This window comes from Pedobacter antarcticus (assembly GCF_900112985.1).
Classification (GTDB): Bacteria; Bacteroidota; Bacteroidia; order Sphingobacteriales; family Sphingobacteriaceae; genus Pedobacter; species Pedobacter antarcticus.
Map to the genome: position 1 here is coordinate 461,371 of NZ_FONS01000003.1, position 45,376 is coordinate 506,746.

36 protein-coding genes and 1 rRNA gene (1 of these 37 cut by a window edge) are annotated in these 45,376 nt (G+C 40.7%); 22 read left to right on the top strand and 15 right to left on the bottom strand.

The window, feature by feature from the left end; all coding sequences use genetic code 11:
• The 3 genes in view from bshB1 to BM192_RS09600 are tightly spaced (at most 41 nt apart) and all read right to left on the bottom strand, a layout consistent with a single transcriptional unit that may run on beyond the window.
• On the bottom strand, window positions 1-230 hold the start of the coding sequence (bshB1, locus tag BM192_RS09590) for a bacillithiol biosynthesis deacetylase BshB1 (protein WP_037442773.1). Its footprint begins 490 nt before the window's first position; only the first 230 of its 720 coding nucleotides appear in the window; it begins with the start codon at window positions 228-230; its stop codon lies off the left edge, out of view.
• A 41-nt stretch (window positions 231-271) separates the two neighbouring features.
• Window positions 272-769 (bottom strand): glutathione peroxidase, encoded by a 498-nt coding sequence (locus tag BM192_RS09595; protein ID WP_037442774.1) that lies wholly within the window; start codon window positions 767-769, stop codon window positions 272-274.
• 3 nt (window positions 770-772) lie between these two features.
• Window positions 773-1,399, bottom strand: a complete 627-nt coding sequence (locus tag BM192_RS09600) for a DUF4294 domain-containing protein (protein WP_037442776.1) — start codon at window positions 1,397-1,399, stop codon at window positions 773-775.
• Between the two features lie 110 nt (window positions 1,400-1,509).
• On the opposite strand from BM192_RS09600, the gene BM192_RS09605 reads away from it, so the two are divergent.
• The 4 genes from BM192_RS09605 to BM192_RS09620 all read left to right on the top strand — a co-directional run bounded on the left by BM192_RS09605 (window position 1,510) and on the right by BM192_RS09620 (window position 6,931).
• Complete coding sequence (locus tag BM192_RS09605) at window positions 1,510-3,717, top strand: RelA/SpoT family protein (protein WP_074963966.1); 2,208 nt, start codon at window positions 1,510-1,512, stop codon at window positions 3,715-3,717.
• 63 nt (window positions 3,718-3,780) lie between these two features.
• A complete protein-coding gene (locus BM192_RS09610) occupies window positions 3,781-4,272 on the top strand; it encodes a Fur family transcriptional regulator (protein ID WP_037442778.1) in 492 nt (163 codons plus the stop codon).
• Window positions 4,273-4,311: 39 nt separating this feature from the next.
• Complete coding sequence (locus BM192_RS09615) at window positions 4,312-5,589, top strand: adenylosuccinate synthase (protein ID WP_074590258.1); 1,278 nt, start codon at window positions 4,312-4,314, stop codon at window positions 5,587-5,589.
• A 70-nt stretch (window positions 5,590-5,659) separates the two neighbouring features.
• Window positions 5,660-6,931 (top strand): anthranilate synthase component I family protein, encoded by a 1,272-nt coding sequence (locus tag BM192_RS09620; protein ID WP_037442501.1) that lies wholly within the window; start codon window positions 5,660-5,662, stop codon window positions 6,929-6,931.
• Window positions 6,932-6,968: 37 nt separating this feature from the next.
• Here BM192_RS09620 and BM192_RS09625 read toward each other — a convergent pair whose 3' ends face one another.
• Genes BM192_RS09625 through BM192_RS09640 form a run of 4 tightly spaced genes read right to left on the bottom strand, consistent with a single transcriptional unit; the run spans window position 6,969 to window position 9,783 of the window.
• Window positions 6,969-7,796, bottom strand: coding sequence for a M48 family metallopeptidase (locus BM192_RS09625; protein ID WP_037442503.1), 828 nt, complete (start codon window positions 7,794-7,796; stop codon window positions 6,969-6,971).
• A 43-nt stretch (window positions 7,797-7,839) separates the two neighbouring features.
• Window positions 7,840-8,493 (bottom strand): glycerol-3-phosphate 1-O-acyltransferase PlsY, encoded by a 654-nt coding sequence (gene plsY, locus BM192_RS09630; RefSeq protein ID WP_037442505.1) that lies wholly within the window; start codon window positions 8,491-8,493, stop codon window positions 7,840-7,842.
• A 3-nt stretch (window positions 8,494-8,496) separates the two neighbouring features.
• A complete protein-coding gene (gene nadC / locus BM192_RS09635) occupies window positions 8,497-9,339 on the bottom strand; it encodes a carboxylating nicotinate-nucleotide diphosphorylase (protein ID WP_037442507.1) in 843 nt (280 codons plus the stop codon).
• A 48-nt stretch (window positions 9,340-9,387) separates the two neighbouring features.
• Window positions 9,388-9,783, bottom strand: coding sequence for a DUF4783 domain-containing protein (locus tag BM192_RS09640; RefSeq protein ID WP_037442509.1), 396 nt, complete (start codon window positions 9,781-9,783; stop codon window positions 9,388-9,390).
• 136 nt (window positions 9,784-9,919) lie between these two features.
• Between BM192_RS09640 and gpmI the strand changes: the two genes are divergently transcribed.
• Both gpmI and BM192_RS09650 read left to right on the top strand, forming a co-directional pair.
• Window positions 9,920-11,440 carry a 2,3-bisphosphoglycerate-independent phosphoglycerate mutase gene (gpmI, locus tag BM192_RS09645; RefSeq protein WP_037442511.1) on the top strand — a complete coding sequence of 507 codons (1,521 nt, stop codon included), beginning with the start codon at window positions 9,920-9,922 and terminating at the stop codon, window positions 11,438-11,440.
• Window positions 11,440-11,979, top strand: coding sequence for a hypothetical protein (locus tag BM192_RS09650; protein ID WP_037442512.1), 540 nt, complete (start codon window positions 11,440-11,442; stop codon window positions 11,977-11,979). The genes gpmI and BM192_RS09650 overlap by 1 nt, the downstream gene beginning before the upstream one ends.
• A 91-nt stretch (window positions 11,980-12,070) precedes the next feature.
• Here BM192_RS09650 and BM192_RS09655 read toward each other — a convergent pair whose 3' ends face one another.
• Complete coding sequence (locus tag BM192_RS09655) at window positions 12,071-12,697, bottom strand: tetratricopeptide repeat protein (RefSeq protein ID WP_037441431.1); 627 nt, start codon at window positions 12,695-12,697, stop codon at window positions 12,071-12,073.
• 274 nt (window positions 12,698-12,971) lie between these two features.
• Between BM192_RS09655 and lon the strand changes: the two genes are divergently transcribed.
• A complete protein-coding gene (gene lon / locus BM192_RS09660) occupies window positions 12,972-15,443 on the top strand; it encodes an endopeptidase La (RefSeq protein WP_037441432.1) in 2,472 nt (823 codons plus the stop codon).
• Between the two features lie 55 nt (window positions 15,444-15,498).
• Window positions 15,499-16,452 carry a lipid A deacylase LpxR family protein gene (locus BM192_RS09665; RefSeq protein WP_037441433.1) on the top strand — a complete coding sequence of 318 codons (954 nt, stop codon included), beginning with the start codon at window positions 15,499-15,501 and terminating at the stop codon, window positions 16,450-16,452.
• Between the two features lie 2 nt (window positions 16,453-16,454).
• On the opposite strand, the gene BM192_RS09670 is transcribed toward BM192_RS09665, so the two are convergent.
• Window positions 16,455-16,868: a peptide chain release factor-like protein gene (locus BM192_RS09670; RefSeq protein ID WP_037441435.1), complete on the bottom strand. Its 414-nt coding sequence runs from the start codon at window positions 16,866-16,868 to the stop codon at window positions 16,455-16,457.
• A 27-nt stretch (window positions 16,869-16,895) separates the two neighbouring features.
• Between BM192_RS09670 and cmk the strand changes: the two genes are divergently transcribed.
• On the top strand, window positions 16,896-17,594 hold the full coding sequence (gene cmk / locus BM192_RS09675; protein WP_037441437.1) for a (d)CMP kinase: 699 nt from the start codon (window positions 16,896-16,898) through the stop codon (window positions 17,592-17,594).
• A gap of 54 nt (window positions 17,595-17,648) precedes the next feature.
• On the opposite strand, the gene BM192_RS09680 is transcribed toward cmk, so the two are convergent.
• Window positions 17,649-19,154 (bottom strand): SusD/RagB family nutrient-binding outer membrane lipoprotein, encoded by a 1,506-nt coding sequence (locus tag BM192_RS09680; RefSeq protein WP_074963967.1) that lies wholly within the window; start codon window positions 19,152-19,154, stop codon window positions 17,649-17,651.
• Window positions 19,155-19,158: 4 nt separating this feature from the next.
• Window positions 19,159-22,209, bottom strand: coding sequence for a SusC/RagA family TonB-linked outer membrane protein (locus BM192_RS09685; RefSeq protein WP_037441439.1), 3,051 nt, complete (start codon window positions 22,207-22,209; stop codon window positions 19,159-19,161).
• 62 nt (window positions 22,210-22,271) lie between these two features.
• Between BM192_RS09685 and BM192_RS09690 the strand changes: the two genes are divergently transcribed.
• Window positions 22,272-23,162 (top strand): helix-turn-helix transcriptional regulator, encoded by an 891-nt coding sequence (locus tag BM192_RS09690; protein ID WP_051759923.1) that lies wholly within the window; start codon window positions 22,272-22,274, stop codon window positions 23,160-23,162.
• 130 nt (window positions 23,163-23,292) lie between these two features.
• Window positions 23,293-25,227 (top strand): 30S ribosomal protein S1, encoded by a 1,935-nt coding sequence (rpsA, locus tag BM192_RS09695; protein ID WP_074590238.1) that lies wholly within the window; start codon window positions 23,293-23,295, stop codon window positions 25,225-25,227.
• A gap of 117 nt (window positions 25,228-25,344) precedes the next feature.
• Here the strand turns inward: rpsA and BM192_RS09700 are convergent, their stop codons facing one another.
• Complete coding sequence (locus tag BM192_RS09700; RefSeq protein WP_037441440.1) at window positions 25,345-25,740, bottom strand: thiol-disulfide oxidoreductase DCC family protein; 396 nt, start codon at window positions 25,738-25,740, stop codon at window positions 25,345-25,347.
• A 120-nt stretch (window positions 25,741-25,860) separates the two neighbouring features.
• Between BM192_RS09700 and pyrR the strand changes: the two genes are divergently transcribed.
• The 11 genes from pyrR to BM192_RS09755 all read left to right on the top strand — a co-directional run bounded on the left by pyrR (window position 25,861) and on the right by BM192_RS09755 (window position 42,493).
• The gene (pyrR, locus tag BM192_RS09705; protein WP_037441442.1) at window positions 25,861-26,409 is read left to right on the top strand and encodes a bifunctional pyr operon transcriptional regulator/uracil phosphoribosyltransferase PyrR; all 549 of its coding nucleotides are present in this window, start codon (window positions 25,861-25,863) and stop codon (window positions 26,407-26,409) included.
• 3 nt (window positions 26,410-26,412) lie between these two features.
• A complete protein-coding gene (locus BM192_RS09710; protein WP_037441444.1) occupies window positions 26,413-27,345 on the top strand; it encodes an aspartate carbamoyltransferase catalytic subunit in 933 nt (310 codons plus the stop codon).
• A gap of 303 nt (window positions 27,346-27,648) precedes the next feature.
• The gene (locus BM192_RS09715; protein ID WP_037441461.1) at window positions 27,649-30,666 is read left to right on the top strand and encodes a tetratricopeptide repeat protein; all 3,018 of its coding nucleotides are present in this window, start codon (window positions 27,649-27,651) and stop codon (window positions 30,664-30,666) included.
• An 11-nt stretch (window positions 30,667-30,677) separates the two neighbouring features.
• On the top strand, window positions 30,678-32,393 hold the full coding sequence (locus tag BM192_RS09720; RefSeq protein WP_037441446.1) for a TonB-dependent receptor: 1,716 nt from the start codon (window positions 30,678-30,680) through the stop codon (window positions 32,391-32,393).
• A 53-nt stretch (window positions 32,394-32,446) separates the two neighbouring features.
• On the top strand, window positions 32,447-33,880 hold the full coding sequence (locus BM192_RS09725) for an SPOR domain-containing protein (protein ID WP_139218425.1): 1,434 nt from the start codon (window positions 32,447-32,449) through the stop codon (window positions 33,878-33,880).
• A 2-nt stretch (window positions 33,881-33,882) separates the two neighbouring features.
• Window positions 33,883-34,593 (top strand): MotA/TolQ/ExbB proton channel family protein, encoded by a 711-nt coding sequence (locus BM192_RS09730; protein ID WP_088775984.1) that lies wholly within the window; start codon window positions 33,883-33,885, stop codon window positions 34,591-34,593.
• A complete protein-coding gene (locus BM192_RS09735; protein ID WP_037441450.1) occupies window positions 34,593-34,994 on the top strand; it encodes an ExbD/TolR family protein in 402 nt (133 codons plus the stop codon). Before BM192_RS09730 ends, BM192_RS09735 begins: the two co-directional genes overlap by 1 nt.
• Window positions 34,994-35,812 (top strand): hypothetical protein, encoded by an 819-nt coding sequence (locus BM192_RS09740; protein ID WP_037441452.1) that lies wholly within the window; start codon window positions 34,994-34,996, stop codon window positions 35,810-35,812. Before BM192_RS09735 ends, BM192_RS09740 begins: the two co-directional genes overlap by 1 nt.
• Before the next feature lie 39 nt (window positions 35,813-35,851).
• Complete coding sequence (locus BM192_RS09745; protein ID WP_037441454.1) at window positions 35,852-37,138, top strand: bifunctional folylpolyglutamate synthase/dihydrofolate synthase; 1,287 nt, start codon at window positions 35,852-35,854, stop codon at window positions 37,136-37,138.
• A gap of 68 nt (window positions 37,139-37,206) precedes the next feature.
• A complete protein-coding gene (gene pafA / locus BM192_RS09750; protein ID WP_074963968.1) occupies window positions 37,207-38,871 on the top strand; it encodes an alkaline phosphatase PafA in 1,665 nt (554 codons plus the stop codon).
• 223 nt (window positions 38,872-39,094) lie between these two features.
• Window positions 39,095-42,493: a methylmalonyl-CoA mutase family protein gene (locus tag BM192_RS09755; protein WP_074963969.1), complete on the top strand. Its 3,399-nt coding sequence runs from the start codon at window positions 39,095-39,097 to the stop codon at window positions 42,491-42,493.
• Window positions 42,494-42,567: 74 nt separating this feature from the next.
• Here the strand turns inward: BM192_RS09755 and BM192_RS09760 are convergent, their stop codons facing one another.
• From BM192_RS09760 to rrf, 3 genes are all read right to left on the bottom strand, one after another.
• Window positions 42,568-43,548: an acyl-ACP desaturase gene (locus BM192_RS09760; RefSeq protein ID WP_037441456.1), complete on the bottom strand. Its 981-nt coding sequence runs from the start codon at window positions 43,546-43,548 to the stop codon at window positions 42,568-42,570.
• Between the two features lie 44 nt (window positions 43,549-43,592).
• Window positions 43,593-44,906 (bottom strand): amidohydrolase family protein, encoded by a 1,314-nt coding sequence (locus tag BM192_RS09765; protein ID WP_037441457.1) that lies wholly within the window; start codon window positions 44,904-44,906, stop codon window positions 43,593-43,595.
• A 195-nt stretch (window positions 44,907-45,101) separates the two neighbouring features.
• Window positions 45,102-45,213: ribosomal RNA gene (gene rrf, locus BM192_RS09770) — 5S ribosomal RNA — on the bottom strand.
• Window positions 45,214-45,376 lie beyond the last annotated feature (163 nt).

The window sequence follows — 45,376 nt, forward strand, 5'->3', positions numbered from 1 at the left end:
AAACCGTCACGAAAACGGAGATTTTCCCTCGCATGCAGTCCTAATATTTTTGCTGAATCTGCAGCTTCCTGATCTCTTGTCTCTGCAGTTCCACGGGTACCCAGCTCACCTCGCGTGAAATCTACAATGCCAACTTTCTTTCCTTCGGCAATATGTCTCATTATCGTTCCTGAACAGCCTAATTCCGCATCATCGGGATGGACTGCCAAGACTAGTATATCTAATTTCATGTGTGTATATATTTATCTGGTTGATTTGGTATGAAGCAAATTCAGAGCAGACGTTGTATTTTTTTTCTGACTTTGGACGACATGGGTTTGGTAAAGGGGTAGAAATAATCTACAACCTCTCCGTCCTTGTTGACCAGATATTTATGAAAGTTCCAGCGGGGAGTGGATTTGATTTTGCCGTTAAGGTCTTTATCACTTAAAAATTTATAGAGGGGATGTGCATGTTCTCCACGGATCCGCATTTTATTAAAAACAGGAAATTTAACGCCGTAATTAACTTCACAGAATTCGTTTATAGCCTCCCCTTCCAATGGCTCCTGTCCGCCAAAATCGTTGGAAGGAAAACCCAATACCTCGAACTCCTCACCGTTTAGACTTTCTTTTAACTCCTGAAGTTCTTTAAGTTGTGGTGCAAACCCGCATCCGGAAGCGATATTTACAATCAATAAAACTTTACCCTGGTAGTCGGCCAGTTGTTGATCCTGTCCGTTAATTAATTTGGCGTTAAACTGATGTATACTCTGAAGATTATCTGTCATGCTTTACTGATACTGATGGTAGTAACCCGAAGAGTGAATGATGGATTCGATATCCCGTTCTTCTTCTGGATTATAAGTGCTTTTTAAATTATGTCCAACCACCCTTGCCACCGACTGGTATATAAAGGCTTTTACACCTCCCTGTGTTTCTTTTACGATCTCGAACGTTGTCCTGCCGACCTCACGGTCAATTAATTTGGTTAAAATCTGGCCCTGCGTAATAGTCAGTTCTTTAATTTCTGTTTTGAACATCTTTTTAATCTCTGCATCGCATTCTTTAACCAGTTTCTTCTGTTCTCTACGATCTGTAGTAACAGCCAGGTCTCTTTCGAGCTTTTCATATCTGCGTTTGGCAAAAAGTGCATAAGGCATTACCTTGAGTACATTGTACCGCAAGCGATTATAAGCTGCGCGGTCTTGTGGTGTCTTAAACACCCGTACTCCATAGATAACGATCTCATGTAATGGTATCCAAGGTATCATTTCACCCTGATCATTGGTGGAAGCTACTCTGATAGTATCATTTCTGCCCAATAAAGGGAACTTCGCAGGAGCGGAATTTTCCTGTGCCCTAGCGCCCTGAACGGCAATAATGACAAATAACAGAATAAAAGACCTGTAAAATTTCATAAATTTATACTCCCGCAAATCTAAAGCAAATTTAATACATTAGGTTTACCATTAAACCTAATATAGCCTTAAACGTCTAACAAGCTATAATTATTACGAAAATAATACAAATGAAGAACACCTTAGTAATTGATTTAGAAGCAGAAAAGCAAGAAATCCTGAAGCGATACCGTGCCCTCTTGCGTGCCTGTAAGCCAACCATGCAAAAAGGTGATAAGAAGGAGATCCGCAAAGCTTTCGACATGGCGCTTGAAAGCCATAAAGACATGCGCCGTAAATCTGGCGAACCTTATATCTATCATCCAATTGCAGTTGCACAAATCGCTGCTGAGGAAATCGGACTGGGTACTACATCTATCGTTTGTGCCCTGTTGCACGATGTCGTAGAGGATACTGATATTACACTAGAAGATATAGAAAGAGAGTTTGGTAAAAAAACGGCCAGGATTATTGACGGTTTAACCAAAATAGCGGGCGTTTTTGACTACAATAGTTCTCTTCAGGCTGAAAATTTCAGAAAAATGCTGCTCACGCTGGCAGATGACGTCCGCGTTATTCTGATTAAACTGGCAGACCGGCTGCATAATATGCGGACAATGGATTTCATGCCAAGGCATAAGCAGTTAAAAATCGCTTCCGAAACCATTTATCTGTACGCACCACTGGCTCACCGCCTGGGGCTGTATGCGATTAAATCGGAGCTTGAAGATTTGTCCATGAAGTACCTGGAACCGGATACTTATAAATTTATTGCCACAAAACTTAACGAGAAAAAAGCAGAACGTACACTTTTCGTAAAGAGGTTCGTTGAGCCAATCAATGAAATACTTGCGGAGCAGGGCCTGCTGGCTGATATCTATGGCAGGCCAAAGTCTATACATTCCATCTGGAATAAGATGAAAAAGAAAAATATACCTTTTGAAGAGGTTTATGATCTTTTTGCTGTCAGAATTATTCTGGACAGTTCACCTGAAAATGAAAAAGCAGACTGCTGGAAGGCATATTCTATTGTGACAGACCTTTACCGCCCCAATCCGGACCGCTTGAGAGACTGGGTTTCCTCTCCTAAGGGAAATGGGTACGAATCATTGCATACGACTGTTATGGGGCCTAAGGGGCAGTGGGTAGAAGTCCAGATCCGTACGCAGCGGATGAATGAGATTGCAGAGAAAGGATTCGCCGCACATTGGAAATATAAAGAGTCTACCAATGACAATGGTCTGGATCAGTGGATCATGAAAGTAAGGGAAATGCTGAGTAATCCAGAGGCCAATGCACTGGATTTTCTGGATGATTTTAAAATGAACCTGTTCTCTGATGAGATCTTCATCTTTACGCCTAAAGGTGCTTTGATTCAGCTTCCGCTCGGCGCAACCGCACTGGATTTTGCATTTGAAATTCACACAGATGTCGGCGCAAAATGTATAGGTGCTAAAGTAAACCACAAGCTGGTGCCGCTTTCTTATAAATTGCAGAACGGAGATCAGGTAGAGATCATCACTTCCGGCAAGCAAACTCCAAAGGAAGACTGGTTGAATATTGTGGTTACGGCGAAGGCAAAATCCAAGATCAAATCCTCGCTGAAAGAAGAAAAGAGAAAAATTGCAGAGGAAGGTAAAGAAACACTGGAACGCAAGCTTAAATCGCTGAAAATCACTTATAATACAGACAACCTGAACAAAATAAGTTATTTCTTTAAACTGGCTTCGACCCAGGAGCTGTTTATTGCGGTGGCGCAGGGTAAGATCGAACTGAAGGACCTGAAAGAATATGTAGCCAGCGAGAAGGAGATTGAAAACAGAGGTGCAGAAAGAACCGACGGGCAACAAATCGAAGCTTTACTAAACAAGGTTAAAGGGCCTGAATCGTACATTTTACTGATCGGCGAAGATCTGCAGAAAATTGATTACGCCCTTGCCGCCTGCTGTAACCCAATTCCGGGTGACGACGTATTTGGTTTTGTCACCGTAAGCGAAGGAATTAAGATTCACAGGACCAATTGCCCGAATGCTGCACAGCTGATGGCCAACTATGGATATAGGATTGTAAAAGCGAAATGGAACAAACAGCAGGAACTGACATTCCTGACCGGTCTGCATATTATTGGGATCGATGATGTCGGTCTTATAAATAATATTACAAAAGTTATATCGAATGATTTTAAAGTAAATATGCGTTCAATCACTGTGGACACCGATAATGGTATTTTTGACGGGTCGATCAAGATCTTTGTAAACGACAAAGAACACCTGGATAACCTGATAAAAAACCTGTTAGAAGTAAAAGGTGTGACTGGCGTGACCCGATTCGACGCTTAAAGTTTCGAATTTATCATTCGGTTATGTTTAAAAATTGATACCTTTGATTGGAGTTTAAAAACTATGTCTACAAACCATAACAGCGAGTTGGTCAGAAAAATATTTGAAGCCTATCTCGAAAATAAAAGTCTGAGGAAAACGCCTGAGCGTTTTGCTATTCTCGAAGAGATTTATTCCCGTGATGATCATTTTGACGTAGAAACCCTCTACATCCATATGAAAAATCAGAAGTACAGGGTTAGCCGTGCTACCGTGTACAATACCTTGGAATTACTGGTTTCCTGTGACCTGGTTACTAAACATCAGTTTGGTAAAAACATGGCTCAATTCGAGAAATCCTATGGTTATCATCAGCATGACCATGTGATTTGTATTGATTGCGGCAAGGTGGTTGAATTTTGCGACCCCCGCATTCATCAGATTCAATCTATGATTGGTGACCTGTTGAAATTTGACATCAAGCATCATTCCCTGAATATGTATGGAAGCTGTTTCGATTGTTCCGCTAAAGCGACAAAGAAACAACAGGAGGATAAGCAAACCCAACTAACGTAAAGAACAAACACAATTATAATCTTTTCTTAAATTAAAATAATGACGCAAGTAGACGTGCTTCTTGGCCTGCAATGGGGCGATGAAGGCAAAGGAAAAATTGTTGACGTATTAGGTCCGCAATATGATTTGATAGCTCGTTTCCAAGGCGGACCGAATGCCGGGCACACCTTAGAGTTTGATGGCAAAAAGTTTGTTTTAAATACCATTCCTTCTGGTATTTTCAACGAGAAAACCATGAATTTAATCGGTAATGGTGTTGTAATTGATCCGATCATTTTAAAAAGAGAATTAGATAACCTGAAAACTTCTGGTCATGATCCTGTGGCTAACGGCAGACTGGTTATTGCGCGTAAAGCACATTTGATTTTACCTACCCACCAGTTACTGGATGCTGCTAACGAGCAGAAAATGGGAAAGGATAAAATTGGTTCTACTTTAAAAGGTATTGGCCCTACTTATATGGACAAAACAGGTCGTAACGGCCTGCGTGTAGGCGATACTACACTTCCTGACTTTAAAGAACGTTATACTAAACTGGCGAATAAGCATAAAGAACTGCTTTCACATTATAACTTCGAATATGATCTGACGGAAAAAGAAGCAGCTTTCTTTGAAGCGATCGAATTCCTGAAAACTATTCCACATGTAGACAGCGAGCATTTCGTAAATGGCTATCTGAAAGAAGGTAAAAAAGTATTAGCTGAAGGTGCACAAGGTACGTTACTGGATATTGATTTCGGTTCTTATCCGTTTGTAACTTCTTCAAATACAACTACTGCAGGTGCCTGCACAGGTTTAGGTATTGCTCCTAACAAAATTGGCAGCGTTGTAGGGATCTTCAAAGCTTATTGTACTCGTGTCGGCAGCGGGCCATTCCCTACCGAACTGGATAATGAGACAGGTGAAACCCTGCGTCAGGTTGGCCATGAATTTGGCGCAACTACAGGACGTTCAAGACGTTGTGGGTGGATTGACCTTCCAGCTTTAAAATATGCAATCATGCTGAATGGTGTTACTGAAATGGTAATGACCAAAGCAGATGTAATGAATGAGTTTGACACAATTTATGTTTGTACACATTACGAGCACAATGGTGAGAAAATTGATTACATGCCATATGATATCATCTCTATTAAACCAACTCCTGTTCTGAAAGCAATTGAAGGCTGGAAAACTGATATCACAAAAATCACTGAGATTAGTGAGATTCCTGAAAAATTAATGGATTACATTACTTACCTGGAAAAAGAATTAGAAGTTCCGGTAAAATATCTGTCTGTTGGTCCTGACAGGGTTCAGACTATCATCTTACACTAGTATTCAATAAAAGCATAAAAGGCGGCCTGGTGCCGCCTTTTTTATTCCTGTATAATTCCGGATCATCTCCATGGAAATAACAAATCTGATAGACTTTAAAGCAAAAGCGTTGCAATGGGCAGCTGCGTTTGAAGTCTGTTGCTGTTTTGACTCTAATACCTATCCTGACCAGTATTCCCGCTATGACTTCCTGCTTGCGGCCGGCAAACGACGTGAACTGGCTATAAATGCCGGAACTGCATTCGACGCCCTGAAAAGTTTCCGCAAAGAAAGAAATAGCTGGCTGTTTGGATTGCTTGGTTATGACTTGAAAAATGAAACGGAACAACTTAATTCTGCCCACACTGACCATCTCGGGTTCCCCGATCTCTATTTTTTTGAACCTGAATACCTCATCGCCATCAAAAACGGACAGGTAGAGATCCTGGAAGGTCCCGAAAGCCTTGTTATGCTTATTGAGGCTACTCTTTTGCCAGTAACTCCCGCTCTCAGACCTGCTATGGAAATTAAAAGCAGAATGGACAGAAATACTTACCTCGGTAAAGTAGAAGAACTGCGTGACCATATTTTAAGGGGCGATATCTATGAAGTAAATTTCTGTCAGGAATTTTATGCGGAAGCGGCACTGCTGGATCCATTAGCTTTATATTACCGGCTCAACAGCTTGTCCCCTACTCCTTTTTCTGCTTATTTTAAAAGTGGAGCAAAATATATCTTATCGGCCAGCCCGGAACGATACCTCTGTAAACGGGGCTCAAAAGTATTCTCGCAACCAATTAAAGGGACAGCAAAAAGAAGCGGCGACCATAAAAGCGATGAGGCTTTAAAAACAGCACTGCGCAATGATCTGAAGGAACAGGCAGAAAATGTAATGATCGTTGATCTGGTTAGAAATGATCTGACACGTTGTGCTGTACCAGGCTCTGTGCAAGTGGAAGAATTATTTGGTATTTATTCTTTCCCGCAGGTTCACCAGATGATCTCTACGGTAAGCTGTCAGCTGGATCCGTCTGCTGACCCGGTTGACGCCATCCGTCATACTTTCCCTATGGGGTCAATGACAGGTGCTCCCAAGATCAGGGCAATGCAGTTGATTGAAGAAATTGAACTCAGTAAAAGGGGCGCATATTCCGGCGCTATCGGATACCTTGACCCTAATGATGATTTTGACTTTAATGTACTGATCAGGAGTATATTTTATGCTGCTGACGAGCAATATCTATCTTTCCAGGTGGGCGGCGCAATTACCTATGCATCTTCGGCAGCAGCTGAATATGAAGAATGTATTTTGAAAGCTTCAGCGATAGTAGATACCCTTCAGCCTGAGCAGTTGAAAGATTAATAAACAAAAAGAGCTGCCATGGGCAGCTCTTTTTGTTTTATTTTACGGGTTTTCCGGATGTGGACTTGAAATATTTCATTGCTTCCGGCAGATCTTTCTGAATCTGTGCGATCCTTGTTGCATCTGCAGGGTGAGTACTTAAGAATTCAGGTGGTTTCTGTGATCCGCTGCTGACAGCAGCCATCCTTTGCCAGAAACTTACCGCATTACTCGGATTATAACCTGCCATAGACATAAAGATTAAACCCAGATGATCTGCTTCCAGCTCTTGTGTCCTGGAGTTCGGTAACAGGTAGAATCCTTGTGCACCGATACCGTATACCTGGCTGATCACATTTTGTGTAATAGCAGATTTATTTCCTGTAGCAGCACCTAATAAGCCACCAACACCTTCAGCTACTGCAGCTTTAGACGCTCTTTCTGAAGAGTGCTGTGCTATAGCATGTGCGATCTCATGTCCCATTACTGTTGCCAGTCCAGCATCATCTTTAGTTACTGGAAGAATTCCTGAATAGACGGCAACTTTTCCTCCCGGCATACACCAGGCATTCACTTCTTTACTGTCAATAAGATTAAATTCCCATTTGAAACCCTGAATCTGTGAAGCATAACCATTAGCATTCATATACTGCGTTACTGCAGTAGCAATCTTCTGCCCGATGATCTTGACACGCTGCGCATCTGCATTATTTAATATTTTGGTTTCAGGGCTTTTCAGCAGCGTACTGTAACTCTGTGCGGCAGCAGTCTGCATTTCGCTCTCGTTTACAAAGCTAATTCTGGATCTGCCCGAAAGCGGAACCGTGGAACAGGAAGAAGTTAGCATGAGAACGGCTGCTGCTCCTGTAAGTATGGTATGTTTCATTGGTTTATGATTAATTGGAGTCTGGTTTAAAGCAAGAACAATTTTACGTTGCGGATGTTTTCTTTTTGAAAAGATACACCTTTGATTCCTTGCCTTTCAAAAGGCGTTCCAAATTCTTCTGATGGGTAACCAGAACCAGAATACAAACGACCATACTGTAAAGCACCTCTGATTTTATGGTTGAATGTAAGACGAATATGATTCCGAGGGGAAATGTAAAGCCTGCACAAATAGAGCTCAGTGACACATATTTGGTAAGTAGTAAAGTGACTACAAAAACCAACACACACAGCATTGCTGCCGGAAAATTGACTGCCAGAATCATCCCCAATAGCGTCGCTACACCTTTACCTCCGCGAAAACCGGCAAAAACAGGAAATAGATGTCCCATAACCGCAGTAACCCCCAGTGCCAGTTCATAATTTACAAATTGTGAAGAGTTATGGGGCCCGGTAACAGACATTCCAATAAAGTAAGCCAGTTTGGTAGCTGTAAAGCCTTTAGCGATATCAATGATCATAACAGCCAGGCCTGCTTTTGTACCTAATACACGAAATGTATTGGTCGCACCCGCATTTCCACTGCCATATTCCCGCACGTCTATTCCATAAAAAGCCTGACCGAGCCATACCGCTGTAGGTATAGAGCCACACAAATAGGCAAGAATGACTGCTGATATTGAATAAATGGATATCATACCTTAAAAGGCTTTTAAACTCATGTCCAGACTTTTCACGGAATGGGTTAAAGCTCCCATAGAGATATAATCTACACCGCATGCCGCATAATCAGCTATGGTCTCCGGTGTAATTCCACCGGATGCCTCTGTAATATACCTGCCATTAATCGTGTTAACTGCCTTACGTAAATCTGCAAAGCTGAAGTTATCCAGCATAATCCTGTTAACCATTCCCTGGTCCAGAACCTGCTGTAATTCATCCAGATTTCTGACTTCTATTTCTATTTCCAGCTCTTTACCAGTCTGCGTCAGATAGTTATTAGCTGCCACAATTGCTTTCGATATTCCGCCTGCATAATCGACATGATTGTCTTTAATAAGTATCATATCATATAGACCGGTTCTGTGATTAACTCCTCCGCCAATACGGACAGCCCACTTTTCAAGATAGCGTAGCCCTGGTGTAGTTTTACGGGTATCAAGGAGCTGAGTAGAAGTTCCTTTCAGTAATTCAACTGTGTCTCTGGTCTTAGTGGCTATACCACTCATACGCTGCATACAGTTAAGTACAAGTCTTTCTGCAAGTAGTATGGAACGGCTGCTACCGGATACGGTAAATGCAATATCCCCGTATTTTACTTCATCACCATCTTTCATCAGGATTTCAACCTGAAGGTTTTTATCTACTTCGGCAAAAATCTCCAACGCAAGTGTAACTCCTGCAAGGACACCTGGTTCTTTAATCAATAGTTTAGCTTTTCCGGTTGCCCCTTCTGGAATAGTAGAGCGTGAAGTATGGTCGCCATCACCGAGGTCCTCAGCGATAGCATTTTTAATAAATTGGTGTATTAATTCCGTATCCAAATCAAGTATTTTAGATCAAAAATAGCATTTTTACGTAAATTAGTGACACTATTTATCGGGTTCGATTCTTAATTCAGTGATAAAAAAAGTGTTACCTGTCTTTTTGAGCGTCACTGCCACCCGGTACTTGCCCCCTCTGGTGGCCAGCGACAACACACCAAAACGGTAATTTGGGTTCGTATTAATCAAGTGTACAACAGTCGAGCTGACGGGCGGACTCTTGACAAAAAAATCACGGAGGATCTGCTCCGCCTGAGCTTTGGAATAAGAGTCTTCATTATCATTTACAGACAGTTCCACAGCAGGCGCGAAGTTTTTACTGATTTCTTTGGCATTTGCTGATTTGAAAAGCTGCGCAATATTATCGACAATATCCCCCTGAAATAACTCAGGATCGAAGAAATGTGTCAATAAAATCAATACCGGAAAAAAGGATCTAATCATAGATTAAAGATAACAATTTATCGGAACACAAATTATGCCATTTGCATCACATAAATAAGAAATAGATTATCGACCAAACCGCATTAAGGTTATATTTGTTAGGTTAACAATTCGCCGGAACTCAATTCTATATAAAATGAACAATAAAAAAGTAATGCTCCTGATCCTGGACGGCTGGGGTTATGGAAAACAAGATAATTCAGACGCAGCATACGCTGCAAACACCCCATTTTTTGATTCTTTGCTCAAACAATATCCGAACTCTAAACTGGAGGCTTCCGGTGAAGCTGTTGGCCTTCCGGCAGGACAAATGGGAAATTCAGAAGTCGGGCATATGAACCTCGGCGCCGGACGTGTAGTATATCAGGAACTCGGACGGATCAACAAAGCAATTAGCGATGGCTCAATTAAGACCAACCCAACGCTGACAGCAGCTTTCGCCTATGCTAAAAACAACAATAAACCAGTTCATTTTATCGGACTTTTGTCTGATGGTGGAGTGCATGCCCATATTAATCATCTTAAAGGCTTATGTGATGCTGCAGGTGAAGCTGGCTTAAGTAATGTGTTTGTACATGCGTTTCTGGACGGCCGTGATACAGACCCTAATTCAGGTCTGGGTTTCGTCAAAGATCTTCAAAGTCATCTCGCCGGATCAACCGGTAAACTGGCAAGTTTAATTGGAAGATACTATGCAATGGACAGAGATTCACGCTGGGAAAGGGTAAGTCAGGCTTATAATCTGCTTACACATGCGACCGGCGAACAGACCAGCGACCCTATTGCTGCTATAGAAAAATCTTATGCTGACGGTATCACAGATGAATTTATTAATCCAATCGCTGTTACGGGTGCTGACAATAAACCGGTAGCTGTAATCCAGCCGGATGATGTGGTGATCTGTTTCAATTATAGAACTGACCGTGGCCGTGAAATTACCGCAGCTTTAACCCAGAATGATTATCCTGAGTTTAACATGCATAAACTTCCATTATACTATGTGACGATGACCACATATGATGAGAACTTTAAAGATGTTAAAGTAATTTTCACCAAAGATGATTTAACCAATACTCTCGGAGAGGTTCTTGAGCGTAATCATAAAAACCAGATCCGTATTGCGGAGACCGAAAAATATCCGCATGTTACCTTCTTCTTTTCAGGTGGCAGAGAGCTGAAATTTGAGAATGAGAAAAGAATTATGATTCCTTCGCCAAAGGTAGCAACGTATGACCTTCAGCCCGAAATGAGTGCTGCAGGAATTACTGAGGCTATCGTAAAGGAAATGGAAAGTGGCTGGGCAGATTTTATATGTCTGAACTTTGCTAATCCGGACATGGTTGGTCATACGGGTGTTTTCGATGCGGTAGTCAAAGCGGTGGAAACTGCAGATCATTGTGCAGAGACCGTAGTTAAAAAAGGCCTGGAAAACGGATATGCTTTTATCATCCTGGCTGACCATGGTAATTCGGAGTTCATGGTTAACAAAGACGGTTCTGTCAACACTGCTCATACTACTAACCTTGTGCCTTGTATTCTTGTCGGAACGGAATACCAAACTATTGCCGATGGTAAACTCGGTGACATAGCCCCTACTATCCTCAAAATAATGGGTCTTGAAAAACCGGAAATAATGACTGGAAATTCACTGATTTAATGAAATTTATTTTAAAAATTCCGTTAGGCTTACTGATGATGGCTTCGGCCTGCAATAACCGGGAGCCCGGAAAAACTAATGCAGATAAATCTTATTTTGATCTGAAAGGTTATTTTACTGCTGAAGCGTCAAAACTTCAGCAGCAAAATCCGCTGATCAGCAAAACCGTCGTACTGAATGGCAGTCAGGAAGAAAAAAAACTGCAGATTGCAGACTGGTCAAAAGAGCTGAGTATATTTATTGATGCAGATATTAACAAACCAGCCTGGAAGGGTGAATTTACACATACTGTGACCGACAGCCTGGAGTCATACACGACAAAAAGTGAGAAAATCCCTGTCAGAAAAGTAAATCTTCACAAATCGGGTAATACCATCGATGAAATCAATATTATTCTCCACACCAATAATTCTTTATATGACTCTGCCGACACTTTGGTCTACAAGCCAGGTGAGTTATACCAGATTAGTAAATCTCAGAAAATACGGCTGATGGATCAGAAGAACTACCTGATGCGCGGTCTTTTCCCGCAGAAATAAAAAATAATATGATGTTTGATAAACAAAAAAGAGCCATTTCCGATCGGAAATGGCTCTTTTTTGTTAGCTGTATTCGTTAAATAAGCTACGCTTATTTAAGGCTTGAAATCTGAGCTTTTACATAATCAATCAATGAGATAATGTCTTTACGTAAAGGCTGCACAGTTAATACTTTCTGAAAATCTGCAATAGAGTTGTTAAACAGGGCTACGCAAGCTTCCTTCTCTACTTTCTTTTTAATCTTATAAGATTTATAGATCGCATAATCTTTATAAGCTAAGCCTCTGTTCTGCAGCAACTGTGTATCTTCTTCGCCGTTAATCTCAATTGCTTTCGTGAAATCTTTAATTGCAGACTGATAGAAGTTCTCCCGCATCTGATTGAGCGATTCTTTCGGATCATTAGCTACATTTTGTCTGGCTTTACCACGATAGTAATAAGCAGAGTAATCTGCCGGCTTAATAGTAATTAGCCTGCTGTAAGTCTCTATTGAATTTTCAAAATCACCGCACTGAAAGTACGAATAGCCCAACATCTTTAACACGCTTGGACTACTTGGTGTTTTGGCATCAGCTTTTTCTAATTGTGCAACTGCTCCTTTGTAATCACCTTTCATCATAGCCTGCATACCTAATTTATCATATCCACCGCTCTGGGCGTATCCTGAATAGGCTGATAATACGAACAATATGACAAGTGCTTTTTTAATGTTATTCATCAATGGTTAATTATAAAAAAATAAAGATATAAAATCGTTGTAATTTGATACTAAAATCCGGGTGTTTTATTTACATCACTCTGTTTAACGTCAAAAACAAGATATTATGATAACCAAAGCAATTTAAATTAAACAAGCTGACTTTTTAACAGGCAATTGAATTAATTCAGGCTTTGGCACAACAGTTGAAATTATAAGCTATCATATAGAATTACAATTTTCATAAACGGCATACTGTCAGAATGTCGTTTTTTTACTTTAGAAAGGCCTATTAATGAGTATAAAAGATCAATTTGATTTTGGCAATGCACTACCTATCATAAATGAAGACACTGAATTTTTCCCGCTAATGTCCCAACAGGATGAAGATGAGATGAATAACGAAGATACGCCCGAGATTTTAGCTATACTTCCACTGCGGAATACAGTTTTATTTCCAGGCGTTGTCATTCCAATCACCGTCGGAAGGGATAAGTCTATCAAGCTTATTAAAGAAGCTTATAAAGGGGATAAGATCATTGGTGTTGTCTCCCAGACAGATGTGTCTATTGAGGATCCTACATTTGATCAGTTAAATAAGGTCGGTACGGTTGCCCATATTATAAAAATGCTGCAGATGCCCGATGGTAACACAACTGTCATTATCCAGGGAAAACAGCGCTTCCGTCTGATTGAAGAAATTCAGTCTGACCCATATATTAAAGTAACCATCAGTAAATTTGATGAGGTTAAATTCAAGAAAGACAAAGAGTTTAAAGCTCTTGTTGCGTCTATCCGTGAAATGTCCTCGCAGATAATCCAGCTCTCGCCTAATATTCCTAGCGAAGCAGCAATGGCACTTAAAAACATCGAAAGCACTTCTTTTCTAATCAATTTCATCTCTTCTAATATGAATGCAGATGTTAAAGACAAACAGAAAATGCTCCAGATGGATAATCTGAGAGAGCGTGCGCTGATGGTCATGGAATTACTCACTCTGGAACTGCAGATGCTGGAATTAAAAAACCAGATTCAGCATAAGGTCCGGACAGATCTGGATAAACAACAACGTGATTATTTCTTAAATCAGCAACTAAAAACTATCCAGGAAGAACTGGGTGGAAATTCTTCTGACCTGGAATATGAAGCGCTGGAAACCAGAGCTAAAAAGAAAAAATGGTCGGTAGAGGTTAAGGGTCACTTCAACAAAGAGCTGGAGAAACTGGGCCGTATGAATCCTGCTGCGCCGGATTATTCTATTCAGATGAATTACCTGGAATTACTGCTGGATCTGCCATGGGGTGATTTCACTAAAGATAATTTTGATCTTAAGCGTGCGCAGCGTGTGCTGGATAAGGATCATTTCGGACTGGAGAAAGTTAAACAGCGTATTATTGAATACCTGGCTGTTCTTAAACTGAAAAAAGATATGAAAGCGCCTATACTTTGTCTGGTAGGCCCTCCGGGAGTTGGTAAAACATCTCTGGGTAAGTCTATTGCCAAAGCTTTGAACCGTAAATATGTTCGTATGGCGCTTGGTGGTATCAGGGATGAAGCCGAAATACGAGGACACCGGAAGACATATATTGGTGCAATGCCCGGCAGAATTATTCAGTCTATTAAAAAAGCTGGTGCTGCTAATCCGGTTTTTGTATTGGACGAAATTGATAAAGTTGGGTCTGATTTCAGGGGTGACCCTTCTTCTGCCCTGCTGGAAGTACTGGATCCGGAACAAAACAGCGCCTTCAACGACCATTATGTGGAAGCTGATTACGATCTGTCGAATGTTTTATTTATTGCAACAGCCAATTCACTAAGTACTATTCAGCCAGCTTTACTGGACAGGATGGAGATTATTGAAGTGAATGGCTATACGATAGAAGAAAAAATCGAAATCGCAAAAAAATATCTGCTCCCTAAACAAAAGGAACAGCACGGTATCAAAACGAAAGATATCACCTTACGTTCTGCACTGATTGAAAAGGTTATCGAGGATTATACACGTGAATCTGGTGTACGTGGCCTGGAGAAAAAAATAGGCTCACTGGTCCGTGGAATCGCGACCAAAATCGCTATGGAAGAACCTTACGAACCGGCATTAACAAACGCCGATGTGGAGCGTATTCTTGGTGCCCCGATCTACGATAAGGACCTTTACGAAGGAAATGAAGTTGCCGGTGTCGTAACAGGTTTAGCCTGGACACAGGTTGGTGGAGATATTCTTTTTATCGAAGCTAGTCTGAGCCCGGGAAAAGGAAAACTGACACTGACAGGTAATCTTGGTGATGTCATGAAAGAATCTGCAGTAATTGCCCTTGCCTATCTTCGTGCCCATGCGGATCAATTCGGAATTGCTTTCGAATTATTTGATAAGTGGGATGTTCATGTTCACGTTCCTGCCGGTGCTACACCGAAAGATGGTCCGTCTGCCGGGATTACGATGTTAACTGCACTAACGTCTGCATTTACACAACGTAAAGTTAAATCTAACCTGGCAATGACTGGTGAGATTACCCTTCGCGGGAAAGTATTGCCAGTTGGCGGTATCAAGGAAAAAATCCTTGCGGCGAAGCGTGCAAATATCAAAGAAATTATTCTTTGCAAATCGAATCGTAAGGATATTCTGGAAATTAAAGAAAGTTATATCAAAGACCTGAATTTCCACTACGTTACGGAAATGAGAGAAGTAGTTGAACTGGCTTTAATGAAAGATCAGGTTAAAAATCCTCAGAATCTGACAATAAATACTAAATCGGACACAATCTGATTTTAAAGATATAAATTAGAGCCCCGGTAAACCGGGGCTTTTTTTTTGAATTCACATGAAATATTACAGATACTTATCGTTCTTCTTTCTGATCCTTTTGGGCTGCTCTGCTCAAGCACAAAATTTTAAGAATGAACTGGGCTTTAACAGTGATAATGATTCTTACCTCGGACAGGGATCTGACCGTTATTATACGAATGGCCTTTTTCTGAATTTCAGACATGCTCCTGATCAGCAGCAGCTGAAAGAAGGTTTGGAGAAAAAGATTTATTCTTTCACACTCGGACAACAGATGTTTAACCCTTATTCGGGTTACGCCCCTGATCCGGCAAAGCAGGATCGTCCATTTGCAGGATATCTTTTTGCAGAAGCCGGTTTACAACTTTTATACAGCAATGAGAGTATACTGAAAACGAAAGTACAGGTAGGAACAACGGGAAAAAACTCTTTAGCAGAAGCTGGTCAGAAATTGCTCCATAAAACTTTTGGGTTCTATGAAACCGGTGGCTGGGATCAGCAAATCAGAAATGAACTGGCCATAAATTTATCTGCGCAATACACACGCCTCTTAACCAGGTTCGCGGAAGACGCAGTGGATTTGTCACTGGACAGCTACGCCAATCTGGGGACAACTTTCAGTGGTGCAGGAGCAGGACTTCTTATCCGGACAGGAAAAATTAACCAGCTTTTTAACGCTGCATACAGCAATGCAGTGATTGGTAACCAGCCTAAAACTAAGGCTTTGGTTAAACATGAAATCTTCTTCTATGCCAGGCCGCAAATTAATGTCGTAGCTTATGATGCCACCATACAGGGAAGTATGTTCAATAATAGCAGCCCGGTTACTTTTGGTGCAAAACCGATTGTATTCAGTCAATTATTGGGCATTAACTATAGCTCTCAGCGCTTTAGTGCAGATTACAGTATGACATTTAAAACTAAAGAGGTTAAAAGTAGTGCTGCTGCCCACCAGTTTGGCACAATCAGCCTTGCCTACAGGTTTAACTAATACTAATCATGCACCGGTGGCCTTTTACGGGTTTCTTTCCTGGCAGAGAGATTTTTCTTATCACTCCGGCGCTTAAGTACTACACCACGCGGTATTTTTGTCGGCTTACGTATTTTACTGACATGTAAGCCAGAAATAATTAAGGAAATTAGCTTTTCTGCCGCCCGCTCTTTATTCTGCAGCTGACTGCGGTCTTCCTGACAGATAACATGTAACTGATCTTCCTGGTCTATTCTGAAAGCCAGTCTTTCACGCAGTAAGGATTTCTCTTCTGTGGTTAGGAAATCTGCACTTTCGAGATGGAGAATAAGCTCCACCTTACTAGACACCTTATTTACATGCTGCCCCCCTTTCCCACCGCTTCGGGAAGTTTTTACTTTAACCGCATTGAATATGCTTTCTTTATCAGGTATCATTTGTCAAAAATACTAACTTTGAACCATATGAGAAAAAATCTTGTGGTAGCCATAGATGGCTATTCTTCATGCGGCAAGAGCACTTTAGCAAAAGCACTCGCCAAAAAGCTTGGTTTTATATATATTGACAGCGGTGCTATGTATCGTGCTGTTACGCTCTATTTTATTAGAAACCAGATCAGTTGTGCGGATGAGCTTGCCGTCGCGGATGCACTGCAGCATATCGAACTGAATTTTCATGCGCGCGATTATGAATCTCATATCACACTGAACGGTGAAGAGGTATCGGAGGAAATCAGACAAATGCCTGTTTCGGAAAATGTCAGTGAAGTTTCTGCCCAAAAACTGGTTCGCCGGGAAATGGTCAGACAGCAGCAGCGTATGGGCAAGTCTAAAAACATTGTTATGGACGGAAGAGATATCGGTACCACCGTATTTCCTGACGCACAAATCAAGTTTTTCATGACCGCCGACCCAAAGGTACGTGCTGAACGCAGGTTTAGAGAATTACAATCTAAAGGAGATACAACGACTTCCCTGGAAAATGTATTTGAAAATATTGCGCACCGCGATTATGCTGACACCACAAGAACGGAAAGTCCCCTGGTACGCGCAGATGATGCTATTATACTCGACAACACAAAAATTACGCCGCAAGAGCAGCTCAACTTTGCACTCGATAAAGTAAAAGCGGCCATACCACCGGTAAATCCGGATAAGAATTAATGTTTAAAAGAAAAGGGCCAGTGAATTTGGCCCTTTTCTTTTAATATCTGCTATTTATGGGTTCCACCATACTTTGGCAGTAATAATATCGTCATTACCTTGTTTATCGGCCTGCGCTCCATTGGTTTGCCTTTCTGACTCCGGATACATCAGGCGTAATGGTCTTGCATCTGATGATGGTGCCTGAAGACTGTTCGGAATATCGGGAAATCCTGTCCTGCGGAAATCACTCCATGCCTCCATACTGCTAATACTATTCAAAGCCAGCCATTTTTGTTCGATAATCCGTTGGACCGGATTTGCTGCTGAGGTTAAAGTTACACTGGTTTGCTGCAGATAAGTGTTGATCTCGGGCTGCGTAACCGTCAGATACTTCATCGATTCCTGTATAGCAGCCTGGTAATAAGTCTGGCTGCTTCCCCCGATCCAACCGCGCTGTGCAGCTTCTGCCTGAAGGAAAAGACTTTCAAAAGAGCTAAGCAACACCGAGGGCTGATCGAAGCTTTTAAATAATCCTGCCGGCTTATTATCATTTTCTACCGGGCCACGAAATGCAGAGGTATTTGACGCATTATATTGATCTTCTACTTGCGGATTTCCAAATAAAACACCTTTGTAAGCGCCTTTTACAGGCACATAAATTTTATCCAGTCTCGGATCATTTAACGACTCGTATTTATTAATCACATAAACTGTAGGACGGATACTTAAATGGTTAGTGGTCTGCCCGCCTGCATTCCGATAATTACTTTCCCAGAATGGATTCATCTTTCCATTGGTATTCAGATAACCAGGTCTGGCCAGTGCGCTCTCTCCTGCATTTAGAAATCCACTTCCTTCTTGCACGATTCGCTCAATCTCAGTTTTAATGTAAGCTTCGTTGTTGGCTTCTGACTGACGCAATAACCCTCTTAATTTAATGGTATTGGCAAATTTTGTCCAAAGTGTTTTGTTACCGGCAAATATAACATCTGCCTGTGCCGGAGTACCAGCTGGTGAAGCAGCTTTGATATCTTGAATACCATCGGTAATTAACTGTATAGATTTCTCATAAACTGATTTACCGGACTCGTAAGTTGGTGTGATAAACTGCGTGCCTTGTAATGCTTCCTCAAAAGGTACATTATTATAAAGGTCTACCAAGCGCATAAAATGCCAGCCCTGCATGATTTTAGCTATACCGCTATAATAAAGTGCATTTTCCTGAATAGCTTGTTTTTTAATGAGTTCGTAATATAATAAGGTATTATAACTGCCTTCCCAAATCTGAATGCCGTCACGTGTTCCGCGAATAGCAACTCCATTATAGGTTTTCTCCTTAAAAAACAGATTGGTTCCTTCACTTGTAGTACCCCAATAACCGCCCCAAAGAGCAGTAAGCTGGTTTATTTGTCCTGTTTCCTGATTAACGGTGCTGATTAATGCCGCCGGCAATTTAGCACTCAGTGTTAAATTTTCAGAAACGGGTGAATTAGGGTTATCATTAACATCCAGAAATTTCTTGCAGGAACCCAGACTGAGCAGTCCTGCGGTTAGTATAGTATATTGTAAGATCTTCATATTTTTATAGTGTTACGTTCAACTGGAATCCAAATGTGCGTACTGGCGGTATCTGACGGAAACTCAGGTAACCGTCTGTCTGGTTGTAAAGAGATTCCGGATCTCCGAACTTATTATCTTTATGTCTGATAATAAACAGGTTTGTACCTACAACACCTATGCTTGCCTGCTTAATTACCTTCTGTCCTTTCAACAGACTTGCCGGTAAAGTGTAATTGATATTTAATTCACGTAATTTCAGGAAGTCAGATTTAGCAGCTGTATTCCGCTGAACTTTCCCCTGTGCATCCCAGAAAGCTTTGTCACCCTTGGAATACACGGATGTATTTTTCACATAAATGGGATCTTTTGCCGTCCCGGTATTAATTACCGAATTCGGAAAAATAAATGGCTGTCTGTCATAAGCGATCGTCGCTGGATGTGTTCCTGCTGTATACATACGGGGTACAACCTCAGAATATAACCAGCCGCCTAAACGGGAGTCAAATTGAGCCGAAACGCTAAATCCTTTATAATCAAGTCTTGTACTCAAGCCCATCTGATAAGGTGGAACCATAGTGCCAAGATCTGTATTGTCGGCTACTGTAGTTGTATTTCCATCTTTATTGACGATCACTTGACCGTCGTATTTAGCATAATCACTTACTCTCAGCAATGGGTAAGATTGCCCGATAACAGCATAGGATTGCCTAAACATTCTAAACTCATCTAATCCAGCAAAAAGAGTTTTGACTTTATTATTGATATAAGTAAAGTTAAAGCCCATATTCCATCTGAAATCTTTATTACGAACAATGTCACCATTCAGACTTAATTCAATAATAGAGTTGGTTAATCTGCCTGAATTGACGATAGTATTATTATATCCGGTCGCACTCGATGTTAACGCTTCGAATATCTGTCCATCAGAATCTGAATAGACATATGCCGCCTCTACGTTTAAGCGATTATCAAAGAATCCTAACTGAAGGCCGGCTTCAAATGATTTAACAAATTCGGGTTTGATATTCGGATTTGGGTTAATCAAGCCCGGGGTATAACCGACCAGCGACCCGAAAGGGAAACCGTTAGTCTGGCTATAGGCATTGTTTAAGGTATAAGGATCCAATGTTACGTTTCCAGTCTTGTTAAAGGATGCGAACACCTTACCAAAAGAAAGGAATGACTTACCTTTTAACGCTGGAATTGCATCTGTGAAAACGAAGGAAGAGCTTACTCCTGGATAAAAATAGGATTGATTTTCTTTACTCAGCACAGAAACCATATCATTTCTACCGGTTACCGTCAGGAAAAGATAGTTGTTATAACCTGCTGTGAATTCTCCATAGCTCCCCAAGGAACGGTATTTCACTATTCTTGCTAATCCGCCCAACTCACCGGTACGGCTTCCGGGATTAAACAGATCGGGCAACAATAAGTTAGTACTACCAATTTCTGTGACTTTGGTATTATCCATTCTTACATTCTGTCCGAGCAACAGGCGTGTACTGAATTTACCGAACTGTTTTTTAAAGTTCAGCATGAGGTCGTTATTGAATCTGCGGAAGTTATTGCTCCCATCATATACAGACCCGTTTACATTTCTGTTCCCGGATGAAGATGCTAGTTTATTCGTGGTCGTTCTGGTTTCATCTGCAGTACTGTAAAGGCCGGCTCTATATACGGCGCTAAACCAAGGAGTGAATTCATAATCCAGCTCGATCTTTCCATTGATGGTTTGCAGGTCGGACATATTCCGGTTATTATCCATTAGAAAGAAAGGGTTCTTTGCCCCTGTTGCATCGGTATAATAATTTAAAGGGTGCGCTGCGCTGTTCTCGTCTTTCCAGTTTCTCAAACCAGCGACGTCCAGATTGGCAGGTTGTATATATAGGTTATACCATGGTCCATCGGGTGTTGTATTTCTTTTACTGAAAATATAATTAAAATTATATGAGGTATTCAGTTTCCCAAATTTTCGGGTTCCATTAAATCTTGCGCCTGTTCTTGAGCTCTTATCTCCTGGAATAACTCCGTTGATATCTACCCGCTGCATAGATAAGAAATAGGTAGACTTATCGTCTCCTCCTGAAAATGATAAATCATTCTGAATAGTGCTTCCTGTATTAAACATATCCATCCGGTTATCTTTTGAGGGAGCCCCATAAAATGCCTGCGGCTGACTTCCGTCTGGTAAAGGCAAGCCCAAATCTTTCATAGTTCCGTCAAATGCCGGGCCCCATGATTCATATTGAGTCGGGGAATATACTCCATTCTGGCCCTGGCCGAATTTATTCTGGGCAGGCGGAAGCAGAAAGGCCTTGGAAAATAGCGTACTGTTTGAAAAGTTTATTGTTCCCGGGCCGGCTGCGCCTTTCTTTGTCGTAATCATCAGTGCACCATTGACACCTTCTGATCCGTATAAAGCAGCTGCATTAGCCCCTTTTAACACGGTAATGCTTTCAATATCATTTGGATTTAATCTGCCTATGTCTGGTACAGGAACTCCATCTACTACATAAATTGGATTGTTTTTAGCGTCATTAAATGATCTCGACCCGCGTAAACGTATTTGAATAAGGGGTTCTGTTTTACCACTCGTAGCATCATTCATGTTAATTCTCAAGCCGGCAACTTTACTGGCAAGCCCGGCAAGCGGGTTTACTGTCTTACCTTGATTCAGTTCGGAGGAACTCACCAATTGGGCCGAGCTTCCCATTTCCCGCGCTTGTCTCTTAATCCCCAATGCGGAAGTAATTACTACTTCCGAAAGTTCACTTACATCTGAGTCGAGATTAACGTGCAGGTCCTGCTGGTTTGCCGAAAGTGTAATAATAGCAGTCCGGTAACCGGTATAACTGATCTGCAGTTTATCTCCACTGTTCGCACTAAGCGTATAACCGCCCGTCGAACTGGCTATCCCTGTTTCTTTAGTGCTTAAATTAAGTATAGTAGCACCGGGAAGCGGCATGCCATCACTTCTGTCTTTAATTGTTCCCGTAAGTTTTCTTTGCTGTGCGAGCGTCTGAAAACCTAGGCAAATACAAATAATAAATAGTGTAAAAGTTTTATTCATAAGGTATTTATTTGGAAATAGTCTTAATAGTTATAAATTCGCTGCAAATATATCAGTAGCCAATGACGGAAGAAGGAGAACAACTGACGGTAAAAGGAGAATTTGAGTACGCAGTTTATGAACTTGACAGTATGCCGGTTACCCTGGACGCGGGCCTTAAAATGCTGTTTGTAACACAGGGCTGCCTTTGCTTAGAACCTTTACTGGGATTTGATCTTCAGGTAAGTCTAAAATCCAGACAGCACAATCTTTTCCATCTTAACTCGGATTATATCCTTTCTAATCCTAACCCGGAAGAGACCGCAATGGTTATCTGCATTAGCCTGAATATGGATTTTATTACCAGGTACCTCCCGGATGACCTGGATGCTTTTCAACAGTTTTTCAGAAAGTCGGGATTTCCAAGACGTTTTTCAGCAATCAATCTCCACCTCAACCCGGAAATAAATGCAGTACTGCACGCAATTGAAAATTCTGATCATAAGGGTTTTGGAGGAGATCTGTATATAGAATCAAAAGTGGTCGAATTGCTGGCTTTACAATGGTCCCTGGCCGATAGTTACCTGAAAAAAGGGATCAATGCAGTGCTGCATTCTGCCGAAAGGGCCAAAATGGAGAACGCAAGGGAGATTTTACTCAGCCAAGGGGAAAGTCAGTATTCTCTGCGCACACTCGCACATATGGTCGGCACGAATGAATATAATCTCAAAAAGAACTTCAAACTGGTATTCGGAACCACAGTATATGGCTACCTGAACCAGCACAAAATGGAAGAGGCCAGATCTATCTTACTAAAAGGTGGTACAAACGTGGCTGAAGTTGCCCAGAAAATGGGCTATAAACATGCTACACATTTCAGCAGTGCATTTAAGAAGTACTTTGGTTATTTACCAGCCAGACTTAAATTCCTCTGGATATTTTTTGATCCCGAATTTCTGCTAATTCTTTTATAAGCTGAACAATACGGTCCTGAATACTCACAAAATGTTCTAAATCAACAACATTTATTAAATTATTCTTTTATTAAAAATATTAATTTCTATCTTTGCTGTCCCTAATAGGGAAAAGGAGATTAAATGATTAATGGCAAAAAAACAAGTAGCAGAAAAAGAATTATTGGCTAAAAAAGCCGAATTACAAGGTGCAGACGCTCGTCTGACTGAAAGAGAAACTGTAGAATCTGAAGCAGATTCTATGTCGATCGAAGAGATCAAATCATCACTGGCAACTCCAGATCAAGACTTTGACTGGGATGCTGACGACAAAGCTTTCGGAAATTACTCTGACGAAGACCGTAAAAAGTTTGAAGAGATGTATACCGATACTTTCAATCAAATCAACCAAGGTGAAATCATTAGCGGTATTGTTGTTTCAATCAACAATAAAGACGTAGTATTAAACGTAGGATTTAAATCTGACGGTTTAGTATCTACTTCTGAGTTCCGTGATACTCCTGATTTGAAAATCGGCGACACAGTTGATGTATTTGTTGAAGCTCCGGAAGACGCAAATGGTCAATTGATTTTATCTCGTAAAAGAGCTAAAACTCAGAGATCTTGGGAATCTATCAACGAAGCCCTTGACAATGACAGAATCATCAACGGATTTGTTAAAAGCCGTACTAAAGGTGGTCTTATCGTTGACATCATGGGTGTTGAAGCTTTCTTACCTGGTTCTCAGATCGACATCAAGCCGATCCGCGATTACGATGTTTACGTAGGTAAAACTATGGAATTCAAAGTTGTTAAAATTAACCATGAATTCAAAAACGTTGTAGTATCACACAAAATCTTAATTGAAGACGATTTAGAAAGTCAAAAAGTTGAGATCGTATCTAAACTTGAAAAAGGACAGGTACTTGAAGGAACTGTTAAAAACATTACAGACTTCGGTGTATTCATCGATTTAGGTGGCGTTGACGGTTTACTACACATCACTGATATTTCTTGGGGCCGCATAGAGCATCCAAAAGAAGTATTAAGCTTAGACGAAAAAATCAATGTAGTTGTTCTTGACTTTGATGACGAGAAAAAACGTATTGCTTTAGGCTTGAAACAATTGACTCCACATCCTTGGGAAAGTTTAGATACTAACCTTGTTGTTGGATCTAAAGTTAAAGGTAAAATCGTTACTGTAGCTGATTACGGTGCATTCCTTGAAATCATTCCTGGCGTTGAAGGTTTAATTCACGTTTCAGAAATGTCTTGGTCTCAAAACTTACGCAGTCCACAAGAATTCCTTAAAGTTAGCGATGAAATCGAAGCTGAAGTATTAACTTTAGACCGCGATGAACGCAAAATGAGCTTAGGTATTAAGCAATTAACTCAGGATCCTTGGCAAAATGTTGCTGAAAGATATCCTATCGGAAGCAAACATACTGCTGTAGTTAAAAACATGACTAACTTCGGTGTATTCGTGGAAATTGAAGAAGGTATTGATGGTTTAATCCATATCTCTGATCTTTCATGGTCTAAAAAAGTTAACCACCCTAACGAATTCACTAAAGTTGGTGATACATTAGACGTAGTTGTTCTTGAATTAGATGTTGATAGCCGCAAACTGAGCTTAGGACACAAACAATTAGAAGAAAACCCTTGGGATACTTTTGAAACTATCTTCACGTTAGATTCAATCCACCAGGGAACTGTTGTTAAAGTAACTGATAAAGGTGCTGTTATTGCTTTACCTTATGGTGTTGAAGGTTTCGTACCAACAAAACATATGGCCAAAGAAGATGGTACTACTATCAAAGCTGAAGAAACTAATGATTTCAAAATCATCGAGTTTAACAAAGATGCTAAACGTATCGTTGTTTCTCATGCCCGTATCTGGGAAGAGGCTAAAGCTGAAGTTGCCGCTGAAGAAAGAGCATCTAAGAAAAAAGAAGCTAAAGCATCCAGCAATGCAGTTAAAAAAGTTAAAGATTCAGTTGAGAAATCAACCCTTGGTGATCTTGGCGTATTAGCTCAATTAAAAGAGCAAATGGAAGGCGAAGAAAGCAAAAACAAAGGAAAATAATCTTTTAAAAGCTTTATATACAAAAAGCATCCCGCAGGGGATGCTTTTTTTTTGCTTCTGATTTTATATCGAATTATGCCGGATGTCTTGAATATCGCTTGGAGAAGAACGACCCCTTTATAGAAACTTCGCTTTCAACTCTGGCGAAGGTACCATGCAGCTCTCCTCCCTACCCCAAATGCGGTAACGGTTCGCTGCAATCTTCTCATAAACGAAATCCCGGATGAATATTGGTACGAGCTTTAATATTTTAAGTGTCGCCCATCCTCCACCCAAACCGGCTGCAATTTCTAATGCCGCAGCCGACTTCTGATAAACTTTTCCTTCTTTCAGCAATAATATAGTACCCGAATTTTCTGGATTAATATTAAAGTCTTTCAATGTCTTTTTTGCTACCTCACTCTGAAGTGCAGCAAACCGGAACTTGTCCTGCTTGTCTCTATTGATAATAAACTTCACCGTACCAGTACACAGATTACATACGCCATCGAAAAAAACGATCTGAGCTTCCATGCTCAAATCTAAGCATTTAGCTTTTAATTGCATTTGAAGTTGGAGAGCTCCCCGAAATTAATTAACATTGCGGCCACAGAATTCAATCTGATTATTTATATTTGCTTAATCAATTTGTCAATGCAAAAGAGAACCCTGCTAGACGGTAAAAAATTCCAAATCACAATTAAGAGACTTTGTCATCAATTAATTGAGAATCACAACGATTTTTCAAATACTGTTCTTATTGGAATTCAGCCACGTGGCAGTTATTTCGCCGACAGGGTTAAACAAGAGCTTTCTGCAATCCTTCCTGATAAAAACATTAGAAAGGGTAATCTGGACATCACATTCTTCCGCGATGACTTCAGAAGAAAGGATGGCATAGTATCCGCCAGCAGCAATACCATAGATTTCTTAATTGAAGGTTGCAACGTAATCCTGCTGGACGACGTACTCTGGACAGGACGCACCATCAGATCTGCGCTGGATGCTCTGCTTGCTTACGGCAGACCGGCGAAAGTAGAGCTCCTGGTTTTAATTGACAGAAGATTTTCAAGACAAATTCCCGTTGAACCGGATTATATAGGCCTGCAAGTTGACAGCATAGATTCTCAGTTAGTGAGAGTGAGCTGGAAAGAAACGGAAGGCGAAGACAAAGTAATTTTATTATCAGAACGAAATCAATAAGCAATGGCAGCAGATAAACTATCAACCAGACATCTTTTAGGTATTAAGGACATTAACCTGAATGATATTGAATTGATTTTCGAAACTGCAGATAATTTCAAGGACGTGATTAACCGTCCGATCAAAAGGGTTCCTTCCCTGCGTGATATTACTATTGCAAATATTTTCTTCGAAAATTCTACGCGTACAAAACTTTCATTTGAACTTGCCGAAAAAAGGCTGTCTGCTGATGTAATCAATTTCGCAGCTTCGTCTTCTTCTGTCAGCAAAGGCGAGACTCTGATTGACACTGTCAATAATATCCTTTCCATGAAGGTGGATATGGTTGTAATGAGACATCCTTATGCAGGTGCAGGGGTATTCCTAAGCAAACATATCAACGCACAGATTGTAAATGCCGGCGATGGCGCACATGAACACCCAACTCAGGCATTGCTTGATGCGTATTCGATTCGCCAGAAGTTAGGCGAAGTACGGGGCAAAAAGGTAGTGATTGTAGGAGATATCCTGCACTCCCGTGTGGCTATCTCTAATATTCTGTGTCTGCAGAAACTGGGAGCAGAAGTAATGGTCTGCGGTCCTGCAACCCTGATACCCAAACATATTGCCAGCCTTGGTGTGAAAGTTGAACATGACCTGATTACTGCATTAAACTGGTGTGACGTGGCTAATATGCTGCGCATTCAGCTGGAACGTCAGGATATCAAATATTTCCCCTCCCTAAGGGAATATGCTATGATGTACGGTCTGAACAAGAAAATTCTTGACAACTTGAATAAAGAAATCATTGTCATGCACCCGGGCCCGATAAACCGGGGTGTGGAGATTACAAGTGATGTCGCCGACAGCAAACAGTCCATCATCCTGGAACAGGTCGAAAACGGAGTTGCAATACGAATGGCGGTATTATATCTGCTCGCTTCTCAAAGGGATTAAGTACAAGTTCTTTATCGGTATACCATTTTTTTCATCTTTACGTTAAACAGTGTTATTAACACTTGTTAACTTCTTATGTTAACAAGCTGCATTACAATATTTATATTAGCACCAAACGTATTAGATCCAGATTAAAACGAGGTACTGTCAGACATGAACGGATTCGTCCGGCACGAACTGATAAGGAGACAGAAATTTAAATTAAATACAGGCTTTAATTCAATTTATAAACGAGAATACACAAATAGCTAATGAAGAATGGACACTCATCATAGCTTCATAACCTATAAGAAACTATATCCAATGAAAAAAAAATACCTTTATATTCCTCTCGTACTAGCAGGGAACCTTAGCGTAGGCTATGCACAGGTAAACTCGCTGGTTAATCTGAACAAGAACTACCAAACTGGCCTCGAACTGCTGGATAATGAAAAATATGTTGCTGCCGCCCAACAATTCAGGTTGGTAGAACAAGTGAGAATTAAGCCGGGAACACAACAGGAAAGCAACGCCGAGCTTTCCATGCTTAAGGAAAACGCCAAGTTCTACGCGGCTGTATGTGCTCTTGAGCTCGGTAATGGAGATGCAGAGGGACTTTTTCAGAAATTTATAAGGGAATATCCATTAAATCCAAATACCAAACTGGCTTATTTCCATGTAGGTAAAGCATATTTTGCTCAAAAAAATTACGCAAAAGCTCTGGAATGGTTCGAAAAAACAGATCCTTCAACACTTTCTCAAAAGCAAAGAACTGAATATCAGTTTAAACAAGGGTATGCTTATTTTGAAGAAAAGAACATGGAGAAAGCTGAACCATTGTTCGAGGAGGTTAAAAAGGTTGACGGTCCTTTTCAAGAAAGCGCAACTTATTATTTTGCCTATATCAATTACCTGAATAAGGAATATAAAACGGCACTTACAAACTTTGAAAAGTTAAAGGGTTCCACCACTTATGAAGCAAGCTACCCATACTATATTACTTCAATGTATTACCTGGACGAGCGTTATGATGATGTAATCAGCTACGCAGTCCCAATTTTAAGTAGCTCAAAGCAACAGTTCGAAGCAGAAATGCTGAGCTTAATTGCAGCGTCTTATTTCGCAAAATCTGACTTTAAGAAATCGGAACAGTATTTCCGTGAATTCTACGCTAAAAGTACGAGCACTACGAAAAATAATCTTTTCATCTATCAATACGGTTACTCACTTTTCCAACTTGGTCAATACAAGGAGTCTGTCCCTGTACTCGAACAGCTGAACACCGATGATGTTTACCTGCAGAGTGGTATGCACACACTTGGTCGTTCATTTTTAAAGTTGAATAACAAGGAGAAAGCGAGAAGTGCTTTCTTCAGGGCTTCAAGATTGGAATTTGACCGGGTTACACAGGAAGACGCCTGGATTAACTATGCCCGGTTGAGTTATGAACTTGATTTCAACCAGCAGGCCCTGGAATCTACCCAAAGTTTCCTGAAACAGTTTCCTACGTCAAGAAAGCTAAACGATGCTAAAACTTTATTGGGCGAGATTCTTTTAACCAGCAAAAATTACCAGGCTGCAATTGATATCCTGGAACCAATAACCAATAAGTCTCCAGAGGCCGAAGAAGCTTATCAGAAAGTTACTTACTTCAGAGGGCTGGAATTTTATAATGAACGGGCATTCCCGAACGCGCTTTCCATGTTCCTGCGTTCCAATAAATTCCCGAACGATCAGGAAATCCATGCACTGAGCACCTATTGGATGGCTGAATCAATGTATGAATTGCGCAAATTCGGTGAATCGGTAAAAACGTTCGAAAAGTTTCTTACTATGCCGGGTGCGAGCAAAACCAAAGTATACAACTTCGCAAATTACGCCTTGGCATATGCAGCTTTCGAAGATGAAAAATATTCAAAAGCTGCTAATTATTTCGAACGCTTCCTTAGTGGTAACGATAAAGATAAAAATACAGTGGTTGATGCAACTGTCCGTTTAGCAGATGCGTATTTCGTCAATAAAAGTTACGGTAATGCTTTAAGTTATTATGATCGTATCATCAGCGACCGCTCGACCGGTGAGGATTACGCGCTATTCCAACGTGGAATGATTCAGGGTCTTCAGGGACAGGATGATGCGAAGATAGCTACAATGCAAAATTTACTGGCCCAGTTCCCATCTTCTAATTATGCGGATGACGCCGGCTTTGAAACTGCTTATACCTATTTTAATAAGGGTGATCTGGACAAATCAAAAAATGACCTGACGTCTTTACTCAGCAAATATCCTAACAGTAGTTATGTGCCACGTGCACTGGTAACTATCGGACTTGTACAGTATAATCAAGATCAGGATGATGCTGCATTAGGAACTTTCAAAAAGGTTATAACTGACTATCCAAGTTCTGCTGAAGCGAAACAGGCTCTGGAGTCCATTAAAAATATCTATGTTGACCGTAGTGACGCAAATGGGTTTATCGATTATGCGAATACTACGCCGATTGGTAACTATACTGTCGCGGAGCAAGATAATATCGTCTTCCAGGCAGCTAATAATCACTACCTGAAAGGTGATGCACAGTCTACGGTAGAAAGTGTGAATGCTTACTTCGATAAATTCCCGAAATCTATTCATGCGAAGGAAGCGAGATTTATACGTGCTGAGTCGCTAGTAAAATTAGGTAAACCTGATCTGGCAGTTCCGGATTATGAATTTATCCTGAATGACTGGACAAGCGAATATACAGAGCGCTCACTGATCAGTATTTCAAAACTGTATCTGGCCCAGAATAAATATAATGAGGCTATTGTCTATCTGAAAAGACTAGAAACTACGGCTGATTTTAAGGTTCATTACGCCTTTGCAATTAACAACCTGCTGAAGTCTTACAGTGCCTTGAATATGCCTGATGACGTTTTAAAATATGTTCAGCTGACTAAAGAATCAGATAAGGCTTCTGAAGAGGATATTAACAGTGTTGATCTCTATGCAGGAAAAGCTTACCTGTTAAAGGCAGATACAGCTGCTGCACAGAAGGCATTTACAAATGTTGTTAGCAAGACGAAGACGTTAGCTGCTGCTGAGGCGAAGTATAATGTTGCCGCGATCCAATATGCTAAACATGATTATAAAGGCTCGCAGAAAACTTGTTTCGATTTGATTAACAATATGGCCTCGTATGAGTACTGGGTAGGAAAATCTTTCATCTTGCTCGCTGACAATTACCTGGCGCTGAAAGATAAATTACAAGCTAAAAGCACTTTGCTAAGTATCATTGATAATTATGAGGGTAAAGATGAAATTGTGGCTACTGCCAAAGAAAAATTAGAGAAAATTAAATAAGAACGAGCATCATGAGATTGAGCACACTCCTATATACAACTATTTTCTGCTTCACGGCAGGTACCTTGTCCTTAAAGGCACAGGACAAAAAAACTACTGAAAAAACTATTGAAAAGAAAACGGACGATAAGGCTGTAACTGAAGAAATTGAAGTGGTAAGACCTTACAAACCGATTCTTGCCGAAGCTGTAAAGCTGAGAAGAAGTCCGGATCTGAATGATGTAAAAACTTATAAAGCAAGGTTTAACTATAGCCTGACCGACCGTAAGCTGGAACTGAATTCTGATATCGATAAATTATATGCACAGGAAGTTGCTGCCGAAAAGGAGTACGACCTCATCAATAACTATGTTAAGCTTGGCGGTGGTTCTGCAGGTACAATTCTTGGAGAAGCGTATATAAACAATGGCCGCGATGAAGCTTTACAGGTTGGTGGTTTTTTCAAACACTTTAGCCAGGAAGGCAAATTGAAAGACCAGAAATTCAATCAACAGCAGCTAAGTATATTTGGCCGTAACATTCAGGATAATTTCGTTCTGAGCGGACGCTTGAATTATGAAAGAAAAGGTCTCTATTTCTATGGTTTTGATGAGACAAACCCTGAGCGTAATTTAAATCCTGGTAAACAAGCTTTTAATTTCATCGAAGCGGAAGGTGAAATTGTAAATAAATACACGGAAGATGAAGATGCTTTCAGTTATGCTGCGAAAGTAAACGGATATATATGGTCTGACCAATATGCTGCGAAAGAAAATTCAATCGTGATCAACGGTTATCTGAATAAGCGTATCAGTAGCTTTAATCTTGGCTTAGCTGCTTCAGCTGACTTCGGTAAAACCAAAGATATCAACACAAGTTTTTCGAATAACCTGTTACGTTTAAATCCTTATATCAGGTTAGAGACGAACGGTGTGAAAATTAATGCAGGTATTAATTTTGTCCAGGAATTCGGAATGAAATCCGAAAGCAGGATCTTCCCTGCTGTAACGGCTGATTTCACGCTTATCCCAGAATACCTGCAAATCTTTGCTGAGGTAAAAGGCGATGTCAATAAAACGACCATGAAGGAATTAACGGATGAAAATCCATTCCTGAACAGCAACATCAACATTCAGAACTCAGTTGAAAAATTGAGTTTCAGCGCCGGTATTAAAGGTACAGGTGGTCCTGGATTTGGCTACAAAGCAAAAGTATACCGCAAGGAAATTACTGATATGCCCCTATTCGTAAACAACTTTAATGACTTCAACAAGTTTGATGTTATTTATGATTTTGGTAACATGAAATTATTAGGTCTGGAAGGTGAAATCTCCGTTCAAATCAGCGATCAGTTAAAATGGACTGGAAAACTGAACCTTGAGGACTACAAACCCGCTTCCGAATCTTACAGCTGGTTTAAACCGCAGTTAAGGATCAGCTCCAACCTGATGTATAAAATTACCAACAAGATTGATTTTAATGCATCTGTTGCAATTCAGGATGCAAGTGACGCAAAGATCTATACTTCTCAGCCTGCAAGCCCTTATATTATCCCTGACAAAAATATTGAGATGTTAGGCAATGTTAAAGGTTTCGTTGATCTGGGAATTGGTGCTGGTTACAAAATCAATAATCAATTCTCGGTTTTTGCAAAAGCAAACAATATTCTGAATAACAAATACAGTAAATATCTATACTACCAAGCAATTGGTGTAAACGTATTCGGCGGGCTTAGTTATTCTTTTTAGGCAATTCAAACTATTAATTGGTTGATACAGAATTAAAATTTATTTTTACCAGAATGGATATCTTGTCTTACCTTTCCGAACTTCTTCAAACGCGTAAATCTGTAGGCATTTCCGGGTTGGGAACAGTTTATAAGAAAAAAGTACCAGGAAGGTATGATGCTGACACTCATTCGTTTCTTCCCCCTGGTTTTGTTCTGGATTTTACTACTGATATTCAGGAAGAGTCTGCTCTTCCTGAATATATATGCCAGGAAAAACATGTTACTGCTGATACTGCGGCCTACGTTATCGAAGAGTTCAGCAAGGAAATAAACCAACAGCTTGAAGCAGGCAAAGAAGTCGACTTTGGCAGTCTTGGTAAATTATTGATCATAGATCAAAAAATACGTCTTGTACCGGCTGACTCAGCTATTGAAGGCAGCGAATATTACGGTCTTCCGCCTGTGGAGGAATCGCCTGAAGTCAATATACCAGTAACAGATCAATCTGAAGAAATTGAAAATGACGGGCAGGATAATCCGGCAACGGAGATCTTCCCTGAAACTCCTGCTGCAGATGACGCTATCGGAACCCCAGTTAACGATGAGGTGGACGATACCGAAATACAGCAAGATGAAGTTGACCCGGCATCGTTGATTTCCACACCGGTGCCACCTATGGAGAATCCGGTTGTGTTAGAGACGACTAGCACTGCAGGTACTGCTATTCCCTTGGACTCAGCTTCAGCTAAAACGGAAAACGATCAGCAAATATTCAAGAAGTCTATCAATGATCAGTTTAAAACTGAAGAACAGCTTAGATCGGAAATTGAAGCGCTCAATTATTACCGCTCTAAATCTCCTGTTTCTAAACCTATTATTAAAGAGGATGACGAGCTGTTATGGAAATTAAAAAAGAAAGAGGAAATCACTCCAGATCCGGTCATCGAGCAAGAACCGGTTGTTCCCTTCTATCAGTCAGAAGATGAAGAAGTCAGGGGGACACCTGCTTACCTTAAAATTATATATGCACTTTTAATTCTGGGCATTATTGCAGGAGCGGCCTATGTTATTCAGCCATCCTTATTTAATGTAATCACGGGAAATAAACCCGGTATGCCACACCCTTCCCAACAGACCGGCCCGGTTTCGTCTCCAGCAGCTCCACTTACTGATTCTTCAGTGAAGGACAGTATAAATAAAGACAAACCAGCTATTATAGTTGATTCTGTTTCCAAAATATCCAAACCGGTCGCAGCACTGGACACAGCTACGCTCTATGAAATTATAGGCGCTTCTATGCATGACAAGAAGGAAGCTGATGCTTTTATAGCGTTAATGAAAAAAAGCGGAATTGAGGCTAAGGTAGTTACGAACATGGCTGGAAGAAGACTAAAAATGAGTATTGGAACGTTTAAGGATGAAGAGACCGCAAAGCAGGAGCTTGAGAAGTTATCTCATAGATTAAAAATACCGGGTATTTACATTTATAAAAACAAACAAAAATAAATATGATCACATTGTTACAGGTTACTACAGATACAGGAAACCAATTAGCTGATACCGCGCACGTAGTTAACCAAGTTGTCACTGGAGCAGCGCAGGAGTTACACTTTTTCGATCTTTTAATCAAAGGTGGATGGGTAATGATTCCCCTTGCAATACTTGCATTTACAGGTCTGGTTATTTTTGTTGAACGTTATTTGACTATAAGAAAAGCTTCTAAACAGGAGACAAACCTTATGCTCCAAATCAAACAATACATCCATGAAGGAAGACTGGAAAATGCAATTGCACTTTGCAGAAATACAAACTCTCCGCTTGGTCGTATGTTGGAGAAGGGATTAAAACGTATCGGACGTCCAATTAAAGATATTGAAGCTGCAATTGAAAATGTTGGGAAGCTGGAAGTATCAAAATTGGAGAAAAACATCAGTATCCTCGGTATTGTTGCCGGTATAGCACCGATGTTAGGTTTCGTAGGTACAATTATTGGTGTAATCACGATTTTCCATGACGTTTCCATTAAAGGGGCTATTGAGATCGGTACTATTTCAGGCGGTCTGTATACGAAAATGATTACTTCAGCAACAGGGCTGGTAGTTGGTATCATCGCATATGTTCTATATCATATTCTGAATGCAATGGTGGAGCGGATCATTCTGAGAATGGAAACTGACGCATTGGAATTTATTGATTTATTAGAAGAGCCAGGAAAATAATGAATCTACGTAAAAGAAATAAAGGACACGTTGAAGTCCATACTTCAGCATTGAATGATATCATGTTTTTTCTGATGTTGTTCTTCCTCCTGGCATCCGCTGTGGTGAATCCACAGGTTGTTAAATTATTACTGCCGAGATCGGAATCCGGACAACAGTCATCAGCTCAAAAAACTGTAACTGTTTCGATTGATGAAAATCTCAAATATTATGTGGAGAAACAAGCGGTAACTTTGGAAAGCATGAAAAGTGCAATCGAAGCTTATCAGCAGGCATCTCCTGATCTGACTATTGTATTATATGTGGCCAGAGGGGTTTCAATTGAAAATACAATGGCTGTTTTCGACGTAGCAAATCAATTAAAACTGAAAGTTGTATTAGCAGTAGAACCTAAAAAATAATGACTCACTATAACGAGGAAAATAACTACCCTAAAGCCATTGCCATTTCTACCGGTATCATGGCTGTATTGCTGATACTAAGTCTTTTTATTGCTATAGGCACATTCAAGCCTGCAGAAGAAGCAGGTATGGGCGGAATGGTAGTTAATTATGGAACTTCAGTTGAGGGAATGGGTACGGACTATACAAGTATAGAAGAACCCTCCGCAGATCCTAATGCCAATAACGAGCTTCCGGACAAAGTAGTTCCTGATCAGGAAGTTACTCCTGTTAAATCATCACAAAGCAGTGATAAGGAAGTTGTAACGCAAAATACTGAAGAGGCCGTAAGTATTCAGACTAAGAAAACGGCTAAACCGTCTGCACCTGCAGCGACCACAGTAACAGCGAAACCAGCTCCCCCTGCTATAAACCAAAATGCACTATATAAAGGTAAAGCTAATAAGGGAACAGGACAGGGCGATGGAACTGGCTCCACTCCTGGAAATCAAGGATCTGTAAATGGAGACCCGCTGGCAAATAATTATGGCGAAGGTGGTTCTGGATTTGGAAACACGCCAATTGCACTGCGCCGTTTTACAAACCTGGTGACTCCACAGGATGACGGTCAAAAAACAGGGAAAATTGCTGTTAGAATTACCATCAATAAGCAAGGTATAGTTGTAGATGCTGTCCCTGGTGTAAAAGGCACTACGTTACAAGACATTGATCTGTGGAATAAATGTAAGACTGCAGTTATGGGTGCCCGCCTAAATCAATCGGATTCAGCACCTGACCTTCAGGTAGGTGTAGTTGTTTTCAACTTTAAAGTGAAATAATCATAATTCCTGATACTTTTGCAGTATTAGTTTGAACTCATGACATATTCACAAACCCTGGATTACCTGTATAACAGACTTCCAATGTTTACCCGCATCGGTGCTGCGGCCATGAAAAAAGATTTACACAATACCCTGGTTCTTTGCCAGGCACTGGATGAGCCGCAGAACAAGTTTAAGAGCATCCATATAGGTGGTACAAATGGAAAAGGGTCCAGTTCTCATATGCTGGCCGCGATTTTACAAAAGGCCGGGTATAAAACCGGCCTTTATACTTCCCCGCATCTAAAAGATTTCAGGGAAAGAATCCGTATCAACGGAGCAATGATCCCGACGTCTTATGTCGTCGATTTTACAGCTGAACAGCAAAGTTTAATCGAATCAATACAACCCTCCTTTTTTGAAGTCACAGTCGCAATGGCATTTTCCTGGTTTGCACAGGATAAAGTCGATATAGCAGTAATTGAAGTTGGCTTGGGAGGGCGTCTGGATTCGACGAATATCATTCAGCCGGAACTTTCTTTGATCACCAATATCAGTCTTGACCACACCAATCTTCTTGGGCACACCGTGCAGGAAATAGCCTTAGAAAAGGCTGGAATTATAAAAAAAGACACACCTGTTGTTATCGGCGAATCGCAATTAGAAACTGATGATATCTTCACTGCAAAGGCTCTTTCACTATCGAGCGAGATCGTATTTGCAGACAAGGTATTATCTGTGACTGACAGTTACAAAGACGGCCCGTTATTGGTTACTTCTGTTTTCCTGGGACCTGACTGTTTATTCAAAGATTTAAGGCTACAGCTCACAGGTACTTATCAGCTAAAAAACATCCTTGGCGTAATTCAGTCCGTACTTACATTGAGAGATAATGGTTATGATATCCCTGATACTGCAGTCAGAGAAGGACTTACAGCCACAACAGATCTAACCGGTTTGCAGGGAAGATGGCAGACATTACAAGAAAATCCGCTCATAATCTGTGACACAGGGCATAACCTGGCCGGCATTAAAGAAGTGCTGGAAAACATCAGTCACACACCCTACAAAAAACTACATTTTGTTATCGGAATGCTGAGTGACAAAGATGTTACCAGTGTTTTGCGGCTTTTACCGACAGATGCTCTATATTATTTTTGTCAACCGGATCTAGAACGTGCTTTACCAGCAGCTGAGCTCAAAAAGTCAGCTAATGAACTTGGTTTATATGGAGAAATGTATCAGACCGTGGAACTTGCAATTATTGGCGCGAAAGCAAATGCAGATACCGACGACTTGATTTTCATTGGTGGAAGCACATTTGTCGTCGCGGAAGCACTTTAATTTTAGCCGGTAAGGAAAGTCTAATTAACGCTGTCTACACAAACAGCAAAATCAATATAAAAATTAAAATGAAGAAAAATTACGTACTATTTGCAGCTTTATGTTGTCTTTACAGTGTGGGATTTGCACAAAAAAAACAACCAAACTCAGGTCAGACCGTCTATCCGGCAACGATAGACCGGCCAAAACTGGTTGTAGGACTGGTAGTAGACCAAATGAGATGGGATTATCTATACCGCTATTATGATCGTTATACAAACGGAGGTTTTAAACGTCTAATCAATGAAGGATTTTCAGCTGAGAACACCTATATACCTTACACTCCAACTTACACCGCCTGTGGTCACACAAGTATTTATACAGGGTCTGTGCCCGCAATCAACGGGATTATCGGTAATAACTGGTACGATCCTACTCTGAGAAGAAATGTGTATTGTACAGAAGATTCGACTGTAACCACAGTCGGTTCGACTACAAATGCCGGCGTAATGTCTCCTAAAAATATGCTAAGCAGCACAATTACAGATGAACTTAGAATAGCGACTAATTTTAAAGGGAAAGTAATTGGTTTATCTCTGAAAGACCGTGGTTCTATCCTTCCCGCTGGTCATACGCCAACCGGTGCTTACTGGTATGACGGACAAACGGGCGACTGGATTACCAGTACCTATTACATGAAGGAATTACCATCATGGGTATCCGGTTACAATAAATTAAAAATGACTGATAAGTTCTATCAGCAAAACTGGAATACCATGTATCCGATTGATACGTATACTATGAGTACTGCGGATAATAAATCTTATGAAGGCAAAAACAAAGGTGAATCTGCACCGGTATTTCCTCATCAGCTAAAATTATATGCAGGAAATAACTACGATATGATCCGAAGCACCCCGCATGGAAATACAATGACTTTGGACCTTGCCAAGATTGCAATTAAAGCAGAAGAATTAGGTAAAGACAATATCACAGATTTCCTTGCAGTAAGCTGCTCATCAACTGATTATGTAGGTCACCAATACGGACCGAATTCTATTGAAGCAGAAGATACTTATTTAAGACTTGACAAAGATTTGGAAGAGTTCTTCAACTACCTGGATCAGACTGTAGGTAAAGGAAATTATCTTTTCTTTATATCCGCAGATCATGGTGCTGCACATGCACCTGGTTTTATGGCAGAAAATAAACTACCAGCAGGAACGACCAGCAATAAAGACATAGTAGCCGGACTGAATACATATTTAGAGTCAGAATTCAAGATGAAAAAAATAGCGTTAACCGCTATGAATAACCAGATCATCTACGACCACAAGAACCCGGAATTAAAAAAGCTGGATTTTACTGCTGTTAAAGCTGCAACCATTACTTATCTGAAAACATTAGATGGGTTCGCTGATGCCGTGGATTTAGCACGCGTATCTGAAAGTACTCTTCCCGCAATTCAAAAGGAAATGATCACAAATGGTTACAATGCACAACGCAGTGGTGATGTCTATTTCATCCTGAAGCCCCATTGGTTTGATGGTAGTGCAACCGGCACAACGCACGGTTCATGGAGCCCATATGATTCCCATATCCCGCTGGTATTTATGGGCTGGAATGTTAAAGCAGGCAAAACTAATCAGACTTATCATATGACAGACATCGCAGCCACACTTGCTGCAATGCTTCACATTCAGATGCCGAGCGGATCAGTTGGCCGGCCAATTACCGAACTCACTCATCAGTAAATATCAAAGCCGCATAACCTGCGGCTTTTTTTATACGCCTATTTCGGCTACCTCTCCTGTTCCCCATACCCGAATCCAGGTATATACGTTTAAACAATAGGAAACTCACTGCCAATATCTGAAGATCTGACTACATCTCATTAGTTACAAATATCGCATAACATATATTTACCGGTATTAAATAGAAATAGCTAACTTTATGAGCCAAATATAATTTCTATTAATGGAGAAAATTCAAAGCTATCAACCCAAAAATAAAATACGTTTCGTAACTGCGGCCGCACTGTTTGACGGACATGATGCTACAATTAATATTATGCGCAGGATCTTGCAATCTTCAGGCGCCGAAGTAATTCATTTAGGGCATAACCGATCTGTGGACGAGGTTGTGAACTGTGCTATACAAGAGGATGTACAGGGCATTGCCATGACTTCTTACCAGGGCGGACATCTTGAATACTTTAAATATATGTATGACCTGCTACAGGAAAGAGGTGCCACACATATCAAAATATTCGCCGGGGGCGGTGGAGTCATTCTACCGGCAGAAATAAAAGAGCTGGAGGATTACGGAATTAGTAAGATCTATTCTCCGGATGATGGAAGAAAAATGGGATTACAAGGGATGATTAATCACATGCTTGAAAACACAGATTTCATTACCACAGCGCGCATCACAACAGAACTAAAGGATATTCCATTAAAAGTGGTAAAAAGCATTGCATCTGCAATAACAGTGGCGGAGAACGACCCTAAAGGAGCTCAGTCATTTGTTAACGAATTGAAAGAGCTTTCCAAAGATAAAAACACGCCCGTTTTGGGTATTACCGGTACGGGAGGATCAGGAAAATCATCACTAGTAGATGAACTGGTCAGGAGATTTCTGATAGAAGTTCCCGGTAAAACAATGGCAATAATTTCTGTAGATCCATCCAAAAGAAAAACTGGCGGAGCATTATTAGGCGACAGGATCAGGATGAATGCCATAAATGATCCCAGGATCTATATGCGGTCGCTCGCTACAAGACAAGCCAACCTTGCTCTTTCAGTTAATGTACAGGAAAGTATTGATATCTGTAAAGCCGCTGGTTATGATCTGATCATTGTAGAAACATCCGGTATTGGCCAGTCCGATACCGAAATCACAGAACACTGCGATGTATCCCTTTATGTTATGACACCAGAATTTGGAGCAGCAACACAGCTCGAAAAAATAGACATGCTCGATTTTGCAGATCTGGTCGCCATCAACAAGTTTGATAAACGGGGTGCACTGGATGCATTAAGAGACGTAAGAAAACAATATAAAAGAAATCATAATCTGTTTGATGCGGGCGACGACGAAATACCCGTCTATGGAACGATGGCTTCCCAATTCAATGATCCTGGTATGAACAACCTGTTTACCGCGCTGATCAATACTATCAACACAAAAACAAAGGTTGAATTCAGTACCACTCAGAAATTTATTTCGCAAACTTCGGAAAAAACTTATATCATCCCACCCGACCGCATAAGGTATCTTGCCGAGATAGCAGAATCCAGTACGGCATATAATGAGTGGGTCACACAACAATGCCAGCTGGCTACTAAACTCTATCAGCTTCAGGGCACCTTGGCACTTTTAAAAAATGGCGTAAGCTTACCAGAATCCGGTACTTCAGCCAGGCATGATCTGGAAATTGCTTTGGAACATATGCGCTCACACCTTGAAGAACAACTAGATGGTCAGTGCAGAAGGCTGATAAGGGAGTGGCCGGAAACCCTGCAGAAGTATAAAGCGGAATACTTTATCTATCACGTCAGGGATAAAGAGATTAAACAGCCCTTATATTACCAGTCACTTTCACAATTGCAGATTCCAAAAATTTCCCTTCCAAGGTATAAAGATTGGGGTGATATTCTCCGCTGGCTGCTTACAGAAAATGTGCCTGGAGAATTCCCTTATGCAGCAGGTGTCTTCCCGTTAAAAAGAGAAGGAGAAGATCCCACGAGGATGTTTGCAGGTGAGGGAGGCCCGGAAAGAACAAATAAACGTTTCCATTATGTATCATTAGGTCAACCGGCGCACCGCCTCTCTACCGCATTTGATTCGGTAACTCTATACGGAGAAGATCCGCATATTCGACCTGACATTTATGGTAAAATAGGGAATTCAGGGGTGAGTATTGCAACCTTAGATGATGCAAAAAAACTCTACTCAGGTTTCAATCTATGCGCCTCATCTACGTCAGTTTCTATGACAATCAACGGTCCGGCACCCATGCTTTTAGGCTTTTTTATGAACGTCGCCATTGATCAACAATGTGAATTATATATAAAATCCGAAGGACTGGAAGCAGAGACTGAAGAAAAGATTAAAGCTATATATACTGCCAAAAATATAGAAAGACCCGTATACAACGGCGAGTTGCCAGTTGGAAATGACGGGCTGGGTTTAATGCTATTAGGTGTTACCGGTGACCAAATTTTACCTGCATCAATATATAACAAGATAAAAGCTCATGCGATCAGTACTGTGCGGGGTACAGTACAGGCAGATATTCTAAAAGAAGATCAGGCGCAGAATACCTGCATATTTTCGACAGAATTTGCACTGAGGATGATGGGAGATATACAAAAGTATTTCATTGATCAAAAAGTAAGAAATTTCTATTCTGTTTCCATCTCAGGCTATCACATTGCTGAGGCTGGTGCCAATCCGATAAGTCAGCTAGCATTCACGCTTAGTAATGGCTTTACTTTCGTAGAATACTACCTTAGTAGAGGTATGCATATTGACGATTTTGCGCCAAACCTGTCTTTCTTCTTTTCTAATGGTATAGATCCTGAATATGCTGTAATCGGCAGGGTCGCCAGACGTATCTGGGCAAAAGCTATAAAAAACAAATATAAAGGAAATGAGCGTTCGCAAAAGCTCAAATACCATATCCAGACTTCAGGGCGGTCTTTACATGCCCAAGAAATAGACTTTAATGATATCAGGACAACACTTCAGGCTTTATATGCAATTTATGATAACTGCAATTCACTTCATACCAATGCATATGATGAAGCCATCACCACCCCTACTGAAGAATCAGTACGCAGGGCTATGGCGATACAACTGATAATTAACCGGGAGTTGGGCCTGGCAAAGAATGAAAACCCTATACAAGGTGCATTTATCATCGAAGAACTTACAGATTTAGTAGAAGACGCCGTACTCACTGAATTTAAACGGATAAATGAGCGTGGAGGCGTTCTGGGTGCGATGGAAACGATGTATCAACGTGGAAAAATACAGGAAGAAAGTTTGTATTATGAAACACTCAAACATAATGGAGAATACCCGATAGTTGGAGTAAATACTTTCTTGAATAAAAAAGGATCTCCAACAGTCACGCCAGGAGAAGTGATACGTGCAACCGAAGAGGAGAAACAATACCAGATCAATGCTTTAGCTAACTTTCAAAAAAGAAATGAGGCGTCTCAAGGGCCGATATTGGAAGAATTGCAGCGGAAAGCTGTGCTTGGAGATAATATTTTCGAAGCATTGATGGATGCCTGCAAGATCTGCTCGCTCGGACAAATCTCTAAAGCATTATATGCTGTAGGAGGGCAATACAGACGTAATATGTAACCTACACTTTTAATACGTAAAAAGGCGGATCAAAATAATGATCCGCCTTTTTTTATAAATAATATACGCTAAACCTATGCGTGAATCCAGCTGAACTTATATTCCATAGTAGGATTTTTCATTCTTTCCGCAACACGAAGTAACCTATTGGGAAGTGCCATGATATAATCACGGGCTTTTTCACCAGCATCGTCCAAATCGCGCATACCGTCAATTTTCCACTCTTCAATAAGCTGCTGCATAATTTCAACGTAATCTACAGCTGTATAAACACCTAAACGCTGTGCTGCGTCGGTAAAGTGTCCAAAAGTTTGTCCCATTTTCATGCCCATTTCCCTTAGGAAGTGAGCTGGCATAACAATCTTTTTACGCATCATATCTTCAAATGCGATCATCGCTTCATTAGGATCAACTTCAAATATCTTTGACATGAAGTCCTTATAAGCTTTAGCATGTCTTGCTTCATCAGAAGCAATCACACCGCACATTTTTGATAACAAAGCATCACCATCTTTCTTAGCTAAAGAGGCTACCCTTCTGTGAGATATATTTGTAGCAAGTTCCTGGAAACTTGTATAGATAAAATTCCTGTAAGGATCATGGCCTGTACCAATATCAAATCCATCAGCAATCAGATACTGAGTTGAAATTTCCATCTGACGCATATCAACACGTCCCGAAAGATATAAATATTTATTTAACAGGTCACCGTGTCTATTCTCTTCAGCAGTCCAGTGTCTTACCCACTTCATCCATCCACCTTGTTCATTTCTTGAAATCCCGTCAACCATGGCTAACCATGACTCGTAAGTTGGTAAAGCTTCCTCTGTGATCGTATCACCGATCAGAACTGCTACAAGATCATAAGAAAGATCATTAGCATTTTCACGCAAAGATTTTATATCCTGGATAAAGGTTTCACTGGTCGAAACAGGCAAGAAATCAGTCGGCTGCCAATTGGTATCAATCGGTTTGAGGTAAGTATCCATCATATCAAGCATATACTGCTCAATGTGAAGCATCACTTCCCTTCTTTTTTCAGCAAAAAAACTCATTTTGTGTGTGTTTTAGTTTATATTCAAAGATAACCAAAATTTTATCAAATTGGCTTTCCACCTTTATAAATCACGCCATCTTTCATCACAAAATGCACCTGCAGGATAGAATTAATGTCATTTTCAAGATTAATATCGACAGCAATTATGTCTGCTAAATACCCTTTTCTGATAATGCCAATTCTTTTTTCCCAATTTAACTGTTTAGCCGCATTTACAGTAGCAAACTTAAGCACATCAGGTATAGAAACTCCCGCTTCATGATAGCCGATTAAAGTATGTTTAGACGGGAGACCATAAGGCAGATTTACATCTATATAATCGTCAGAACCTGCGGCAATTGTTACGCCCATTTTGATGGCGCGGTTTAAACGCTTAGCCAGCCTTTTCAAATAAGATGCCATATCGGCGGAACTATCTTCACCCGGATAGGCAATCCTGGCATAATTAGCCATAACGGTGCTGTCTCCATCTGTAGGGACAAGAATGACGCCCCTTTTAGCCATCAGTTGCAATGTTGAATCCTGAACATTATAACCATGTTCTATTCCGTCAACACCAGCCAGCACTGCATTATGTATTGATTCAGCGTCAGTTGCATGCGCAGTAACTCGCAGACCATAGCGGTGTGCCTCTTTCACCGCCGACTCCATCTCCTGAACGGATAATGAAGTACGGTTCGGTACGTTATCCGCGAAAATTTTGATAACGGTGGCACCTTGGTTCACATTTTCCCTGACCGCCTTAATGATCTCATCCCGTCCATTCACGATGCGGTATTCGTCATCGGCAAGATGCCGGTGCTTATAGATTACACCTGGCAGCTGCCCGCCCTCGCTTGCCAACCCTGGTCCGGAACTACGCATTCTTGGCCCTGGCACTAATCCGTTATCAATTGCATTCATCAAAGCGATATCAGCGAACTGACCCGAATTACCTAGATCCTGAACAGCAGTTATGCCTTCCTGCAAATAGGCATTCGCGCGCACTGTTCCATATATCGCACGGTAGGCATCACCTTCCATGGTTAGCGTCTTCAGTAGAGATTGTGCCGAGTAATCCATATGAGGTTTTAATTCCTCACGAAACAATAGATGTGTATGCGCGTCAATTAAACCAGGTAAAACAGTATAGCCGCTTAAATCTAATAGGGTATAATCAGCTCTCTCTTTATCAGTAAGTTCCTGTTCTTTCTTGACTTCAATAATCTTATTGCCGCTAACAAGAATAAAACATCCTTTTACAAAAGTGCCGTTCCCCGAATCAAACATTTGGCCTGCTTTGATCAGATATTTATTGCTTTGAGCCGATAATAAAATAGGGATACAGCATAAAACTGTGAAGAGCAATTTTTTCATATCCACAAATAACAAAAAATATCCGGAGATATAACTACAAAGTAGTCAACAGGCTAATTGGAGGTAAATAATTAGGAAGAATTAAAGAAGTGCAGCGGATCTGCCTCACCAGAACTATAGCATGAATATACTTCGGCAGAAAAAACCCTGATAAACAAGAAAAGCCTGTAGTTTTCACTACAGGCTTTCTTTAAGATTTGGCACCGACCTACTCTCCCACGTGTTACCGCAGTACCATCGGCTCTGGTGGGCTTAACTTCTCTGTTCGGAATGGGAAGAGGTGGACACCACCGATATAGGCACCTAAATGTTTTTAATGTTAATACAGCTACCAATCACTAGATTAATTCGCTGCATAAACAATGACATATTATTGAAAGAAGTTAGTATGAAGAACAAACAACAGTATTCTGCTTTTGAAAGCTTCGGATGATTAGTATTACTCGACTATGCTGTCACCAGCTTTACAT

Excerpts from the sequence above, each read along its gene's own strand:
- pyrR (WP_037441442.1), top strand. The coding sequence starts at position 25,861 with ATGCAAAAGAGAACCCTGCTAGACGGTAAAAAATTCCAAATCACAATT.
- BM192_RS09740 (WP_037441452.1), top strand. The coding sequence starts at position 34,994 with ATGACTCACTATAACGAGGAAAATAACTACCCTAAAGCCATTGCCATT.
- BM192_RS09690 (WP_051759923.1), top strand. The coding sequence starts at position 22,272 with ATGACGGAAGAAGGAGAACAACTGACGGTAAAAGGAGAATTTGAGTAC.
- BM192_RS09595 (WP_037442774.1), bottom strand. The coding sequence starts at position 769 with ATGACAGATAATCTTCAGAGTATACATCAGTTTAACGCCAAATTAATT.
- BM192_RS09650 (WP_037442512.1), top strand. The coding sequence starts at position 11,440 with ATGAAATTTATTTTAAAAATTCCGTTAGGCTTACTGATGATGGCTTCG.
- BM192_RS09710 (WP_037441444.1), top strand. The coding sequence starts at position 26,413 with ATGGCAGCAGATAAACTATCAACCAGACATCTTTTAGGTATTAAGGAC.
- BM192_RS09765 (WP_037441457.1), bottom strand. The coding sequence starts at position 44,906 with ATGAAAAAATTGCTCTTCACAGTTTTATGCTGTATCCCTATTTTATTA.
- BM192_RS09745 (WP_037441454.1), top strand. The coding sequence starts at position 35,852 with ATGACATATTCACAAACCCTGGATTACCTGTATAACAGACTTCCAATG.
- BM192_RS09655 (WP_037441431.1), bottom strand. The coding sequence starts at position 12,697 with ATGAATAACATTAAAAAAGCACTTGTCATATTGTTCGTATTATCAGCC.
- BM192_RS09640 (WP_037442509.1), bottom strand. The coding sequence starts at position 9,783 with ATGATTAGATCCTTTTTTCCGGTATTGATTTTATTGACACATTTCTTC.
- BM192_RS09685 (WP_037441439.1), bottom strand. The coding sequence starts at position 22,209 with ATGAATAAAACTTTTACACTATTTATTATTTGTATTTGCCTAGGTTTT.
- pafA (WP_074963968.1), top strand. The coding sequence starts at position 37,207 with ATGAAGAAAAATTACGTACTATTTGCAGCTTTATGTTGTCTTTACAGT.
- BM192_RS09680 (WP_074963967.1), bottom strand. The coding sequence starts at position 19,154 with ATGAAGATCTTACAATATACTATACTAACCGCAGGACTGCTCAGTCTG.
- BM192_RS09730 (WP_088775984.1), top strand. The coding sequence starts at position 33,883 with ATGATCACATTGTTACAGGTTACTACAGATACAGGAAACCAATTAGCT.
- BM192_RS09720 (WP_037441446.1), top strand. The coding sequence starts at position 30,678 with ATGAGATTGAGCACACTCCTATATACAACTATTTTCTGCTTCACGGCA.
- BM192_RS09670 (WP_037441435.1), bottom strand. The coding sequence starts at position 16,868 with ATGATACCTGATAAAGAAAGCATATTCAATGCGGTTAAAGTAAAAACT.
- BM192_RS09610 (WP_037442778.1), top strand. The coding sequence starts at position 3,781 with ATGTCTACAAACCATAACAGCGAGTTGGTCAGAAAAATATTTGAAGCC.
- BM192_RS09760 (WP_037441456.1), bottom strand. The coding sequence starts at position 43,548 with ATGAGTTTTTTTGCTGAAAAAAGAAGGGAAGTGATGCTTCACATTGAG.
- BM192_RS09620 (WP_037442501.1), top strand. The coding sequence starts at position 5,660 with ATGGAAATAACAAATCTGATAGACTTTAAAGCAAAAGCGTTGCAATGG.
- BM192_RS09615 (WP_074590258.1), top strand. The coding sequence starts at position 4,312 with ATGACGCAAGTAGACGTGCTTCTTGGCCTGCAATGGGGCGATGAAGGC.
- BM192_RS09735 (WP_037441450.1), top strand. The coding sequence starts at position 34,593 with ATGAATCTACGTAAAAGAAATAAAGGACACGTTGAAGTCCATACTTCA.
- BM192_RS09625 (WP_037442503.1), bottom strand. The coding sequence starts at position 7,796 with ATGAAACATACCATACTTACAGGAGCAGCAGCCGTTCTCATGCTAACT.
- cmk (WP_037441437.1), top strand. The coding sequence starts at position 16,896 with ATGAGAAAAAATCTTGTGGTAGCCATAGATGGCTATTCTTCATGCGGC.
- BM192_RS09600 (WP_037442776.1), bottom strand. The coding sequence starts at position 1,399 with ATGAAATTTTACAGGTCTTTTATTCTGTTATTTGTCATTATTGCCGTT.
- BM192_RS09665 (WP_037441433.1), top strand. The coding sequence starts at position 15,499 with ATGAAATATTACAGATACTTATCGTTCTTCTTTCTGATCCTTTTGGGC.
- rpsA (WP_074590238.1), top strand. The coding sequence starts at position 23,293 with ATGGCAAAAAAACAAGTAGCAGAAAAAGAATTATTGGCTAAAAAAGCC.
- plsY (WP_037442505.1), bottom strand. The coding sequence starts at position 8,493 with ATGATATCCATTTATTCAATATCAGCAGTCATTCTTGCCTATTTGTGT.
- BM192_RS09755 (WP_074963969.1), top strand. The coding sequence starts at position 39,095 with ATGGAGAAAATTCAAAGCTATCAACCCAAAAATAAAATACGTTTCGTA.
- BM192_RS09605 (WP_074963966.1), top strand. The coding sequence starts at position 1,510 with ATGAAGAACACCTTAGTAATTGATTTAGAAGCAGAAAAGCAAGAAATC.
- lon (WP_037441432.1), top strand. The coding sequence starts at position 12,972 with ATGAGTATAAAAGATCAATTTGATTTTGGCAATGCACTACCTATCATA.
- BM192_RS09715 (WP_037441461.1), top strand. The coding sequence starts at position 27,649 with ATGAAAAAAAAATACCTTTATATTCCTCTCGTACTAGCAGGGAACCTT.
- gpmI (WP_037442511.1), top strand. The coding sequence starts at position 9,920 with ATGAACAATAAAAAAGTAATGCTCCTGATCCTGGACGGCTGGGGTTAT.
- BM192_RS09725 (WP_139218425.1), top strand. The coding sequence starts at position 32,447 with ATGGATATCTTGTCTTACCTTTCCGAACTTCTTCAAACGCGTAAATCT.
- BM192_RS09700 (WP_037441440.1), bottom strand. The coding sequence starts at position 25,740 with ATGGAAGCTCAGATCGTTTTTTTCGATGGCGTATGTAATCTGTGTACT.